The organism is Paenibacillus sp. LHD-38, assembly GCF_031157315.1.
GTDB lineage: Bacteria > Bacillota > Bacilli > Paenibacillales > Paenibacillaceae > Pristimantibacillus.
The window spans coordinates 1-46,477 of the sequence record NZ_JAVIFU010000051.1 but is presented as its reverse complement, the minus strand read 5'-3'; the positions used below and the strand labels follow the sequence as shown (position 1 = coordinate 46,477).

The window sequence follows — 46,477 nt, the reverse complement described above, 5'->3', positions numbered from 1 at the left end:
CATCTTTCCCAGCCCGGTCATGCGACCAAGCTGCGTATCCGGTATTAGCATTCGTTTCCGAATGTTATCCCAGTCTTACAGGCAGGTTACCCACGTGTTACTCACCCGTCCGCCGCTAATCTTGTCCCGAAGGACAAGATCCGCTCGACTTGCATGTATTAGGCACGCCGCCAGCGTTCGTCCTGAGCCAGGATCAAACTCTCCAAATGGAAGTTTTCGCATCGACGCGATGTCGATGAGAAAAGCTTCATGTGTTTGAAATGCTCATTACTTTTTATCGCTTTTTCGCTTATCCCGAAGGATTTGCGAGGCAGTTATTACTCGTTGTTCAGTTTTCAAAGAGCAATCTTTTCTTTCGTTTGTGACGCTTGTTTTGCTTGTCGTCCGCATGTTTCTCTCGGCCGGAATTAGAATATATCATGCTGCCGCCCAATTGGTCAAGCGTTTATTCAAAAAAACTTTTTAAATCATGTTTTTTGTGATTTTGGGCTTCAAAATACACACTTATTCATCTGCTCTACCTAGCAGTAAAACGACTTTATATTAGCTTGGCTGTTGTTATAAAATTATAAGTAATATAACAAATCATTCGATCCATTCTAAAAGCTTATACGGGAGGGGTAACAAAATGTCATTATCTGAAATCGCACGTATCGAGGCCCTTCTGCCGCAATGGGTGGAATCAAGCAGGCAACAATGCAGCTATGGCAAGGTAGCCTCATATATTCCTGAGTTGTCCAAATCGCCAATATGCGCATTGGGAATACACTTGATTAATTCAAAAGGATACTCCATTTCCGCTGGCGATACAGAACTATCTTTTACCATGCAAAGTATTTCTAAAGTCTTCACACTCATTCTTGCGCTCATGGATAACGGAGAAGAAGCTGTTTTTGACAAAGTCGGTATGGAGCCTACCGGCGACAATTTTAATTCCATGCTCAAGCTTGAGCTTGTACAGCCGGGCATCCCATTTAATCCCCTTATCAATGCCGGTGCGATTGCAATCTCTTCCTTAATTGCAGGTAAGGATCCCGCAGAAAAATCCGATCGCGTGCTTGATTTCATACGGCTTCTTTCTAATAATCAATCTATTAACTACGATCTGGATGTTTACCGTTCCGAATCCGCTACCGCTAATTTAAATCGTTCGATGGCTTATTTTCTAAAAGACAACGGCGTGCTGCAAGGTGCGGTCGAGGATGTTCTCGACGTTTATTTCCGGCATTGCTCCATTAGCGTTACCTGCACGGATTTAGCTCAAATGGCTTTGGTGCTTGCCCATAATGGCAAAAACCCGCTTACAGGAGAAGAACTTATCCCCCGTCGTTACGTCCAAATCGCCAAAACGTTCATGATCACTTGCGGAATGTACAATGCGTCTGGCGAGTTTGCTATCCAAGTCGGTTTGCCTGCAAAAAGCGGCGTATCCGGCGGTATCTTAACGCTGGTGCCTGGGAGATACGGTATTGGATTGATAGGCCCTTCACTGAATCGGAAAGGAAACAGCATTGCCGGTGTCGCGCTTCTGGAATCTTTATCGCGTGAGTTCGATTGGAGTTTATTCTAATTGCATACTCCCCCGCACATGAAAAAGGATGACTCCAAGGCGAATAAGTTCGCAGGGTCATCCTTCTTGCTTGCGTCTATTTTATTGCTGATGGTTAATCAGCTTCACACCTTTATTTAATACAAAAAACTGCTCCGCCTTTTCACGATGGTCATCCGTAATTTGACCGCTGATCGCTTTGTAAGCAATAAACACGGCCGTTGCATCGTCAACAAAGCCGGCTACCGGCAGAAAGTCAGGAATAAGGTCCAAAGGCAAGATCCAGTAAGCTAAGGCGCCAATTGCCGTCGCCTTGGCTGAAAACGGCGTTTTGGGATCAGCCGAGCAATAATAAAGCGTCACAACCTCCTTAGCAAACGGCACTTTAGCTGCATGGCGCTTCACCTTTGCCCAAAACCCTTCTTCTACGTACTTCGTTTGTTTCTCGTGGTCCCCAATTTTGCCGATCCATTTATTTATGTCGACTTCCTCTAACGGTTTTTCTTTACTCAAGTCCAAGGATGTCTTAAGCTCCTCCTCCGCAATCTCAAACGGAACGGACTCTTCGATGAGCTTCGAGCCACATGCGGAGCATTCTATAACCATTAACCTGTTCGGATCGACATCGTTGTCCTTTCCACAGTTGGCGCACTGGGCAATAGTCATACATCCCACCTCCATGTTATACCTACTTATACTTTCAATCCCTAAAAATAGTTGCAATTTCCGTTCCTGTTTAACTAAAATGATGGCTGCAATACGATTAGCTCGTTTCGTTCAACATGCCATTCCTAAGCTGTCCGTTAACCAAGGAACTATAGAAGCCTTGATGTGCCAAAAGCTGTGAATGGGATCCTTTTTCAATAATGGCACCATCCTGAAGGACCACAATTTGATCAGCCTGCTGGATGGTGTTCAGTCGATGGGCGATAACAAAGCTTGTCCGGCCTTGCATGAGACGCTGCAGTGCCTCTTGGATTTTGATTTCCGTAACGGTATCGATACTGCTTGTCGCTTCATCAAGTACTAGTATGGAAGGATTGGCAAGTATGGCTCTAGCAATCGCAAGCAACTGCTTCTGTCCTTGGCTGATCCCGCTGCCATCCGGCTTAAGCACGGTATTATAGCTGGATTTCAAACGCGTGATAAACGAATGCGCATTAGCAAGCTTCGCAGCCTCTTCTACCTCCGCATCCGTTGCATCGAGCTTGCCGTAACGAATGTTCTCATTTATCGTGCCTTCGAACAAAAAAGGATCCTGCAGCACAAATGCCATATGCGAGCGCAGATTTTCGCGTTTGATCATGCGGGAATCGTGTCCATCGATCAGGATGCTGCCAGAGCTTGGATCATAAAAGCGGCATAACAGCTGGATCAACGTTGTTTTCCCCGCTCCGGTAGGTCCTACTAGCGCGACGGTCTCTCCCGGGGTTAATTCGAAACTTACATCGTTAATCGTAGATGCCCGTCCTTCGTAAGCGAACGTTACTTGATCAAATATAACGCTCCCCTTTACCTCTCCAAGCTCTATTGCAGATCCCTCGTCTGACCGTTCCTCGTCCTCTCCTAACACATCAAACACACGCTCTGCGCCGGCAACCGCGGATAGCAGCGTATTCCACTGATTGGCGAGATCATTAAGCGGCCTAGTAAACTGTCTCGAATACTCCGCGAATATGATAATCGTACCTACCGTAATTTGATCATTCAGCACAAAAATAGCGCCGATCCCGGCTATAATGGCAAAGCTCAAATTGTTGAGCGCATTCATCAGCTTGGGAATGAAGCCGGAAATCGTCTGCGCCCAAAAGCCAGAAACGCGTATTCTTTCGTTACGCTCCTTGAAAGCAGCAATGACCGTCTGCTCCTGGGAAAAGGCCTTCACGATGCGCTGTCCAGACAGCGTCTCTTCAATATAGCCGTTCAAATCGCCAAGATTGCGCTGCTGCGCTTTGAACAATCGTCCCGTTTGCTTCGTTATCCATTTCATTCCCAGCACCATAATCGGCACAACAAGAAATGTCAGCAAAGTCAACAACGGGCTAAGCGACAGCATGACGCTCACCGTTCCAACTAGCAGAAGCATGCTTGAAAACACTTGAATAACGGAGCTGTTTAAAGATGCGCTGACATTTTCAATATCATTCGTCACGCGGCTCATAAGCTCCCCATGCTGGCGTTTGCTGAAATAAGGTATCGGAAGTCTGTGCAAATGCTCAAACAATTGAACGCGCATACGGTATACGGTTTTCTGTGATATCGTTATCATCCATATGCTTTGTAACCACATCGTGACAGAATGAAACACATAAACGATCGCCATTCCAATAAGAAATACGATAAAACCGCTGTCACGGTTGATCAAAAAATGATCGATTGCCGTGCCTGCCAAATAAGGACCGAGCAAGGAAAAAGCGGAACTTAACAACACCATGATGATGACTGCGGCTAATTTTCCTTTATATTCAATGAGATAATTCCACATTTGCTTTAGCGTTCCGGACATATTCTTCGCCCGCGGCTTGCTTCTGGCAGGGCCTCCGGCCATCTGATCTTTAGCTTTTGCCTCTTTTCCATCAAGCGGCTTCGCATATTGAAAAGGCTCTTTTAAATGTTTAAGCACGGGATACACCTTCCTTCCCGAACTGTGATTCATAAATTTTTTGATATAAGGCTGACTGCCTTATGAGCTGCTCATGCTTACCTTGTGCCAGCAGCTGCCCTTCATCTAAAAGCAGAATGGAGTCGGCTGACACCGTGGAGCTTATTTTTTGCGTAATGAGAAACGTTGTGCATTTGATTTGCTTAAGCGCTTGCAGAAGCGCCGATTCGGTCTTAACATCCAATGCACTCGTACTATCGTCCAGCAGCAAAATAACCGGCTTCCGCACCAATGCTCTCGCAATCGTAAGACGCTGCTTCTGTCCGCCTGATAAGTTGACGCCTTTTTGACCAACAATCGTATCGTATTGCTCCGGCAGCTTCATTATCGTGTCATGTATCTGAGCAAGTTTCGCTGCTTCCATAATTTCTTCAAGGGTAGCGTTCTCTTTACCCCAGCGGATGTTCTCCTCCACCGTTCCCGTGAACAGCATGATCTCCTGCGGCACATATCCAATCTGCTTGCGGAGCTGCTCCAGCTTCATTAAACGATTATCTTTGCCATCCACGCCTATTTCTCCAGACTGCACGTCGTACAAACGCGGAATAAGCTGGATGAGAGAGGTTTTCCCTGAACCGGTCGCTCCCATTATCGCAATCGTCTCGCCAGGCTTTGCCGAGAAGGAAATATGCTGCAGCACATGCTGGTCCGAATCCGGATATTGGAACGATACGTTCTTAAATGAAACATATCCTTCTCGCAGCTTTACGCCTTCGTCACTTTCCAACGTATCGGTCAAGTCGATAGCTGTTAACACAACCTCTTCAATCCGTTGAGCCGATGCGCGAGCTCTTGAGAAGTTGACCACGATCATTGACATAATGGATAACGCAGCAGTCGTTCTTGTCGCATAATTGACGATAGCGATAACTTCACCAACCGTTGCGCCGTTTGTATCAAGCTCAATTCTGCCAAACCAGAGCACAGCCATGACGCTCGCGTTCATAAAAAGAAGAACGATAGGCATCGTAACCTCCGTTAGGCGAAGCGCTGCAACGGTCCGGTCCATCAACTGCTCGCTTGAACGAGCAAACCTTGAAGCTTCATGCCTCATGCGTACGAATACGCGGACAATTCTCATTCCGATCAAATTTTGCTGCATTACGCTGTTCACTTGATCGAGCTGCTGCTGTACGGAGCGAAATAATTTTTCGCCGTTCTTAAGTACCCAAAGCAGAAAAACACCAAGGAACGGAATAACAGCGACAAGCCAAATTGCCAGCTTAGGCTGGACGACAAAGGCCATTACGATGCTTCCGATGACGAGCAGCGGGGCACGAAGCATGATACGCAAGCCCATAAAGACCGTATTTTGCAGCTGCGATACATCATTTGTAAGTCTGGTAATTAGCGATGATTCCGGAAAACGGTTAAAATTCGCGAACGAGAACGATTGCACCTTTTCGTATAAACGTTCCCTTAAATCAAAACCAAAGCTTTGACTGACATGTGAGGCGTAGAAGGAGCTGAGAATCCCTACTACAAATGCAATAATAGAGCAGCCAATCAAGAAAGCACCCCACTGAAGTACAACCGTTAAATTATCCTTGCCAATGCCGTCATCAATGATTTTGGAAATAATAAAAGGCTGAAGCAGCTCCACCATGAGCTCTACCAGCATCAGCAGCAGCGCTACACAAGCAGCCAAACGGTACTTTTTGAGAAAAGTGAACATCGTCAGCATCTTGGATCCTCCGAGTAATAATGGCTTATACTAGCTATTACTCTCATTATATCTTCTAGAATTTAGAAATGGCATAGCGGAATATAAAAATAAACGGAGATGACTGGACATTGGATAACGGGGAGGTTAATGAGGCGATCCCGGGTAAGGCACGGGTCCAAAGCAGCTAAACTGCTTTAAACGCCGCGCACATCCTCGTAAAAGACTCGAAACATAATGTCATGATTATAATTACCGAAGCCTTTTCCGTACAAGGTTAAGCCGCCAACATGCAGGGCATCCTCTTTCACTCCTATTCGGAATGTCCAAAAATTGCGCTCCAGCCCAATTTCTCCGATACTAATGGACGACATATGCTGTCCGTCGATTAGGGTACCGTCCTCTTGTATGCGTATCACCTTGAGCAATCCGTATTGATTGACGCGTTCGCCCCACCAAGCAGGTGAGAACCGTCCTCTAACCTCGCCATAATCGCCAGGGCTCGTCCACATGCCAATGTCCTTGCCATTAAGAGAGAAATTAATGTCCGACGGCCAGTTCTCGTTCACGCCCGGCGCCTCAGAGCCTAGCTCCAATGTGATTTCCAGCGCAATAGGACGCTGTCCTGCAAGCAAGTAATTCGGTACCTTGTATTCCACGTAGCCTTTGCCGAACCACAAAATGCCGGCATTCATCCGTTCCGGCTCCAAAAAGAAGCGCGGGTCATCAAATTGCCCGATCAGCTTGTCCACCGTAGCAATGCCGCAGGTCGGAAACACCTCGAATTCTGTAAAATGTCCAACAGGCACGCTTACATCATGCACCTTCTTCACATCCAGCGTAGGATGCGGTAGTTCAATAGCGATGGAACGTTCCGCCAGGGTACATATTTTGTGAGTGCCTCCCTGCTTTCGAACCATCTTGGTTTGAACGATTCCCGCCTTCTCCAGCTTCCGGATATGCATAGTTACAATCGCGCTGCTTAAGCCAATCGCCTCGGCAAGCTCCTTGACATTCATCATATCCGTAGCAAGCAGATTTATGATGGAAAGCCTGACCGGGCTCGCTAAAGCTTCATATAAAGGCAGCCATTCTTCGTTTGTATTTGCATGTATCATCGTTGACCCCTCCTCTCTCTATTCTATAACAAGAGAAGGGCATCCCAAAAGCCGCAATCTTGGCTTCCGGATACCCCGTTCTGTTTTTATGAAAGTTTAATACGGATAACGTTCCATGATGCTTTGCTGAGCGTCGCTTGAATATTTCCGCCGTCTGCAAGAGAAGCGTTACCTGCCGTATGCGGCGTTACGCGGTTAGGCGCATCTGCTGTGTTTGTCATTTTCAGATCCTCATGCTCAAGCACAATGTGCTCGATAACCCGGAAAGCACCGAAGCTGCGAAGATCGATTTCAAAAGGCAGTGCTTCGTCGATATTGCGGTTAACCGCAAAAATCGTCACTTCCTCTTTTTCTTCATTATGAACAGCTACCGTCTCCAGGTAAGGAACATCAGTAAAATCCTTCGTATCATGTTTCGGCGATTTCACAAGCGGTACCAGAACCGTTCCGCGGCCGAAAATGCTAGCGTGCATGTACGGATAATAAATCGTTTGCTTCCAAGCAGGACCGCCGTTTTGCGTCATGATTGGAGCGATAACATTAACCAGCTGCGCGATACAAGCCATTTTCACGCGGTCAGCACGCTTCAGCATACTGATCAGCATACAGCCAACCACAAGTGCATCCTCATGATTATACACATCTTCAAGCTGTGGTGGAGCAATTTGCCAAGGATCAAGCTTTTTATCCTGCGAATGGGAGTGGAACCATACATTCCATTCATCGAAGGAGAGATTGATTTTTTTCTTGCCGCGTTTCTTCGCTTGCACAAAATCACAGGTCGAGATAACCGTATTGATGTAAGAATCCATGCTCATGGATTGCGCTAAGAAGTTTTGCGTATCGTTATGCGGGTTTCCGTAATATTGATGAATAGAAACATAATCTACTGTATCATAAGCCAGATCGAGCACCGTGGATTCCCATTCCGGGAATGTCGGCATACCGATATGCGAGCTTCCGCATGCGACTAGCTCGATCGTTGGATCGACCCAACGCATTGCTTTTCCTGTTTCGTTAGCAAGGCGGCCATATTCTACTGACGTTTTATGGCCAATTTGCCATGGCCCGTCCATTTCATTACCCAGGCACCAGGTTTTTACATAATGCGGATCCTTGTAACCGTGCTGAATACGCAGATCGCTCCAATACGAGCCTGACTTATGATTGGAGTACTCAATCAAGTTACGTGCATCATCAATGCCGCGAGTACCTAGATTAACCGCCATCATTGCCTCTGTATTCGCCTTTTTGCACCAGTCCATAAACTCATTGAATCCGATCCAGTTTGGCTCGACCGTCCTCCAAGCAAGCTCAAGTCTTTTCGGGCGTTGGTCTACCGGGCCGACGCCATCTTCCCAGTTGTAACCGGATACAAAATTACCTCCTGGATAACGGACGATCGGAACATCAAGTCCCTTTACAAGCTCGAGTACATCGGAACGAAAACCTTGCTCGTCTGCTTGCGGGTGGTCAGCCTCGTAAATGCCTCCATAAACGGCACGCCCAAGATGCTCTATGAATGAACCGTAAATACGTTTATCTACTTCTCCAACTTGAAAATCCTTATCCACGATCATTGTTGCTTTGTCTGCCATGATCATCCACCTCACATCAATTAATAGTTTCATTAATTAGTTAGTTGAGCATTAATACAATCTTCTATTATTATTTAACTACAGGTTCGTAATTAATTCAAGTATTAATTTTAGTATATATGAAATAATATATATATTAATTCAATAGATTTTCATAGGTCATTCTCCCCCTAATATGCGTCTAAAGTTTTACGCGTGTAAAAAAGTAGTTCAATTTTCCTAATATTTATCATTAGTTTCTTGAGTTAGTCCTCATTTTAGACTACTATGGAACTATAAGGTAAATCCTTTGTTTCAACACTACGGCAGGAGTTGAGAACATGAGCAGACCCACACGCTCACTAGAAGATGCAGCCGACCACATCATTGACACCTTGAAGCACTTTCTACAAGTAGACACACTATTCATCTCAGCAAACGATGGTCATGGAAGCAGAATCATCCGGGCATTAAACCATCATGAGATTTTAGCGCAAAGCAGCCCACAACTCCCATTGTTACAAAGCTACAGCAGCCTCATTGTGAAGCAATCCGCGCCCCTACTAGTCATAACAAACACACTTGATGATCAGCGTACTGCCTCATTACCGATCACTCAGCAGCTTGGAGCATGTTCGCTAATCGGAATTCCTATAAAAACAAATGATGGTCAACCTATCGGAACCATATGCGCATTAAGCAGCGAGCCTATTCAATTAGATGAGAGGCAGCTTGGTTTCCTCGAATCAATGGCCGCTTTTTTCGCTTATATTCTAGAGCTGGAAAACGCAAGCGTCACAGATAGTTTAACCGGCTTATACAACCGGCGGTATTTGTCTCATCTGTACTATAATGGCTCGGACAAGCAGTTTAGCGTGATGTTTATCGATATCGACGACTTTAAAGAGGTCAATGATTCATTCGGCCATGATATCGGCGATTTGCTGCTGCTTCAAATTTCTGCAAGACTTAAACAGAGTGTCCGCAAAACTGACATACTCGTTAGATATGGCGGAGATGAATTCGTAATTTGCTTTCAGCATTTGGTTGATAATCAGGATATCGAATTTGTAGCCGGTAAAATAAAGGATTCGATTAAAGAGCCTTTCACGATTGACGGACATAGCATTCGTATTTCCGCAAGCATTGGCATAAGCTCCATGCAGGGTACAAGCAACAGCTTAAAAGACCTGATCAGCGACGCCGACCAGGCCATGTACGGCATAAAACAAAATGAAAAAAACCTTTGAAAAACCTGGCTTCGCTCGGAGATAAAACTCCGGCAAGCGGTTCTGCAAAGGTTTTTTATTATATCGCTTCGTGTTTAGTCTTCCTAGGAAAGCGTCTCCGCTTTACAGTCAGCTGCTTTATTTGCTTAGTAGAAGCCTCAGCTCGACGGTAAGATTATTTTCCGTATCCATAACGACTGTATGCGGATTTTTCATGCCAAAGTCACCAAAGGTGACGACCGTGCTTGCTTCAAGCTTTAACGCCTCTTGATCGTATGAGGTTTGTCCCGTAAAAACAACTTCCTTTGTTATTCCCTTAACCGTTAGCTCACCTGTAATACTTACATCGTGTACCTCGCCTGATTTCCATGCTGTCGGAAGTCCGTCAAAAGAAGTTGCCTTAAATGATGCATTCGGAAACTGTGCCGTATCTAAATATTCCGCCTCTGAAATATGCTTGTCCCGCTGCGAATTTCCAGAGTCCATGCTCGTCACATCAACGGTACCTTCTGCCTTCGTCTGAGCAGGATCAGCCGCATTCAGCTCCCATGAGCCTGTTACTTTATCAATTTCATAGTTGACCGTATCCCTAGAGGTTGTCACCGAAAAATACACCTTTGAATCGGTACCGATCGTCCACGTCCCATCTACGTCGACTGCATCGCCGGAGGTTTCTGCGGCATTATCTTCCGATTGCTCAGTATTGGCTGTATCCCCTGTATTTCCCGAAACAACACCGCTGTTGTCTACTGCTGGTGCTTCCGCTATGATACTTTCAATTTCTACATGATTACCGGTCAAACGATCATAAGCATAATAAAGGGTACCGCCAATCACGATAACAATTACTGCTGCCAGTATGGCTATCTTTTTGTTTTTCATCTCTTTCCCTCCTAGATTTTTTCGCGGACGGCATCTGTTCTGATTCTCATCCATTAATCCACACTACGCATTGTAATGTAACAATCTGAGAACAATCTGAAACGAAGCTTAAATGAAACTGAAATCTTTTTCCGCCATGCGGATAAAGCTGACTATCGTCATAACCTTGGCCATTTATTCATAAACATGGTATGAATCGTATTTTCGAATGCGGAGGGATGACGGATGAAACAGGATGAGATTCGCGCGCTGGAGCGATCCATCGATGAAATAACTGAAATTGCACAGGGCTTTGGACTCGACTTTTACCAGATGCGCTACGAGATTTGCCCTGCGGATATCATTTATACGTTTGGCGCTTATGGCATGCCGACCCGCTTCAGCCATTGGAGCTTCGGCAAAACCTTCAACAAAATGAAGATGCAATACGATTTTGGCCTAAGCAAAATCTATGAGCTCGTCATTAACTCCAACCCCTGCTACGCCTTCCTGCTTGAAGGCAATTCCTTAATTCAAAATAAACTCATCGTCGCACACGTGCTCGCTCACTGCGATTTTTTCAAAAACAATGCCCGTTTCGGCGTGACCAACCGCAATATGGTCGAGAGTATGTCCGCTACGGCTGACAGGATTCATCAATATGAAATGGATCACGGCACGGAAGCCGTTGAGAAATTTATCGATGCGATCCTTGCGATTCAGGAGCATGTCGATCCCACCCTAATTAAGCCTTACCAGCTTGATAAGAAGCGCTACATTGAGATGGTTCAGAAGGACAGCGAGCGCTCCGAGTGGAACATTCCCGCTTCCCAGTATGACGACCTATGGAATCTCGATCCCGATCGGACTGCTGCCGCCGCTTCTGCCGCTCAATCCCAGGCCGCGGATGCCAAGCGTTTCCCTCCGCGTCCCGAGAAGGATGTCGTATGGTTTATTGAAGAATATTCGCCTACCCTTCAAGATTGGCAGCGTGATATTTTGTCGATGCTCCGCGATGAGATGCTCTACTTCTGGCCGCAAATCGAGACCAAAATCATGAACGAAGGCTGGGCTTCGTACTGGCATCAACGCATCATCCGCGAGCTGGATCTGACGAGCGATGAGACGATCGAGTTTGCCAAGCTGAACTCCTCCGTCGTCCAGCCATCCCGGCACAGCCTGAATCCCTACTATTTAGGGCTCAAAATATTTGAGGATATTGAGCGACGCTTCGATAACCCGACCAAGGAAGAACAAAGGCGTTTTGGCCGCGTTCCCGGGAAAGGCAGGGAGAAAATGTTCGAGGTGCGCGAGCTGGATTCCGACATCTCCTTCCTCCGCAATTATTTGACGAAGGATTTAGTGAACGACCTCGATCTCTATATTTTCGAGAAAAAGGGGCCGGAATGGAAGATTACCGATAAGTCTTGGGAGAACATTCGCGATCAGCTCGTCTATTCCAAAGTAAACGGCGGTTTTCCGAGCTTAATGGTTAAGGATGGGGACTTCAACCGTGTTGGCGAGCTTTACCTGATTCATGAATACGAGGGTATGGAGCTTGATCTCAAATATGTGGAGCGTACGCTGCCGCATGTCGTTCAGCTTTGGGGGAAAAACGTGCATCTCGAGACATTCGTTGAGGATAAAAAGATCGTGTTTAGCTGTGATGGGAAGAAGACGAGCCGGAAGTTTGTTTAACTGATTTCCAAACATGAACAGGGTGCCCCTAAGGGCACCCTGTTCTATTTCGACTGCTGATCGTATTTGTTATTCCATACTGAACAGCTTGTTCATTGGTACTTGCAATTCTTTAAATACGATCGATTGAATCGTTTCCTGCTCCGTATACAAATGACGTACCTGGTAACTGCCATCCTGCAGTGCATACACATGAACCGTTCGATTGCCAGGATCGACAATCCAATATTCCTGCACCCCATACTTCTGATATAAGTTGAACTTCTCATTGAAGTCCTTCAATGCGGTAGATGGTGACAGCACTTCAATGATTATGGTCGGCGCACCGTGACAGCCATTCTTGGATATTTGTTCTTTTGAACAAACGACCGAAAGATCGGGCTGTGTGACGTGGTCAGGTGATTGATAATCTTCACTCTCGCTGAAGAATACATCAAATGGAGCAACGAACACATAGCAGCTCCGATTCTGAAAGAATGTCCTCAGAGCGAAATGAAGCTCACCAACAATAAATTGATGCAACGAGGTCGGAGCCGGCGACATATTATAGGCTTTGCCGTTAATTAACTCCCACGTTCCGTCCCAGGTCAGCCAATCTTGATAGGTGTGGATTTTCTTCTCATCCGGATTTGACACGATGTTCGACCTCCTTCTGATTTTACGTATCATATTAATGTAATTGTAACATGATCAAGCGGATCGTTGCTATTTTTACACATTCATTACCATCAGTATTACCCGATTGTTAACAGTGTTTCACCTATCCCACAAATTCTGATAGGGGTCCAACAATGGCAACTTCGGATATCATAAACAGGGTGCTCCTATAGGGCACCCTGTTTTATTTTGCCTGCTGCATATAGCTCGCTAAATGCTTTTTTTTGCATTCCTGTATCGATACCTTCATCACTTTTTTAAAGCAGTGGCTGAAATAATAAGGGTCTTTTATACCGACTCGTTCAGTTTATACTCGTATTAGGCACGCATTAGGCTATTTCAGAGCACTTCTTGTGGAAGGCCTAATAGTGATATATCTCCTGCTTCAGAGGGGTGAGCGCATGCGATTCGTCTACATAGACAAAAGCATCATATCGCTCGGTCATACTAGACGGAACATAGTTTCCGCGTTCAAGTCGAGGATTGAATACGACACCTATAGCCCGATGCCCCATTGGCTCAAGGAAAGGCTCACAGTCATGGTCAAACACCAGGATCTTGTCGCTGGCATCTGCCTTGTGCAGTAAATCTTCCCAACTGCCTAGCTGAGCTTCCGGTACCTTCATCGCTTTGATTTCGCCGCCCCAATGATCAGCAGCAATCACAGTTCCTCGGTGCGTGCCGAATCCCACAATGAATAGCCGTTCATCGCCATGCTGCTCGCGGAGCAATTGCCCTACGTTCACCATCCCATCGGCCTCCATATCCGTCGCTCTCGCATCGCCAATATGCGTATTATGCTCCCATACAATGACTTTGGCATCCGTTCCGTGAAAGGCTTTAATGCGATTAAGCGCCTCAACCATATGCCGATCCCGAACGTTCCAGGAATCCGGACCGCCTTGTACCATAGACCGGTAGTATCGTTCGGCATTCACTGCAACCAGGGCATTCAATTCATCGCTTAAAGGCGATTCATCTTCTCCCCTGCTAAGCTGCCTTTTGGTCTGAAGCTCTTTCAATAGATTGACCACCTCTTCCTCGCAGCCTTCTGATAAGAATGCTGCCGAAACCCCGTACTTTTGAGGATCGCGGTTGTGGGGATCAAAACATTCAAAAGCCTTTTGTGCAGCCCCCAATTCCGGAGATCCCGTTTTCTTCAGATGGCTGATAATTTCCTCCATAGACTCCCATAAGCTATATACATCAATTCCGTAAAAGCCGATTTTTCTTTCTGCCGTTTTATCTCGGTTAAAATCATACAGCCATTCCGTGAAATCCATCACTTCGTTATTCGCCCACATCCATGTTGGCCAGCGATTAAAATCCCGGAGCGCTTCTCTGACGTTTGCGGCAGAGCCTGCGTATTGCTTAATGTAACGGTTCAATGTGTAGCAAGAGGGCCAGTCCCCTTCCACGGCGATAAAGGAGAAACCTTTTTCAAGGATTAAACGCTTTGATAATTCCGCACGCAGCGTATAAAATTCGGAGGTGCCATGCGAGGCTTCCCCAAGCAGAACAAAATCAGCATCTCCGACCGCTTGAACGATCAAGTCGAGATCGTCTGCACTTTCGAGCTTAACCGCCCGCTTCCTAATTTCTTCCACTATTTTCTCGTCATTCATCTACGATCATGCTCCTTTCTTTTATTTTGAATTCCCCCTTAGCGGGATTTATGGGATAAATCAGGTTATAGAAGATTCGAAATTAAATTCGAAATTAACTTACGAGGTGTGAAAATATTCGTATGTATTCCATGCAGAGGTCGGCAGCTCTCGAGGAAGCTGCCGATAGATAACAGAATATATCTCTCTATTTGATTGGCGCGGTTACCGCGTTGCCAATAGCACGTATGATGACAGCCACATCATGAGCTAAGGTATTCACAGGATGTCCATTCGTCAAACCGTTATCAAGTTTTCCAATCTTCTCCTGTATCCCCCGATCAGAAGTTACATGGATATTAAATTCGGGATATTGGCCTATTAAAGCAGCGTAAACCTGTTTCTCGATAATCGCCCGTTTTCCCGTATCGGTTACATCAAGGCCAACGAGTGCCTCTTTTTTATGCAAGAAGACCGTCGCTTTGTTCACGCCAGTTACTTGATCAGCTCGATTCGCCAGTTCTTTGGCGTTGTGCGTTGATTTCATTCCGTTTGGCAAAGACTTGGTTTCCAAACGATGCATTTCATTTTTTGTCCGAATCGCATTTTCTTTCACTGTATTATTTTGTCCGCATGCTGCCAATGAACAGCCTAACACCACAACCATGAATGTAGTAACAATTGGCTTCAAAAATCTCAACACCCCAAAACACCTCCTGCTTGATGTTTATAAGGTTCGCTGCTGGCAATTAAACATACATGGAAAAATGTTTATATTTCATTAAACCGAACAAAAAAGAACAGTCGACCCCAAGCCGCTTAAGCGGGTCACTGTTCCTTTTATCGCTGATTATTCATCTGTTAATCCTCTTCATTTCTTACATCAACTGATACATGCAGCACTTGCTCGCCTGTACCTCTATAAACACCTTTAACCGGCACGATATCTTTATAATCCCGTCCATGACCTAGCTTCACATAACGCTCTCCGACTGGATCAACATTCGTCGGATCGAAGCTGCACCAGCCGAGACCAGGCACGAAGGCCTCTACCCAAGCATGAGATGCCTGCTCAAAATCCGCGCTTCCGCCCTGTAAATCTCCAACAAAATGGTAACCGCTCACGTAACGGGAAGGGATGTGGTAAGCCCTGCAGCTTGCGATCATCAAATGCGCAAAATCCTGGCATACGCCCCGTTTGCTGAGAAACATTTCTGAAGTTTTTGTCTTTACGTCCGTTGCTTCAGGATCGTAAATGAATTCCGTTCTAATTTTGGTCGATAACGCACTCAACCAGTCCAGTACGCTCGTAGGCCCATTCTCGTCCTTACCCGAAATTTCACCCGCGAATTGCTCTACCTCACTCGTGACTGCAGTATATTCTGTCGTCAACAGAAATTCGGTAAACCGGTCGGCCGCAGCGTCTGTTTTCAGCCAGCTCCAAGCTTGTTCCGGCGAACGCTTGCTTAAGTATTGGGCTCTCTCCTCTGAGGTTGGCGCCTGTTTTGTTACGACCGTCATGGATGTTCGTATCGTAAGCCGTTTATGTGGTCCGTTTACCGAGAACGCATGCACCCGATTTCCGAAATAATCCTCGTAAGTGAACAAGGAGGCATTCGGTTCGATCGAGATTGCCTGCTGATAGCAGGACTGCCGTTCATTCGTGCTTGGTGTAAGCCTGATCTCATTGACACTGTCCGTAACAGCGTCCGCGTACTCGTATTTGGTCACATGCGAAATACTCAGCTTCATGCGCTTGCTTCCCCCATTCGAAAAAAGGTTTTGGCGAACGCCATCCCCAGCTGCTGGCAAGCATCGAGCAAATGGGCAACGATTGTTCCGCCCCGATCGATAACCATATCTTCACGCTCCAAGCAAGCCAAATCGGCTTTCACCTTGCCCACTTGACGGATAACTCTCTCATGAGCAGTTCGCAACTGCTTATCCTGCAGCTCGATATGCCGCATATGATCATCAAGCGTATGCAGCGCAAAATGAAGAGAACGCGGAAAAGCGCTGTTCAGCACGACAAATTCAACAATGGTTTCCACCGATATCCCGTCTGCGTAATAACGACGGAATGCTTGATAGCCGCTAACGGAACGCAAGACTGCTTGCAAGTACGGATAAGCGCTCGCGCTGTTCCAGCCATCGCCGCTTGCCGCATTGCCTACGGCTTTAATGATTCGCAGCGTATTTTCTGATCGCTCCAGGTATCGGCCGCATTCAATGAAATGCCATTCATTTTCTCTCGGCATGACCGATTGGCTAACCCCTTGGAACAATGCTGTCCATTCCTTGATTTTCCCGAAAAATAGATGCGGAGATTCGCGAAGCAAATCATCCGGCTGCTTCTCCCTCAGCCATAAATAGAAGGCATTCGTCACATCCCACATTTCGCTTGGCACCTTCTCGCGCAGCGTGCGCAAGTTGCCGCGAGCATGGCTGACACACGAGACTAGGGAGTTGGAATTATCCCGGTCCAGCGTCGTATAGAAAAGCACATCCCGTTCATTATAGCTGTCATATTGCTGCTCATAGTCCTCCCGGCTGCCTAACGCGTCCACGATCCTTGCCCATTTCAAATAAGGCTCAGCCGCTTCGTTCTCGGGATTCCCGTCGATGCCCATGGTGACTTCATCTCCTTGAAGATGATAATGAACGTCAATCAATCTAGCATGGTTCTCAGCACGCTCCATATAACGCCCAATCCAAAATAATGCCTCTGCATTCCGGTTCAGCATCGCATTCCCTCCATATTTATCGATTAAGGACCCACGTATCCTTGACGCCGCCGCCTTGTGAAGAATTGACAACAAGTGAACCCTCTGTCATTGCAACCCTCGTTAAACCTCCCGGAATGATATGCGTATCCTCACCCATCAAGGCAAAAGCACGTAAATCGATGTGACGCGGCGTCATGCCGCCATCGACCATGACTGGTGCGCGAGACAGCTTCATCGTAGTCTGTGCAATATAGCGACCCGGCTCGCGTTTAATGGCTTCCGCGAACGCTTGAAGCTCTTTTGAAGTAGCGCTGGGCCCAATCAGCATCCCGTAGCCGCCCGACAGCGATGTTTCTTTCACCACTAGCTGATCTAAATGATCAAGCACATATTCGCGTTCTTCCTTACGCGACAATATATACGTAGGAACGTTATGCAAGAGAGGCTCCTCGCCCAAATAGTAACGAATCATGTCCGGAACATACGCATAAACGGCTTTATCGTCTGCTACCCCCGTTCCCGGTGCATTGGCTATTGCAACATTTCCGGCACGATAAGCATTCATGAGTCCAGGCACGCCTAGGAAGGAGTCAGGCTGAAAGGCTAGAGGATCAAGGAAATCATCGTCGATGCGTCGGTAAATCACGTCTACCTGACGGAGACCTCGCAAATCTCGCAAAAAAATCTTGTGGTCTTTGTAAACAAGGTCTCTGCCTTCAACGAGGTGAATGCCCATTTGCTGAGCCAGAAAGGTATGCTCGTAATAGGCAGAATTATAAGCGCCTGGTGTTAGCAAGACGATCAAAGGATCCCGTTTGCCGTTTGGAGAAAGCACGCGGAGCGAGCTTAAGAAGCAGTTCAAGCTGCGGTCAATGGTTTGCACGGAGCTGGATAAATATAAATCATGGAATAACTCATTCATTAACGTTCTGCCCTTAAACAGGTAGGAAAAACCCGACGGTGACCGTAAATTGTCTTCTAGCACAAAATAACGGCCTTTTTCGTCACGAATTAAATCAATACCCGATGCTGTAATATATACACCGCCCGGAACATGTAGACCAGCCATTTCTGGCCTGAAATAAGTATTGGATACGATCATGCGCCGAGGTATAATGCCGTCTGAAACGATTCGTTGACCATGATACACATCATGAAGGAAAGCGTTTAAAGCTCGAATTCTCTGTCTTACTCCGCGATCCACACCTTCCCACTCATGCTTAGGAATAACACGCGGGATATAATCGAACGGAATCGTTCGCTCGAGGGGTTCATTCTGTGCTCCGCTATACAGCGTGAACGTAATGCCCTCTTCCATCATTCTTTGATTAATCGCATTTTGACGGACAGCGAGCTCTGCTGGCTTCATTCTCCCAAATAAACGATGAACCGTGTCATAGTGGGCACGTACCGAAAAGTCCTTATCGAACATTTCATCGTAAAAGGTTTGAGAATCGTAAAATTGCGATTGCGACTGTTTGGCCGTCGACATGACAACCGCCTCCTCCATGATGGGCGCTGCACCGATTTGGTACGAGCAAGTTAAACATTCGATCAATTATGTTATATTTATGTTAAAAAACTTAACAATTATAACCGAATCGCATCTTAATGTTAGGATTATCATACTAAAATCAGAAAATTGTGTCAACTTATATAACGCGAAAGCAGGAACCCTCGGTAGAGAGAATTCCTGCTTTTTCTAAGCTGCGTTTTATTCTAGGATTGATTTAATTGCTGTAGATCTTTCGTGACCTTATCGACCATCTGAACGAACGAAGCCAGCTCCTGTGAACGAGCTGCTTGGTTACGAGCTTCGACCGATGTCTGCTCGGACTCGTGACGTACGGCGAACAGCTTCTTGTCAATCTCTTCAAGCTTCGACTGTATCCCTTCGAGCGCATTGCGTGATGAGGAGGCCAGCTTGCGCACTTCATTCGCTACAACCTCGAACCCTCGCCCGTTTTCTCCAGCCCTCGCCGCTTCAATTGCGGCATTAAGCCCGAGTAAATGCGTCTGATCCGACAACCCGCGAATTAATGAGCCCATTTCATTGATGCCGTCCAGCTCCTCACGAAGCTCTCCTAATAATGTATGCGTCTTATCCTGGGATTGCGAAGTCGAAATTGCCGTTGCTGCAATAGTTTGTGCACCCTCGTCCAATTCAAGCATAAGCGAAGCCAGCTCCTGCACCGCGCTGGTTACGGTAGTAAGCATGATGGAGCGATTGTCCGCGAGCTCCTGGATTTTCTGCTGCTCATGCTGATTATAGGCTTCAAGCACGAATTGCGAATCCAGATTAAATAATTTCGTCAAAGCATGTACAACTTCCTGCCAGCCTTCAGGAATCACATTTTGGAGTACGCTTGATGATATGTCCAGATATGTCATATAGGTGCCTAAATACCAATCCGTCGTTAAGCCAATGCGGGAATGAACGGCTCCTATCTTTATTCGGTTATCAATATACGCTTGATCGATTACCCCTTCGGTAAGCGACATATAGTACCATCGCTGCGTTTCCTTAAGACGTTCAATGGTGCTGACTTTCGATATAATCGCAACCAATTCCGGCTGCTGTCCGACACTTTCATAAAATCGGTCAACCACTTCATCGACAATTTTCTGAAAAATAGGCTTACATTCAGCCAGAACCTTTAAATCCTGCTCTGTAATGCCCGTGTATTCAAGCTGTCTCTTGCGTTCTGCCGATAATTTAATCAAATAATCCGACTCCTTCGGTGTATTGTACTTCACTACCACCTATTATATCGGAAAACATACAAGAAATAGTATGAACGTTTTAAATACTTTTTAAACCTTCTCCTCGTGCAGAAAAGCTGATAGACAATTGTCTATCAGCTTCCCCAACGCTTGCATGGAAGGTTTACCGGTTCAACAGGCTTCCTACATAACGCAGCAGTTCATTCGAGCATACCGGGCAGTATGCGTGCTCATCCATAAGCCGTTTTGTGACTTCATTAATACGCTTCAACTGACTCTCATCCGGTGTTTTCGTGGAGGTCGTTATTTTCACGATATCCTTGAGATCAGCGAACAGCTTCTTCTCTACCGCCTCGCGCAAACGTTCGTGGCTCGTAAAATCAAATTTCTTCCCTTTTCGGGAATACGAGGATATACGAATCAGAATTTCTTCCCGGAATGCTTTTTTGGCATTTTCCGAGACGCCGATTTGTTCTTCAATGGAACGCATGAGGCGCTCATCCGGATCCATTTCCTCACCGGTTAAAGGATCCTTGATTTTGGCCCAGTTGCAGTAAGACTCGATGTTATCGAGGTAATTCTCAAACAAAGTGCGGGCAGACTCCTCATAGGAGTAAACAAACGCCTTTTGAATTTCCTTCTTCGCAAGAAGATCATATTCTTTGCGCGCGACGGAAATGAAATTTAAGTACCGCTCACGTTCTTCCTTCGTGATAGAAGGATGGCTATCCAATCCTTCCTTCAAAGCACGCAGCACGTCAAGTGCATTAATACATTGCGTATCCTGCTTAATGAGCGCACTCGAGATCCGGTTAATGACGTAGCGCGGATCAATGCCCGTCATGCCTTCCTCTAAGTATTCATTTTGCATTTCCTTCAAGTCCGCTTCCTTGAAGCCTTCTACTTCCTCGCCATCGTACATCCGCATTTTTTTGACCAAATCCATACCCTGCTTCTTCGTTTCCTTCAGCCTTGTCAAAATAGAGAAGATCGCAGCCGCACGCAAAGCATGAGGCGCAATATGGATATGCCGCATATCACTTTGAGCGATTAGCTTCTTGTAGATTTTTTCTTCATCCGATACCTTCAAATTGTATGGAACCGGCATGACGATCATCCTGGAATGCAAAGCCTCGTTTTTCTTATTGCTTATAAACGATTTGTACTCGGATTCATTCGTATGGGCAATAATGAGCTCATCGGCGCTAATGAGCGCGAACCGTCCAGCTTTGAAGTTGCCTTCCTGGGTTAAGGAGAGCAGGTTCCACAAAAACTTCTCATCGCATTTCAGCATCTCTTGGAACTCCATCAATCCGCGGTTCGCTTTGTTAAGCTCGCCGTCAAACCGATAGGCGCGCGGATCGGATTCGGATCCGTACTCCGTTATGGTAGAGAAATCGATACTGCCCGTAAGGTCGGCAATATCCTGCGATTTCGGATCGGACGGACTGAATGTACCGATACCGACGCGGTTATCCTCCGAAATAAACACACGTTCAACGAGGACGTTCTCAATATCGCCGCTGTATTCCGTTTGCAGCCTCATTTGGCAGGATGGGCATAGGTTGCCTTCAATTCGAACACCAAGCTCCTTCTCGATATCAGGACGAAGCTCATGGGGAATAAGATGCAGCGGGTCCTCATGCATAGGGCAGCCTTTAATCGCATAAACGGCTCCTCGCTGCGTTCTGGAGAAGCGCTCAAGTCCTTTTTTGAGCATGGTAACAATCGTTGACTTGCCTCCGCTGACAGGACCCATTAACAGCAGAATCCGTTTACGAACCTCAAGCCTGCGAGCTGATGAGTGGAAATATTCCTCTACCAGCTTCTCAATCGCACGATCGAGCCCAAAAATTTCTTGATCAAAAAATTTATACTGCTTGTGACCGCCAACAGCTTCCACCCCGTGAGATTCAATCATTTCATAAACGCGTGAATGTGCAGTCATGGCCGGGGACGGGTCCTTCCTCAGCAATTCAATATAATCCTTGAATGTTCCTGTCCATGCAAGCTTCTCGCTCTCAGCCTGATACTCCGATATTCGCTTGAAAATGTCCATACCGTGCCTCCTCCCATCGCTTCCGCATTCCACTTATCATTCTACGCCCGGGATTTGTCTCTAGACGCTCTATCGAGTGGTGCCAACTTTTATTGAGATATAACAATCCTATGCTTATTCGGGAAGATAATTGCACACTATTTTTGTCCATCATCCATCAAAAAACGACAAGCCGGCAGTTTCCTTTGCTATAATGGAGGCAAATGCTTCGATTGAAACGAGTGGAGAGGAGAAAAAAACGTGGCAGTCGCACGCGAGGAAGAGCTCTACAGCCCTATAAAGAAGTACTATGAGCAGCTTGGCTTTACCGTAAAAAGTGAGGTGCTCCATTGTGATTTGGTTGCTATCCATCCGGATCAGAATGAAGCGATAATTGTCGAAATGAAAAAAACGTTCAACCTCGCCCTGCTGCTGCAAGGGGTTGAACGTCTTCGTCTGAACAGTCATGTCGTGCTCGCCATTGAACGGAACCGGAAGAAAAGCGGTGCTCACAATCAACGCTTTGGCGATTTGACGGAGCTTTGCCGCATGCTGGGGCTTGGCTTGATGACTGTGACCTTTTACAAAACAAAACCGCCGGTCATTGAAATGCTCTGCCACCCGGGCGATCCGCCGCAGCGCGGCGTAAGACGCAGAAAGCAGGCACAGCTGCTTACCGAATTCAGAGAGCGCAGCGGCGACTACAACGTTGGCGGAAGCACCCGCCGCAAACTAGTGACAGCTTACCGCGAGAAGGCTCTGCGCTGCGCATACGCGCTTCATACGGCTGGACCGCTTGCCCCACGTGAAGTATCCGCTTTTACGGGCTACAGCCGAAGTGGCGAAACGCTTCGCAACAACTATTATGGCTGGTTCGAGCGCATTGCACACGGAAAATACAGCCTGCGCCCGGAAGGCGCGGCTGCATTGGCCGAGTATGGAGAAGTCATTGCGGAATGGAAATCAACTGTTAGCTCCGCGCCGTAAATTCGCCGAGCGCCTCTACGAAGCGCTCCACTCCTTGCTTCGTACGCGCACCTGTATTATACGTATAATTCAGTCTTGCGGTGTTGCGCTGAGGATGCTCGGCATAGAACGAGCTGCCCGGCACGAACGCGACGCCCTTTTGAACGGCGCAGCGAAGAAGCGCTTCTGCGTCCAATCCGTCCGGCAGCTCAAGCCACAGGAACATACCGCCTTTAGGCTTAACCCATGAAACATCCTGCAGTCCCTGCCGCTTTAGAAGCTCATGCATTTCAATCATACGCTCGCCATATGATTTGGAAATCAGCCGGATATGGCCGTCCAAATCGAAACCTTTCAGCAATTGGCTCAAGATCTGCTGATCGATTGCGCTTGAATGAAGATCAGCCGCTTGTTTCACTTTGGCTACCATACCGATTACGCTGCTGTCCCCGATAGCCCAACCTGATCGAAGCGCAGGCGCAACCGTTTTGGAAAATGTGCTTGTATAAAAGACGGCGCCTCGCTCCGCTTGACCCTCAAGCGAAAACAGCGTTGGATATTGATCACACTCATCAAAGGTAATATCTCCGTATGGATCATCTTCAATGATGGGCATTTCATTTTGCTTACACAAAGCAAGCAGCTTCTTTCTTCGTTCAACACTCCAAACGCGCCCTGTCGGATTACCGAAAGTAGGCACGGCGTAAAGCAACTTCGGACGATGCTCCCGGATGAGACGTTCCGCATCCTCTGGGATGATTCCATCCTCGTCGCTCTCTGCAGCAATCACTTTTAAGCCATGAAGCGCGAATACCTGTAGGCTTGCCAAGTAAGTAGGCTTCTCGACCAAGACGGTATCGCCTGGTTCGGTAAGTACGCCTACCAGCAGATCAATCGCCTGCTGCGAGCCCGTTGTCAAAATCATTTGCTCCGGATTTACATGCATTTGCTTCGCCGCCATACGCTCGCATAACTGTTCGCGAAGCGGCATGTAGCCTTCCGTCAAGCCGTATTGCAATGCGCCTGTCCCAGCCGTAAATACATGGTCAGCCGCTTCGCGGATTGCTTGTACAGGAAATAACTCCTCAGCTGGCAAACCGCCAGCAAACGAAATCATATCTTTTCCTTGCGTCAGCTTCAAAATATCTCTAACCGCTGACGATTTAAGCTGTGATACTCTGGATGAAAAACGATAATTCATATTATATGCTCCTCCTCGCAAACTTAAACGCTTGCTATGCTCATACTCTCTATGTTAACAATGTGTTCACAACTTTTAAAGTTTTCTTTTTAGCCGACGTTGGTTATAATAAAGACAACGTACTTGGAGGTGTCCCACAGATGAACTTTATTATTGTCATGACTGTGTTTGCGTTGTTCATTACGGCGATGCTGACCAGCTCCTACAATGAAGACAAAACAAAAGGTCTATAAGCCGACTTTGCTCAGCTTATAGCAAGTGTGTCGATGGCGGTCAAGAAATTGGCCGCCATCCGCATATTGTTGAAGGATATGAAAGATATAAGCCCGAGTCTTATGCTTTCCCTTCTTTTCAAAAAAATGAAGCTTCCCGCAGAGCATTTAGCTCATAACGGGAAGCTTCATTTAGTTAGAAAAGCATTCCGTCATGCAGATTAGCGCTGCAGAACTGCCATTTCCTCCATACAATCGCCACATACATAGCGCTCCTTGAAATCACGAACTTCAACCATCGAACCGCAAAAAACGCATTTTGGACGGTAACGCTCCAAAATAATATGGTCACCTTGGACGAAAATTTCAACGGGATCGCCCTCGTTCATCAAATAACGTTTACGCAATGATTTTGGAAGTACAATACGTCCGAGTTGGTCCACTTTTCTTACTACACCTGCTGGTTTCATCGCTTTCACCTCTTCTGTGTCTGGTTTCGCAAGTCATTTCTGAGAAACCTCTGCGTTATAGTCTTTCGATGGCACTACGGCTTTTCCTTCCCAAATTCATTATTTCTTAACATCCTGCAATAAATTTTTGTTTTCTGGCTAATAAATCCCAAAAAATGAGAAATAAAGCAACTAATTTACTCAAGTCCTGGAAAATCATTTTGCCTAAGCGCTTCATACACGATAATTGCTGCCGAATTGGATAAATTCAGTGAACGCACTGTATCCGTCATCGGCATTCTAATACAAGTTTCCTTATTCGCATCTATTAGCTCCTGCGGCAGACCCTTTGTTTCTTTTCCGAATACAAAGAAATCGCCATCCTGATAATCGAATTGTGAATATGGCTTGCTTGCTTTCGTGCTTGCATAGAAAAAACGCCCTTGCGGATACGCAGCCAGCACCTCTTCAAAGGAATCATGGTACTCGATATGTACCGAATGCCAGTAATCGAGCCCCGCTCTCTTCAAGGTACGGTCATCCGTATCAAAGCCAAGCGGTCTAACTAAATGCAAAATTGTACCAGTTGCCGCACAGGTCCGAGAAATATTGCCTGTGTTTGCCGGAATTTCCGGCTCTACCAAAACGATATGAAATGGCATAGCTATCTATCTCACCTCTCATTTTGCCTATTATACACGAAATCACCGAATATTTTTACACCCACTTTACGTACCGTTAATCTCAAGCATAATTTCCACCCTCATAATAGGGTACAGAATAGGCGGAAACACATGAAGGAGAGCTGAAGCATGCGAAAAAAGATATTGGTCGTGGATGACGAACCATCTATCTCGATGTTGATTGAGTTTAACTTAAAGCTGGCAGGCTATGACGTACGCTGCGTAGGTGACGGTGAAGCTGTATTTGAAATGTTAAAGCCCTTTCGTCCCGACTTGATCGTTCTTGATCTCATGCTGCCAAAAATGGACGGAATCCAAGTTTGCCGCGAACTGCGCAAGCAAAGCAATGCAGTACCGATCGTTATGCTTACCGCTCTTCAGGACGTTACGGACAAAATTGCCGGACTTGATAACGGTGCCGATGATTATATGACAAAACCCTTTAGCCCGCAGGAACTGGTATCTCGCATTCAAGCTATATTCCGCCGCGTTCAATCGCTGCCTGGCATTGCGGAAGAAACCATCTTCAACATTGGCCGATTAAAGGTTCAGGTAGAGCAGCGCGAGGTATTCATTGACGGCAAGCCCGTTGAGCTTACGCCAAAAGAGTTCGAGCTGCTGCTGTTCCTTTGCCGCCACAAAGGCAAAGTACTCAGCCGCCAGCAGCTGCTTCACGGCGTTTGGGATTATCATTTCCTTGGCGACACCCGGATTGTCGACGTCCATATCAGCCATCTGCGCGATAAAATCGAGAAAAATGCCCGCACGCCGGAATATATCATGACTGTACGTAATGTCGGTTATAAGCTGAACGGGCCTCATATTGCCGAGAGCTCTGTCGCACAAGCTTAGATCCAGAATAAATGCAAACCAAAAGCCGCCCTGCCTTCTTTGCAGAAGGAAAGGGCGGCTCTTTATTGTCCCCTGTTTACAACCTAACCAGAGACGATTCGTCCGATTAGCCGTTACGCTTTTGAAAATCAATCATGAACTGCTGTAGCGCCTGGCAGCTCTCGAGAGGAACCGCGTTATAAGTTGAAGCTCTCAATCCGCCGACATCACGGTGTCCCTTCAAACCTACGAAGCCTTCCTTCTCCGATTCTTTAACGAACAGGTTCTCAAGCTCTTCGCTTTGAATCCGATACGTAATATTCATAAGCGAACGGCTTTGCGGCTGCGCACAGCCGATATAGAAGCCGCTGCTTTGATCGATCACATCATAGATAAGCTTGGTTTTGTCCCGGTTAAGCTGGTCCAGCTGGGCAACTCCGCCCTTGTCCTTGATCCATTGCAATACCAGATTCATCATGTATACAGAGAATGACGGCGGTGTATTGTAAAGCGATCCGCTCTTCGCATGCGTACTGTATCGGAACATGGCTGGAATGGTTTTCGAACCATTTTCAACTAGATCCTTGCGAATAATAACAAGCGTAACACCCGATGGACCCAAATTCTTCTGAGCACCCGCATAGATTACGCCGAATTTGCTAACGTCAATCGGCTTGCTTAGAATATCACTGGACATATCCGCTATAAGCGGCACTTCCCCCGTTTCCGGAAACTCCTTAAACTGGGTCCCACCGATCGTTTCATTCGATGTAAGATGAAGATAAGAAGCATTGCTTGGTATCTCGATCTCAGACATAGTCGGCATGCGCATGAATTTGTCGGATTCTGTCGAAGCGGCAACCACCGTTTCTCCGACAAACTTCGCCTCTTTCAGCGCTTTGTCCGCCCAAGCGCCTGTCATTACATAAGCACCTGGTTTTCCGGGAGTAAGAAGATTAAGCGGAAGCATAGCAAACTGTGTACTGGCACCGCCTTGCAGCAAAAGCACATCATAATTTTCAGGAACTCTGAACAATTCACGAAGCAACGACTGTGATTCGTTATTCACAGCTTCGTACATTTTACTGCGGTGAGACATTTCCATAATGGACATGCCCGCGTTTTGATAATCAACAAATTGCTCCTGTGCTTGCTTTAGTACCTCAAGTGGTATTGCGGCTGGTCCTGCATTAAAATTAAATGCTCGTGTCATCTTCGGATACCCACCTCTGTTTCTTTATATATGATATGGTTATGATAGCAATTTTGAAGGGCCGCATCAAGTCTATTCGGCAATTTCAAAAAACAAAAAGTCGAACGTATGCCGAATTACTGACAAAAAACATTCGGTTTTCGTTCATCATTTCTTTACAATTCATAAAAAAACGGGTCCTAGAAGGACCCGTTTCTTATATTTCTTAACGATCGGATTAGCAATCGTAGTAAAGGCTGAACTCATGCGGATGAATACGGATTGCAACTGCTTTAGCTTCTTGACGTTTGATAGCTACATAGTTGTCGATGAAGTCTTTGGAGAATACGCCGCCTTCAGTCAAGAAATCGGAATCAGCTTCAAGTGCGTTAAGCGCTTCGTCAAGCGTTCCAGGAACGCTGCGAATTTCTTTTTTCTCTTCTTCCGGCAATTCGTAGATATTTTTGTCGAAAGGACCATAACCAAGAGCAACTGGATCAAGTTTACGCTTGATGCCGTCCAAACCAGCAAGCAGCATTGCTGCGAAAGCGAGGTAAGGGTTAGCTGTGTTGTCCGGTGTACGGAATTCGATACGGCAGCCTTTAGGCGTTACAGCTGCAATCGGAATACGGATTGCTGCAGAACGGTTACCTTTCGAGAATACAAGGTTAACCGGCGCTTCGTAACCAGGTACAAGGCGTTTGAACGAGTTCGTGCTTGGGTTAGTGATTGCGATCAAAGCCGGAGCGTGGTAAAGCACGCCGCCGATGTAGTGCATTGCAAGTTCACTAAGGTTTGCATACGCGCCTTTATCGTAGAACATAGGCTCGTCGCCGTTGAAAATAGAAGTATGAACGTGCATTCCGCTACCGTTGTCACCGAAAAGCGGCTTCGGCATGAAAGTAGCCGTTTTGCCGTATTGGCGAGCTGTATTGTGAATGATATATTTGAATTTCATCAGGTTGTCAGCTGTTTTTGTAAGTGTATCGAAACGGAAGTTAATTTCCGCTTGACCAGCTGTAGCAACTTCATGGTGATGACGCTCAACGCGTAGACCCGACTCTTGCAATAGGCGAACCATTTCGCTGCGGATATCTTGTTGGGAATCAACTGGAGCTACAGGAACATAGCCGCCTTTTACTGGAATTTTGGCACCTAGGTTGCCGCCTTCTTCTTTACGGTTCGTGTTCCAGCCAGCTTCTTCGGATTCAACCATGTACGAAGAAGAATTCATTGTGCTTTCATAGCGAACTTCGTCGAAGATGAAGAATTCAGGCTCTGGCGCGAAAAATGCTGTCGTACCAATGCCAGTCGTTTGAAGATACTCTTCAGCCTTTTGAGCGATGCTGCGCGGATCGCGGTCATAGCGGTCGCCTTCAGGTGTATGGATATTACACATAACGTTCAGTGTAGGGTGATCAGTGAAAGGGTCGATAAATACGGATTCTGTATCTGGAATCATAACCATATCGGAATTCTCAATACCACGGAAACCGTGGATCGATGAACCGTCAAAAGCTACCCCGTTTACGAAAGTATCAGCATCCACCTCAGCAGCTGGAAGCGTGATGTGGTGTGCATGACCAAGAAGATCTACAAAGCGGAAATCTACAAACATGATGCTGTTTTCTTTAATATTGTCCAAAACATTTTGAACTGACATTAATAATTTCCTCCATTTCCGAACATTAGCGTAGTGTTGAACAGGTATTGTTCAATTATTGCTCCAAATCCATGTCGTTATTATAAAACTAGCTCTCAATCTCCGTCAATAGCTATGTAAGGTATTTTTTAAAGCTATGTAAGCTATACTTACAAGTTTGTACAGTTGTTCACAAATACTCCTTAAAAGCCAGTTATAAATCGCTTCAACCCTTGAATAACAAAGGCTCGGCGGCATTTGAACTGGTAACCGGCTGCGACTTGGAAATGAAATACAATCCTTGTTTGAAAATTAAAATCTTTAAAATCATGACTGTAGTATATTCGGAATTCACTTTCATGCCGCCTTATGAACCCTATACAAAAAAAGAGCCTTGCCATCCCGGGATGGCAAAGCCTTGTTTGATTTTATAATTAAATTTTCCATTCCTTGAATGCCTCTGCCGGCGCTTTTGGCGTATCGAATTGTTTGCCTACGATTGGCGCAAGCTTTTCTAGATCCTTCAAAAGATTAGCGAATTGGTCCGGGAACAACGACTGTACGCCATCGCCTGTCATTGAATTATCCGGATCGGTGTGCATTTCAACAATAAGTCCGTTCGCCCCTGCAGCAACCGATGCTTTGGACATTGGCTCTACCAATTCGCGGCGCCCAGTACCATGGCTCGGGTCTGAGATTACCGGCAGATGGCTAAGAGATTGCAGTACGGGAATTGCCGACAAATCGAGCGTATTGCGTGTGTACGTTTCGAATGTACGGATTCCGCGCTCGCAAAGCATAACATTCGGATTTCCGCCTGCCAAAATGTATTCAGCCGCATTTAGGAACTCGTCATAGGTTGAGCTGAAACCGCGCTTCAGCAGCACCGGCGTTTGAATAGTACCCAACTTGCGAAGCAGATCAAAGTTTTGCATGTTGCGTGTGCCCACTTGAAGGATGTCGGCGTATTCCGCACAAACATCTACATACTCCGGCGTCATAACCTCTGTGATCGTCAGAAGCCCGTGTTTCTTGCCTGCTTCCGCCATCATCACAAGTCCCTCTACGCCTACGCCTTGGAAGCTGTAAGGCCCTGTACGCGGTTTGAACGCGCCTCCGCGCAATACCTGACCGCCCGCTGCTTTGACTAGACGAGCGATTTCATCGATTTGCTCCGGCGTTTCAACGGCGCAAGGTCCGCCCATAATCACGAGGTTGCTTCCGCCGATCTTCACGCCTTTGATATCAATAACGGTATCGTCCGGATGGAAGTCGCGGCTTGCCAGCTTGTAGGATTTGGATATTTTAATTACGTTTTCTACGCCCTTCATCTGACGCAAATGCTCAGCAAGCGTAGGCTCTGCTTGACCGATGATTCCGATTACCGTACGGTCCGTACCTCTTGATACATGAGCCTGCACGCCAGCTCTTTCAATATGGGCAACGATTTCTGAAATACGCTCTTCTGCAATGTTTGAATTTGTAATGACGATCATATGGATCACTCCTAAAATGTTATTGGTTTTGTGATGTAAAACTTACTTCGTAAGTTGGCTTGAATTTGTCATGGGCGGCTTGTAGATTGCAGACATACTTGCTCTGTTCTTCTTTTTGCTTTATCGCTTATATGCTTTATAGCTTTTATGCTTCGTAGCTTTTATACTGTTTAGCTTCTACGCTTTTAATCGCTAAAGTAAATATACAGGAGAATGCCCATTTCGTCAACCCGTCTCCCAAAAAAAGAGGGAAATCTGTTTGCCTTGAGACAGTCTCACGGCAAACAGGTTTCCCTCTTCGATTCGAATATATTGTTTATTCAACTTTCTCTTCCGTTGCCGTCGCCGAAGAAACAGCAGCCGTAGATTTAACACGCACGTTAGGCAGCAGCTTATTCATATTAACCGTACGGCGAATTTCCCAAGTTTCTGGATTATTATGATCGTATTGCTCCAAGTAGGTAATGACCTCTTTTGTCAGCGGCGTTGGTGTGGATGCGCCTGATGTTACAGCTACGCGGTCTACCCCTTTGAGCCATTCTTGTTCAATTTCCGATACATCAGAAACCCGATAGGCTTTAACGCCTGCAATTTCCTCTGAAACCTGGGCAAGACGGTTGGAGTTGTTGCTTCTTGGATCGCCGACTACGATGCACAATTGGGCTTCTCCCGCCTGCTCCGCAACCGCTTCCTGGCGCACCTGGGTGGCCATGCAGATTTCGTTATGGACCTCGGCCGCTGGATAGCGCTCAAGGAGACGGCTAATGATATGACGAATATCCCACTGCGACATCGTCGTTTGGTTGGTTATAATAATGCGACCTTCGGGCACGTTAAGTGCTGCAATTTCCTCTTCCCGCTCAATGAGGTGAACCTGCTCCGGCGCAACGCCGATTGCGCCTTCCGGCTCAGGGTGGCCCTTTTTGCCAATATAAATGATATGATAGCCATCCGCCGATTTCGCACGAATTAAATCATGCGTTCTAGTTACGTCAGGACAAGTGGCGTCAACGACGGACAGTCCTTTCTCACGGGCGCGCTGGCGAACCTCGGGGGATACCCCATGCGCAGTGAAAATAACAGTTCCAGTATCGATTTGATCCAGAATATCGAGACGATTGGCACCATCAAGCGTAATGACGCCTTCCTGCTCGAATGCGTCCGTTACATGCGCGTTATGGACGATCATGCCTAATATATAGATGGGCCGCGGCAGCTCTAAGTTTTTGGCCGTTTGCAAAGCCAACACCATCGCATCGACTACGCCGTAGCAATAGCCACGTGGTGATATTCTAACGATTTCCATTCCTTGCACCTGCTTTCTGACCGGATATGCACTATATTTATAATTCCTTCATTTCATCCGTTGCTACTATTATAGACGAATGAGACGTGTCAGAAAAGCTTATTGGCAGCCAAATCGTAAACTTGGTTCCCTTTCCCTCACGGGTCGTCACTTCAACAGAGCCTTGATGCTCGTCAATAATCCACTTGGCGATAGATAAACCGAGACCCGTCCCGACTGTGACGCCCCTCGATTCGTCCGCCCGATAAAAGCGGTCAAAGATATGTGGAATCTCCTCCGGATTCATCCCAATTCCGGTATCTTGGATGACAAAACCGATCTGCTGTTCGTTCCTGATCGCGCTGAGTTCTATCGAGCCCTCTGGCGTATACTTGAACGCATTCTCAATAAATATAAACAGCAGCTGCTGCAAATAGTTATGATTGGCATTTACGCGCATGCCCTCCAGCGCAGAGAGACTTCCTACCTTCCAATCCGCTGTACGAGGTAGCAGCTGCGCACGACGCACAACCTCCTCAGTAAGCGGCATTAAATCAAGCGGCGTCTTCTCCATCGTATAACCTGCGTCAGCCCTTGCGAGCGCAAGCAAATCATTTACGAGCGTGCTCATGCGTGTCGCTTCCGCGGAAATGTCGCTCATCGATTCCTTCGATAATTCCCAGCGATCCAAATCGAGCGGCATCCATTCTCCCGTTTCCGAATCCTGGTTCGTTTCGCGCACCTTCATCCACATGCGCTCCAGAAGCTCGATATTGCCTCTTATTGTCGTCAATGGTGTGCGTAATTCATGAGAAGCATCGGATACGAATCTACGCTGTGCTTTATAAGCTTCATCCAGCTCGTTATAGGCCATCTCCAGGCGTGCGAGCATGACATTCAACGTGCTGACGAGTCTGCCGATCTCATCCTTCGGCCCCATCGCCGGAATGCGGACGCTGAGATCAGAGCCATTCTCGATCTGCTGAGTTGATCGGATAACCCGTTCAATTGGACGCAGCGCCTGGCGGGCAATGAATAAACCTACTGTAAAAGCGATGAAGACAACGACTAAGGAAGAAAATATAAGTATAGTCCGCAGACCGCTCAGGAATCTTTCCTCATTATACGTAAATACGCCAATTTGAAGCAGCCCCACGAGGCTTTTATCCTCTTTTAAAAAGAGCGCCCGTTGATACGTCAGCATGTCATATTTTTTTCCATTAATCTCAACCTTAGTCTTTACAAATCCATCCTTAGGTTTTTTCTCGGCTTCAGGGTAAGGGATGACAAATTGATCCGGGTAATTGTTTGATTGCGTAATGGCTGATTCCTTATAGTTCACGAGCTGGATATAGGTATCCTTTTGGTCGATTCGGAATTGCGGTCCAACAAACAAATCTAGTTTTTTATCGAGAAAATTAGTGGAACCTATAATATCGGTTTTACTATCCTGAATTCGCAGCTGCTCTTTGATTTCCGCATAAGTATTCCAATTCACGAAAACGTAAATGCAAATGCCAAAAACAATCATGGTTACCGCAAGCAAGCTCGAATACCAAAGCGTCAGTCGAAGCCTAATGGACATAAGCTTAACCCGCCTCTCCGCGAAGCACATAGCCGGTGCCGCGAACCGTCTGAATGAGCCGGTTTCTGCCTCCGTCCTCTACCTTTTGGCGCAGCATTGCAATGTATACCTCTAACACATTCGATTCCCCGCTAAAGTCATAACCCCAAATTTTCTCCATAATGGCATCCCGCGTCAGCACTCGGCGCGGGTTCTGCATGAATAGAAGCAGTAAATCGTATTCCTTTGAGGTAAGTTCGATACGGCGTCCAGAACGAATTGCTTCCCTGGCGTCCATGTCCAAAATCAAGTCCTCATACAGCAGCTGATTGCTGGATTGCTCGATTTTATCGGATTTGCGGCGCAGCAATGCGCGTGCGCGAGCTAACAGTTCTTCGAGCGCAAACGGCTTGACCAAATAGTCATCTGCGCCAAGATCCAAGCCTTTCACCCGGTCGATCACATCATCCTTCGCCGTCAGCATCATAATCGGCACTGTGCTTCCGCTCTCGCGCACACGCCGGCAGACCTCCCAGCCGTCCACCTGCGGCATCATCACGTCTAGAATAAGCAAATCGGGCTCCGCTTTAAGCAGTACTTTAAGCCCTTCCATGCCATTCGATGCGGTAGTCACCTCATAACCTTCGAACGCTAGGCTTCTGCGAAGCAAAGAAATGATTTTATCATCGTCATCCACTACTACAATATGCTGTCTCATCTGCTTGTCCCCCTTTATTTGCAGCAAAAAGCACAGAGCATGCTGTCACTCTGCGCTTTTTGTTTTACATCCAATTTCTAAACGTTATTGAGCGCTAGCTGTATTCTTGTCGCCGACCTCAACTTGCAAGTTCATCGCGCTGCCTTTTCGAACGATGTTCAGCTCGATCTTATCGCCGACTTTCTTCGTTTGTATCGCTGCAATCAACTCTTGCGTATTCGCATATTTCTTGCTGTCGATACCCACAATTACGTCGAACTGCTGAAGCTCAGCCAAATAAGCCGGTGAATTATAGTATACGTTACGAACGATAGAACCTTCTACCTTATCCATCCCTAATTGCTTCGCGATATCTGCCGTTACATCCTGCAGCTCGGCGCCAATATAAGGTACAGCCGGTTTAGGAATCGTTTTATTGTTTTTCAAGTTATCCAATACTTCCTGGATCGTGCTCGTTGGAATGGCAAAGCCGATTCCCTGTGCTTGCGAGCTGACTGCTGTATTAATGCCGACAACCTCGCCATTTACGTTAAGCAATGGACCGCCGGAGTTACCTGGATTAATGGAAGCATCCGTTTGCAGCAAGTGCTCGTATTTGCGCTCGCCCTGCGTGTCTTGAATATCGATTGGACGTTCCTTTGCGCTCAGCACGCCAACCGTTACCGTATGGTCAAAGCCGTAAGGATTGCCGATTGCCACTACCCAGTCGCCAATATTGATATTGTCGGAGTTGCCAAGCGGCAGCGTTGGGAATGCTTTATCGCCAGTAACCTTAAGTACAGCAAGGTCTAATTCATAGCTTGAACCAAGCAATTCAGCCGTGAACGGCTTATCGTAGCCTTGAACGATAACCTTGATTTGATCCGATTCGCCAACCACATGCTGATTCGTCAGAATATAGCCGGTGGATTCGAAGAAAAACCCGGTACCGATGCCTGATTGCTGCATTTGGCCTTCTTCATTTTGCGCGTCAGTCTCAGGCTCCGTCGTGCCAGGATAGTCATCCCCAAAAAACTGGCGGAAAAACGAATCATCCAGCATGCTTCCGCTGTTGCTGCGCTTTGCTGTATTCACATACGTTTCGATCTTTACGACCGCTGGACTAGCAGTTTCAAACAATTGCGCGATATTATCCGGTCTAGCTGCGACGGTCGAAGCCGACCCGCTGCCGCTCGTTCCCGCAGTAGCAGCGGATCCTGAGCTTGAACCGTTTGATTGCGTGTTGGTCGCAAGAGCTTGTTCCTTCGTAAACCAATTGTTTAAATCTGCCGTGTACATTAAAGAACCTACTAGGATTACACCTGCTAGAAACGATGCGAAAACGGCTTTAAATGATGTCCGGCGCGTTTCTCTTACCTGCCATGGTCCTTTGGAGGATTGCGGCGAGGGATTGAATGGCCGTATTTGGGATTGCACCGGCGATCGCGGCCTTACTTGTTCCGAATCCGCAAACACCTCTTGCTGTCCATTGGACTGCTGCGCACTAGATGCCTCAGATTGTACATTTTGCGTATTGCCATAGGGCTCGTCTTGAATCAGCTTAGGCTTTTCCGGGTTATAGCTATGATTGGGAGAACTTGTTCCCTCCACAGAGTTAGCTTTAAATGGTCCATACGAATAGTAATAAGATGGCTTGGCCGTTTGCTCCTGTGATTCATTGGAAGCTTCGGGATCTGAACTTTTCCTGTTTTCGCTGCTTTCTGCAGCGCCTTGTTCCTCATCATTTTTCCGGAAAAAATCATCGAATCCCTTTTTGTTGTTTTGATCGTCCATGTACGTTCTCCTCCTTGAATCTTATTGCATCATGCATCCTATTGGCATTCTAACCACGAAGCATGTTAATTGATATAGTTCTATCATGCACATTCTACCTTAAAACAAACTTAAAAGGAATTTAAACAGAAATAAAAAAAACGCTCCAAATTGATTTTGGGAACGTTTTTTTGGATTGGAAATCAATGAGGAAATAGCTGTTCTACATCATGAAGAGCTTCCTTAGCCCGATCGATCCACTTCGGATCTACATGCGCATCAGGATCAGCGGGGGCTTGGAATTGATCGAACAGCGCTCCCACAACGCGTACTGACGCTTCCGGATCATTTCCTTCCCGGTAAAGATGCTTTAGTACATACGGCGTGCCCAGCTTTATCGTCGCTTCATTGTCTGCTTCGCTAACATCGATATGACCGGCTACCACTTCAAACGGAATGCGAAGCCAGACCTTATGCCCTTCATCGAGCGAACGGTCAAAGGATCCCCTATCGTACTCCCAATTGCCGCCAAGTGTAAATCGCTGCGTCTCCAGCAGCTCCTTCGTCTCTAAAAAATGTTGCTCCCGCGACTCCAGCACGGACGAAATCGGTATCATGAAAGCTGCCCCTTTACACTAGCATATTTCGCATCTTATTTTGCTAGTAGGTAGTATGCCCGCCCAATTCTTCCTTTATGTGCGATTCGCCCAGCCCTTGCGATGAGCAAGCACCGCAAGCTGCGTCCGATCATCAAGCTCACACTTCATTAGTAAATTACTGACATGCGTCTTTACTGTCTTAATGCTAATGTGCAGCTCTTCCGCAATTTCTTTATTCGACTGGCCGTCTGCAATCAGAAGCAGCACTTCCTTCTCGCGCTCCGTCAAGCCCTCATCGCCTGATTGTGCCGTCCGCTGCCTCAAACCTCTTGTTAGAGCTTGCGATACATCGGCCGTCATTACCGGCATTCCCTTAAACGCACCGCTAATTGCGTATATGAGTTCCTCCGCCGAGACCGTTTTGAGTACATAACTGACCGCGCCGGCCTCAATCGCTCCATACACCTTGTCATCCTCAAGGAAGCTGGTCAGCATGACGATTTTCATGTCCGGAAATCTAGAGATTATGGCTCTTGTCGTTTCAATGCCGTCCATTCCAGGCATCATCAGATCCATGAGAATGATTTGAGGGTGCTTTTCCTCCGGGCTTGCTTCAAGCAAATCGATTGCTGCCTGCCCATTGCCCGCCTCTGCAATAACATGAAATTTCGGCTCCAGCATCAGATACGTTCGAAGTCCCGTTCTAACCATATCATGGTCATCCACAATCATTATTTTTATTAGCTCAGTTCCGCTCACTGTTCAAGTTCTCCCCTCAGCATTTTAGGAATTGTCACTTTAACTCTCGTACCGCCTCCGGGCTTGCTCCAAATCTCTGCTGCTCCGCCCAGCTTTTGCGCACGCTCCTGCATCGTTGAAAGCCCATAGGAACCTCGCTTGACCTCATCGGCCTTGAAGCCAACCCCATCGTCCTGCAAAATCATAACAACCTGCCGTTCCGTATCCGACAGTGCCAACGTGCATCCGCTTGCTCCTGCATGTTTTACGATATTAGCCATCGCTTCTTGGGCAATCAAGAAAAGCTGATGCTCTTTCGCTTCTGACAAGCGCTCCTTCAATCGCCATTCCAACTCACCCTGCAAATTATTTTGCCGGCAATAGTCCGGAAACCACTTATCGAGTGCCTCGTATAAGGTTCTGCCTTCAAGTTCCATTGGCCGCAGTTGAGCGATAAAATTCCTCATTTGCTTTTGGGCCAAATTCGACATATTTACAAGCTGCTCCAATACAGAATCCGCTCGCTCACGGTCAACAAGCTGCAGCTTAGGAAGTGAAGAGGCACACATATGAATGGCAAAAAGCTGCTGACTTACCGTATCATGCAAGTCTCGTGCGAGACGCTTGCGCTCCTCAAGCACAGCCGCTTCATTAGAAGCTGATTCCGTCATCACATACTCTTCGCCGCGCATCTGCAGCCACTTCATCTTCTCTTCCATTTGCTCCGCCAACTCATTAAATTCCCGGTATACTTCAATGAATGAATTATGTCCGCTCTCCGTAATCCGAACGCCATAATTGCCGTTGGAGGCTTGCTTCAACGACAAATGCAGCGTATCAATACGTCGTCCAATTCGCTGGGCAGCCCAGTAACCGAAAGCTGCGCTCACAAGCAGGAAGACGGAGGCGGCGCCTAAGCGCACTTCCGTCTTTCCCATTTCATCCGCAAGACCGATCCAAGTTACCGCGCCTAGCACGAGCGATACCACTGAGGCAATGACGAACATCCCAATGAGCTCCCACTTCCCGCTCCTCAAAAACCGAACCATCATGCGTAATCACCCAACCTTCGTGACACGCACATCACCGATAAACGTGCTGACGATCAGCTTGATTTTTTTGTCCGTCTCAATATACGAAGGGGACTGGATGTTAATATTCGTAAACAAACCGCCCTCTTTTTGTCCTAAAATCTTCACGTCGCCGATAAAGGCGCTCGATACGACCTGTACGCCAACCTCGTAATCATTAGGTACAAATACTTTCACATCGCCTATAAAGGAAGAAATATGAATTTTCGTTTCACCGAGCGCGACCTGCGCCTTCGTTAAATCCAGCACAGTATCGCCTATGAAATGGGAAATATTAAGCGGTTTTAAATCCCAATAATCATGACCGATATGGATGTCGCCTATGAAGCCCGAGCGTGTCTGCACATTGGAGTCTCCATGGCTCCACCACTCCACATGCTCCTTATGGTTTCGTTTCCATTCCTGCGCATTTTTTTTGAGCTCGGATTTGTGATGATTCTTCCACTCTTTGTATTCCTTTTTACTGTTGGAATAACCTTCATAATGACCTTGCCCAGTGCCTTCTTGCTTAAATTCCTGTTCCGGCGTAGGAATGGGCGTTTTTGTAGGATCAGGATGCAAGGGCGGCGCCGGCGGAACAGATGACTCGTCCGGATAAGGACGGTATGACTTCCAATCATCTGTTGGTGGAGATTGGCGCTTCGACTTTGTCCTCCAAATTAAATTGATACCGATTAAAATAACGGCAACTGGCCAAATATAAGGAACAATATCACCGATAGACCAAGAGAATAATTCTAAATTGCGTCCCAGAAATACACAACCGATTAACAAGACAACGGCTCCCCACCAGCTAGAGCCTGATCCATGCGTCCGGCTGGACAACAAGCCCCGGATGCCGACTATAATGAGGATCACAGGCCAATAGGTAGAAAAAAGATCACCAAAATCAAAGGTCACATGACCTGTTTGCCTTAGCAAAAACAATACGCCAATTCCAATGATGACTAGCCCGGTGAATAACCGGTTTGCGAAATTACCGTTCAAGCGGCCCCAGCTCCTTACGATTCCATCGTGGTTTGATAAGTTTGATAATCTTAGTATAACGGAGTGTAATCCTCAGAAAAAGGGACGACCGATTGAAATCGCAATCAGTCTCTAGACCGAGCATTTGTAGATTCTATCCATTTTAAACCTGACACGCGTCATGTAACATCACTCAGAACGTTGACATAGCTTACTTCTTCTATTTATAATGATGAACGGATTAGGAGATAGAGACAGCTATGCACGACAATAAGGAACAGGAGATGAAGCAATGGACGTTATCGAACTGTCAAAAGGACTGGATACGATCTGGGTCGTTTTGACAGCAGCCATGATCTTGCTCATGGAAGGCGGGTTCGCTTTGCTTGAGGCGGGATTTGTCAGGCAAAAGAATGCCGTCAGCATTATCATGAAGGTGTTTGTCGACATCGCTTTCGGCGCACTCGTTTTTTACTTTTTTGGATTTGCTCTCATGTATGGTCAAGATGCAGGCGGTTTAATTGGCACAACCGGATTCCTCATTAACGGTGACCTGTCGCATATTGAATTAAATATTACTCACGAAACCTATTGGTTATTTCAATGCGCGTTTGTCATCGCGGTAATCTCCATCGTTTCCGGAGCGGTGGCTGAAAGAATCAATTTTAGAGCTTATATTTTATTAACGATTGCCATGACCGGCTTTATCTACCCGCTTGCCGGACATTGGGTCTGGTCAGGCAACGGCTTTCTAGGGAAGCTTGGCATGATCGACTTTGCCGGCTCCGCGGTTATTCATGCTTTGGGCGGTTTCTCCGCGCTCGCGGCAGCCATTTTTATTGGTCCGCGTATCGGAAAGTTCAGTGCGGACGGTAAAGTAAACATCGTTCCGCCTTCAAATTTGCCGCTCGCATCCGTAGGCGCGTTTATCCTATGGTTCGGCTGGTTCGGCTTCAATGCCGGAAGCACGCTCAGCGCAACGAACGGGTCGATCGGCCACATTGCGATCACAACGATGCTATCCGCCGCTGCCGGCGGCGCAACCTGTATCTTATTCACGATGTTCCGCTACAAGAAGGCTGATCCTCCGATGGTCATTAACGGCTCGCTTGCCGGCCTTGTAGGTATTACTGCAGGCTGTGCATTCGTTTCCGATATCGCCGCCATCGGCATCGGCGCCGTTTCGGGAGTTGCAATGGTACTCGTTACGGAATGGCTCGAGAGCAAGCAGGTTGATGATCCTGTCGGCGCCTTTGCCGTTCACGGCGTCAGCGGCAGCATCGGTACCCTCGCAGTCGGTTTATTCGCACTGCCGGAACTAACAGCGGGAGTAGGTAAAGGCTATCATGGTTTATTCTACGGTGGCGGTTGGAACCTGCTTGGTGTGCAAGCGCTTGGACTTGTCATCGTATCGGTTTGGGGTTTCATTCTCACATGGGGAGCGCTTTGGCTTATCCGCAAGGTGATGCCCGTTCGCGTCTCCAAGGATGAAGAGCTTATCGGACTTGATGTCGGTATTCATGGCGTCCCTGCATACAGCCAGGAGCATGATTTCCTCGACGTTGATCAGTTAAGAAACAGTAAATAAACCAAAAGAACCGTCTGAGCCTCAATGGCCTGGACGGTTCTTTTCTTCTCTATATGCATGCGAGCTTAATTATTCGTTCATCTCATTGGCGAGTTCGTAGGATACGGTAACAATATCGGTAGGTGCAGATACATTCTTGATAGAACGGGCACTCTCAATTTCCAAACGGAGCGCACGAACCTTCTCCATTGGTTTTCTAACAAAATGAATATATTCAACAGCCAAGTGATGGTCGGGCTTCTTTCCCGTAAGCATTCTTCTAATTGTAGACATCGATTGATATGCGCGTTCTTCCATCATTCTTCTTTTCTCATAACGCTCAACCATCTGTTCAATTTCGGCTATTTCCTGCTCTTTCTTAGCAACGTAGGCATCGATAAAAGGAAAAACCTCGCCCGCTTTACGATGATGGGCAGCAATTACAAAGCCTGAATGAATGATCGGATCTGTCATGAGAATTCACCTGTCTTGTCATGTTATTATTTCTTACATATATAATAATACAACAAAACAAGGTCGTTGAAAACTGTTTTTTATGAGATGGAAATATCTGCGCCGATCACTCCGACCACTTTGCCTTGCTTGTTATGTATCGGAACGGAAACCGTAAGGCATAGCTGCTTTGTTATTGCCGAAACGTAAACGTCCGACTGAAAGATTTCTCCGGCAATGGCTTTTTTCCACCATTCTCTTCCTTTTGCATTCAGCAAACCCGCCTCTGGCAAAGAAAATATAAAAGAACCATCCAACCGGTTGGACCAAATCGCTTCGATTTCTGTCTTTGCCCGAAGAAGCGAGGAGAGCTTGGCCTCATGCTCTGCTATGTTCAATGCGGTTAATTGGGAATCTGCGGCGGCAATTCGCAGCCATTCTTGAACGCCCGCGACGTTTACCTTAACATCCTGATCAGATCGGCGCATGCCCACTTGCTCGATCGCATGTGTCAAGTCCGAGTATGAACGCTTGAGATTATGGCTGATGCGATTCATATTGCCTATTTGCTCGCGCTGCAGCTGGTTCATTTGAAGAGTACTGTCTACGCTTTGCAGCGTTTCATTTACTGAATCAACGACATCCTTGAGCATTAGCGTGGAATCCGCCATATGATCAGTTTGCAGCTTGCTGGCCATGCTCGTCTGTCCCACCAGCTCGTCAACCTCTGTTATTTTCGAGAAAATCACATCCATTCGGTCTCGGTTGACAGCCATTTCCGCTACGCCGCGCTCGACGGACAGCTTTTCCATATCAACCGCATTCACCACTCGTTTTACCCCATGCTCGATTTGCTCTACGATAGCCGAAGAACGTTTAACGGCTTCGCCGCTCTGCTCGGCAAGCTTCTTGATTTGCTGGGCAACGACCGAGAAACCAAGGCCGTATTCCCCGGCATGCGCAGCTTCAATGGCGGCATTCAGTGCGAGCAGGGAGGTTTGAGAGACAATTTCCTGAATAAATTGATTGATTTCATTTATATGAGAGGTTTGCTCGATCAACTGCCTGATATGCTCATCCATGGAACGGTTATTTTTGTTCAGCTCATTCATAACCTCATCCGTATTGGTTAGCGATCGGCAGACGTCTAGAACGACTTCCTTCGTTTCTTTGCTCTTTTCGTTTAAATGCGAGGATGCACCGCTTATTTGCTCGGCAGCAGAGGCAACCTCCTGCAGCGCCGAAAAGGCTTCCTCTATTCGGTTCATTGCAAGCAAGCTGCTCGATCTGAGCTTCTTCTCGTGCTCCGCGGATACATCGGCAATTTCAGTCAAACGGCTCGCCGAGTGGTCGACCTCGTCTACCGCGGCATTTAATTGATCAGAAATAACGACGGATTCATTTAACAAGCGTGTCATTCGAGCACGCTCCTCCGTCCCTTGTGAGTCCGCTGAATGGATTTTAGGATTGCGTGAAAACCACCTGGTTGTTGCACTCATGTCTGGTTTTTTGCTCCTCTCGCTTGCTGATACAAAATTTCCCTAAATTATATATCAGCATAGGGCAAAAGAAAAGAGGAACCCCGTGGGGTTCCTCTGTAATTACTCGTTTTTGCATAGCAAAAAATGTTACTTCTCAGCTTTTTGTTGAGCTGTGTTTGCCGCTTGTTTGCCAGCAGCGTTATTCTGGTTAAACTCTTCCGCGAATTCTGCATTGTACTGATTGTTTTGGGCTTTATTGTTTTTGTTTTTAGCCATTGTAATTCACCTCCCCGTTCAAAGTTAGTATGGCAATTTCGCCGCGTATTATACAAGTTTTTTACGACTCTAAATACGTCTGCGGAATAGGTTTTCCTGCTTCGATTGCCAGGTTGATTTTATTAAGCCACGCTTGCGAGAGCTTCCCTGTTCCGATTCGAAGCACCTCTACGTGAACCGTTCGCTTGCCCCACTGCTCGTAAACCTGCTTGATCGTTTCAAAATACAAGTCGATGCGTTTTCCTTTAATGGCCGACCCCGTATCCGCCACTACGCCATAGCCGTAGCCAGGAATATAAAGCAGCGTGCCAATAGGAAAAAGCTTCGTGTCCGCAGCGATTGTCGAGACTTGATCCCTGCGCACCTTCACGCCGGAATACGTTATTCCGTACAGCGGATGTCCCGGACGCTTTCCCGTCGATTCCACGCCAGCCGTATAGCCTGTAGCGATTACCTCAACCGTGTTAGACTTTTCCTTTTTGGATACCGCCGTTTTCTTTCCTGAGTTAGCCAAACTAGCACTCTTACTCGCTTCATCGTTTGCCTTTGGCGATGAGGCTTCAGCTTGTGCTGAGCATCTCGTAATATTTAAACCGATCACGATGACAGATATGAGCAGCAACGCGGTAATACCTTTTCTGATATAAAAAAAGCTTGTGACCATCTGGGTTACTTCCTCCTCAGAAGAATAATGCCCCAGTGGCCCAAGCTTTATGCGCTATTTTTTATTGTTCTTTGTTCGCAATTTGCGTTTGGAGCTGAGTAATTAGCTCAGTAACAGGAATTGCTCCCAAGTCGCCTTCGCCGCGTTTACGCACGGATACGGCTTCCGCCTGCATTTCATTCTCGCCAACGACGAGCATGTAAGGCGCTTTCTCCAGCTGTGCTTCGCGAATTTTGTAGCCCAGCTTCTCGTTGCGGAGATCGCTTTCCACTCGAATTCCGTTTTCTTGAAGCTGCTCGGCTACTTTGCGGGCATAACCCTCGTAGGCAGTCGATACCGGTATCACCTTCGCTTGTACAGGAGAGAGCCATAGCGGCAGTGCGCCCGCGAAGTTTTCGAGCAGGAACGCAGTCATTCTTTCCATTGTGCTGATAATGCCGCGGTGGATGACGACCGGACGATGCTTCTTGCCGTCCTCGCCGACATATTCCAGTTCAAAGCGTTCAGGAAGCAAGAAATCGAGCTGTGCAGTCGAGAGCGTCTCTTCTTTGCCCAGCGCCGTTTTAATTTGAACATCAAGCTTAGGTCCGTAGAATGCCGCTTCGCCCTCAGCCTCGAAGAATGGCAGTTCCAGCTCCTCTACAACCTCGCGAAGCATACGCTGAGACATTTCCCACATCTCGTCATTTTGGAAATACTTCTCCGTATCCTTAGGATCGCGGTACGATAGGCGGAAGCGGTATTCTTTAATACCGAAATCCTCGTACACTTTACGGATCAAGTTAACGACACGCGCAAATTCCTCTTTGATTTGGTCCGGACGGCAGAAAATATGAGCATCATTAAGCGTCATTGCACGTACGCGGTGCAAACCAGTGAGCGCGCCCGACATTTCATAGCGGTGCATCGTTCCAAGCTCTGCAATTCTTACAGGCAGATCACGGTAGCTGCGCATATCGCTTTTGAATACCATCATATGGTGAGGACAGTTCATCGGGCGAAGCACAAGCTCTTCGTTATCCATGATCATTTTCGGGAACATATCCTCACTGTAGTGCTCCCAGTGACCAGAGGTTTTGTACAGCTCCACATTCGCCAGCACTGGCGTATAGACATGCTCGTAACCCAATCTTTCTTCCAGATCAACGATGTAGCGTTCCATCGTTCTGCGCAGCTTCGCGCCATTTGGCAGCCACAACGGCAAGCCTTGACCTACCTCGCGCGAGAACGTGAACATTTTCAGTTCGCGTCCCAGCTTGCGGTGATCGCGTTTTTTTGCTTCTTCAAGGAAGTGGAGATGCTCGTCAAGCTGCGCTTTCTTAGGGAAAGCCGTTCCATAAATCCGCTGCAGCATTTTGTTTTTGGAATCCCCGCGCCAGTAAGCACCAGCCACGCTTAACAGTTTAAAGGCTTTGATGCGGCCAGTAGACGGCAAATGTGGACCGCGGCATAAGTCGAAAAATTCACCTTGATCATACATCGTGATAACCGAGTCAGCAGGAAGATCGCGAATGAGCTCCAGCTTCAAATTGTCGTCCAGCTCTGTAAAAATCGCCAGCGCTTCGTCCCTGCTTACAATGCGCCGACGGATATCAAGATTTTGCTGAACGATTTTCTCCATTTCCTTCTCGATCTTAACAAGATCCTCTGGTGTCAAGGATTGCTCCATATCGATATCATAATAGAAGCCGTCCTCAATGACCGGACCGATTCCAAGCTTCACATTTTCATTACCATAAATGCGTTTGATCGCTTGCGCGAGCAAATGAGCTGTACTATGGCGGTATACTTCAAGGCCGTCAGCCGATTCCACGGTTACGATCTCGATTGCCGCGTCAGCATCGATTGGCGTATATACGTCAACTACCTTGCCGTCAATTTTACCCGCAATTGCATTTTTTCGTAATCCTGGGCTGATAGAGCCCGCTACTTCTTCAATCGTAGTGCCAGCAGCATATTCTCTAACTGCGCCGTCCGGCAAAGTGATCTGAATGGCCATTATTGTTCATCCTCCAATTTGTAAATAAGCGAATTGCTGCATTCCGTCTTCACAAGCAAAAAAGAACACAAAAAAAGCACGCATCCCTAAAAAGGGACGAGTGCTTGTGTGCTCGTGGTTCCACCCTACTTCGACTGCGCCAGCCTCTGTAAATCAAGCTTTGCAGTCCTCGTATTATCTGGTAACGGAGATTTCCGGTACAGCATACTGCCGCGGCTTATCTCAATAAATGAGCGCTACGGGTTGGGCCATACAGCTTCAAAGGGGTATATCTGCAGACATTACGGAAGGAAATTACAGCCGAGTTTCCTCTCTCTGGACCAAATATCAAAAGCAGACACATGTCTTTATCATTGCCGATTACAACGTATATGTGTGTCATTATAGCTCGACTTCCTCATTTGGTCAAGGGTACCGCTCGTTTCCTTGTTGTTCTTCTGTGATAATGTCATCCCATAACTGTTCTGAGATAATGTCACTATGGGACAGGAGACAATTACATTGAGCAGAGAAGAAATGAAGAAGGTACTTGTGGTGGGGAAAATC

Annotated in this window: 39 protein-coding genes and 1 rRNA gene; 6 read left to right on the top strand and 34 right to left on the bottom strand. The window is 46.9% G+C overall.

Translation table 11 applies throughout. The annotated features are described in order from the left end of the window. Positions 1-209, bottom strand: a 16S ribosomal RNA gene (locus RCO25_RS28745); the annotation flags it as partial. A 419-nt stretch (positions 210-628) separates the two neighbouring features. On the opposite strand from RCO25_RS28745, the gene glsA reads away from it, so the two are divergent. Further along, positions 629-1,570, top strand: a complete 942-nt coding sequence (glsA, locus tag RCO25_RS28740; protein ID WP_308999512.1) for a glutaminase A — start codon at positions 629-631, stop codon at positions 1,568-1,570. An 81-nt stretch (positions 1,571-1,651) separates the two neighbouring features. Here the strand turns inward: glsA and RCO25_RS28735 are convergent, their stop codons facing one another. The 5 genes from RCO25_RS28735 to arfA form a co-directional block, all read right to left on the bottom strand. Then, on the bottom strand, positions 1,652-2,215 hold the full coding sequence (locus RCO25_RS28735) for a DUF1232 domain-containing protein (RefSeq protein ID WP_308999511.1): 564 nt from the start codon (positions 2,213-2,215) through the stop codon (positions 1,652-1,654). Positions 2,216-2,312: 97 nt separating this feature from the next. Then, positions 2,313-4,172, bottom strand: coding sequence for an ABC transporter ATP-binding protein (locus RCO25_RS28730; RefSeq protein WP_308999510.1), 1,860 nt, complete (start codon positions 4,170-4,172; stop codon positions 2,313-2,315). Beyond that, positions 4,165-5,895 carry an ABC transporter ATP-binding protein gene (locus RCO25_RS28725; RefSeq protein WP_308999509.1) on the bottom strand — a complete coding sequence of 577 codons (1,731 nt, stop codon included), beginning with the start codon at positions 5,893-5,895 and terminating at the stop codon, positions 4,165-4,167. The genes RCO25_RS28730 and RCO25_RS28725 overlap by 8 nt, the downstream gene beginning before the upstream one ends. Positions 5,896-6,071: 176 nt before the next feature. After that, complete coding sequence (locus RCO25_RS28720) at positions 6,072-6,992, bottom strand: ArsR/SmtB family transcription factor (protein ID WP_308999508.1); 921 nt, start codon at positions 6,990-6,992, stop codon at positions 6,072-6,074. 86 nt (positions 6,993-7,078) lie between these two features. Then, on the bottom strand, positions 7,079-8,590 hold the full coding sequence (arfA, locus tag RCO25_RS28715) for an arabinosylfuranosidase ArfA (RefSeq protein ID WP_308999507.1): 1,512 nt from the start codon (positions 8,588-8,590) through the stop codon (positions 7,079-7,081). Positions 8,591-8,910: 320 nt separating this feature from the next. On the opposite strand from arfA, the gene RCO25_RS28710 reads away from it, so the two are divergent. Next, complete coding sequence (locus RCO25_RS28710) at positions 8,911-9,819, top strand: sensor domain-containing diguanylate cyclase (RefSeq protein ID WP_308999506.1); 909 nt, start codon at positions 8,911-8,913, stop codon at positions 9,817-9,819. 117 nt (positions 9,820-9,936) lie between these two features. On the opposite strand, the gene RCO25_RS28705 is transcribed toward RCO25_RS28710, so the two are convergent. Next, a complete protein-coding gene (locus tag RCO25_RS28705; RefSeq protein ID WP_308999505.1) occupies positions 9,937-10,680 on the bottom strand; it encodes a YceI family protein in 744 nt (247 codons plus the stop codon). Positions 10,681-10,905: 225 nt separating this feature from the next. Between RCO25_RS28705 and RCO25_RS28700 the strand changes: the two genes are divergently transcribed. Further along, a complete protein-coding gene (locus tag RCO25_RS28700; RefSeq protein ID WP_308999504.1) occupies positions 10,906-12,357 on the top strand; it encodes a SpoVR family protein in 1,452 nt (483 codons plus the stop codon). Between the two features lie 69 nt (positions 12,358-12,426). Here RCO25_RS28700 and RCO25_RS28695 read toward each other — a convergent pair whose 3' ends face one another. The 8 genes from RCO25_RS28695 to RCO25_RS28660 form a co-directional block, all read right to left on the bottom strand. Then, positions 12,427-13,026, bottom strand: a complete 600-nt coding sequence (locus RCO25_RS28695; protein ID WP_308999503.1) for a Uma2 family endonuclease — start codon at positions 13,024-13,026, stop codon at positions 12,427-12,429. Between the two features lie 350 nt (positions 13,027-13,376). Beyond that, positions 13,377-14,639, bottom strand: a complete 1,263-nt coding sequence (locus tag RCO25_RS28690; protein WP_308999502.1) for an erythromycin esterase family protein — start codon at positions 14,637-14,639, stop codon at positions 13,377-13,379. 187 nt (positions 14,640-14,826) lie between these two features. After that, the gene (locus tag RCO25_RS28685; protein WP_308999501.1) at positions 14,827-15,321 is read right to left on the bottom strand and encodes a YhcN/YlaJ family sporulation lipoprotein; all 495 of its coding nucleotides are present in this window, start codon (positions 15,319-15,321) and stop codon (positions 14,827-14,829) included. A 158-nt stretch (positions 15,322-15,479) separates the two neighbouring features. Continuing rightward, positions 15,480-16,370 carry a transglutaminase family protein gene (locus tag RCO25_RS28680; protein WP_308999500.1) on the bottom strand — a complete coding sequence of 297 codons (891 nt, stop codon included), beginning with the start codon at positions 16,368-16,370 and terminating at the stop codon, positions 15,480-15,482. Further along, the gene (locus tag RCO25_RS28675; RefSeq protein WP_308999499.1) at positions 16,367-17,362 is read right to left on the bottom strand and encodes an alpha-E domain-containing protein; all 996 of its coding nucleotides are present in this window, start codon (positions 17,360-17,362) and stop codon (positions 16,367-16,369) included. The genes RCO25_RS28680 and RCO25_RS28675 overlap by 4 nt, the downstream gene beginning before the upstream one ends. A gap of 16 nt (positions 17,363-17,378) precedes the next feature. Next, the gene (locus tag RCO25_RS28670) at positions 17,379-18,836 is read right to left on the bottom strand and encodes a circularly permuted type 2 ATP-grasp protein (protein WP_308999498.1); all 1,458 of its coding nucleotides are present in this window, start codon (positions 18,834-18,836) and stop codon (positions 17,379-17,381) included. Positions 18,837-19,063: 227 nt separating this feature from the next. Next, on the bottom strand, positions 19,064-20,101 hold the full coding sequence (locus tag RCO25_RS28665) for a globin-coupled sensor protein (protein ID WP_308999497.1): 1,038 nt from the start codon (positions 20,099-20,101) through the stop codon (positions 19,064-19,066). A 130-nt stretch (positions 20,102-20,231) separates the two neighbouring features. After that, entirely contained in the window at positions 20,232-22,127 is a 1,896-nt protein-coding gene (locus tag RCO25_RS28660) for a PrkA family serine protein kinase (RefSeq protein ID WP_308999496.1), read from the bottom strand. Positions 22,128-22,367: 240 nt separating this feature from the next. Here RCO25_RS28660 and RCO25_RS28655 point away from each other — a divergent pair, with 240 nt between their 5' ends. Continuing rightward, positions 22,368-23,093 (top strand): DUF2161 family putative PD-(D/E)XK-type phosphodiesterase, encoded by a 726-nt coding sequence (locus tag RCO25_RS28655; protein ID WP_308999495.1) that lies wholly within the window; start codon positions 22,368-22,370, stop codon positions 23,091-23,093. Here the strand turns inward: RCO25_RS28655 and RCO25_RS28650 are convergent. The 3 genes from RCO25_RS28650 to trmL all read right to left on the bottom strand — a co-directional run bounded on the left by RCO25_RS28650 (position 23,077) and on the right by trmL (position 25,596). After that, positions 23,077-24,273 (bottom strand): aminotransferase-like domain-containing protein, encoded by a 1,197-nt coding sequence (locus tag RCO25_RS28650; protein ID WP_308999494.1) that lies wholly within the window; start codon positions 24,271-24,273, stop codon positions 23,077-23,079. The genes RCO25_RS28655 and RCO25_RS28650 overlap by 17 nt on opposite strands. A 433-nt stretch (positions 24,274-24,706) precedes the next feature. Further along, positions 24,707-24,955 carry an AbrB/MazE/SpoVT family DNA-binding domain-containing protein gene (locus RCO25_RS28645; protein ID WP_308999493.1) on the bottom strand — a complete coding sequence of 83 codons (249 nt, stop codon included), beginning with the start codon at positions 24,953-24,955 and terminating at the stop codon, positions 24,707-24,709. Between the two features lie 176 nt (positions 24,956-25,131). After that, on the bottom strand, positions 25,132-25,596 hold the full coding sequence (trmL, locus tag RCO25_RS28640) for a tRNA (uridine(34)/cytosine(34)/5-carboxymethylaminomethyluridine(34)-2'-O)-methyltransferase TrmL (protein ID WP_308999492.1): 465 nt from the start codon (positions 25,594-25,596) through the stop codon (positions 25,132-25,134). 150 nt (positions 25,597-25,746) lie between these two features. On the opposite strand from trmL, the gene RCO25_RS28635 reads away from it, so the two are divergent. After that, positions 25,747-26,469 carry a response regulator gene (locus RCO25_RS28635; RefSeq protein ID WP_308999491.1) on the top strand — a complete coding sequence of 241 codons (723 nt, stop codon included), beginning with the start codon at positions 25,747-25,749 and terminating at the stop codon, positions 26,467-26,469. A gap of 106 nt (positions 26,470-26,575) precedes the next feature. Here the strand turns inward: RCO25_RS28635 and serC are convergent, their stop codons facing one another. The 11 genes from serC to liaF form a co-directional block, all read right to left on the bottom strand. Beyond that, positions 26,576-27,661 (bottom strand): 3-phosphoserine/phosphohydroxythreonine transaminase, encoded by a 1,086-nt coding sequence (serC, locus tag RCO25_RS28630; RefSeq protein ID WP_308999490.1) that lies wholly within the window; start codon positions 27,659-27,661, stop codon positions 26,576-26,578. Between the two features lie 217 nt (positions 27,662-27,878). Then, on the bottom strand, positions 27,879-29,303 hold the full coding sequence (glnA, locus tag RCO25_RS28625; protein WP_308999489.1) for a type I glutamate--ammonia ligase: 1,425 nt from the start codon (positions 29,301-29,303) through the stop codon (positions 27,879-27,881). Positions 29,304-29,716: 413 nt separating this feature from the next. After that, the gene (aroF, locus tag RCO25_RS28620; protein ID WP_308999488.1) at positions 29,717-30,778 is read right to left on the bottom strand and encodes a 3-deoxy-7-phosphoheptulonate synthase; all 1,062 of its coding nucleotides are present in this window, start codon (positions 30,776-30,778) and stop codon (positions 29,717-29,719) included. 316 nt (positions 30,779-31,094) lie between these two features. Next, on the bottom strand, positions 31,095-32,084 hold the full coding sequence (locus RCO25_RS28615; protein WP_308999487.1) for a 4-hydroxy-3-methylbut-2-enyl diphosphate reductase: 990 nt from the start codon (positions 32,082-32,084) through the stop codon (positions 31,095-31,097). 37 nt (positions 32,085-32,121) lie between these two features. Beyond that, positions 32,122-33,648, bottom strand: coding sequence for a sensor histidine kinase (locus RCO25_RS28610; protein ID WP_308999486.1), 1,527 nt, complete (start codon positions 33,646-33,648; stop codon positions 32,122-32,124). Between the two features lie 4 nt (positions 33,649-33,652). Then, a complete protein-coding gene (locus tag RCO25_RS28605) occupies positions 33,653-34,345 on the bottom strand; it encodes a response regulator transcription factor (RefSeq protein ID WP_308999485.1) in 693 nt (230 codons plus the stop codon). Between the two features lie 84 nt (positions 34,346-34,429). After that, positions 34,430-36,118: a S1C family serine protease gene (locus RCO25_RS28600; protein WP_308999484.1), complete on the bottom strand. Its 1,689-nt coding sequence runs from the start codon at positions 36,116-36,118 to the stop codon at positions 34,430-34,432. A 182-nt stretch (positions 36,119-36,300) separates the two neighbouring features. After that, on the bottom strand, positions 36,301-36,714 hold the full coding sequence (locus tag RCO25_RS28595; protein WP_308999483.1) for a YugN family protein: 414 nt from the start codon (positions 36,712-36,714) through the stop codon (positions 36,301-36,303). A 75-nt stretch (positions 36,715-36,789) separates the two neighbouring features. After that, positions 36,790-37,428: a response regulator gene (locus RCO25_RS28590; RefSeq protein WP_374992182.1), complete on the bottom strand. Its 639-nt coding sequence runs from the start codon at positions 37,426-37,428 to the stop codon at positions 36,790-36,792. Between the two features lie 23 nt (positions 37,429-37,451). After that, the gene (locus RCO25_RS28585; RefSeq protein WP_308999481.1) at positions 37,452-38,486 is read right to left on the bottom strand and encodes a sensor histidine kinase; all 1,035 of its coding nucleotides are present in this window, start codon (positions 38,484-38,486) and stop codon (positions 37,452-37,454) included. 6 nt (positions 38,487-38,492) lie between these two features. After that, entirely contained in the window at positions 38,493-39,512 is a 1,020-nt protein-coding gene (liaF, locus tag RCO25_RS28580; RefSeq protein ID WP_308999480.1) for a cell wall-active antibiotics response protein LiaF, read from the bottom strand. Between the two features lie 271 nt (positions 39,513-39,783). On the opposite strand from liaF, the gene RCO25_RS28575 reads away from it, so the two are divergent. Continuing rightward, a complete protein-coding gene (locus tag RCO25_RS28575; protein ID WP_308999479.1) occupies positions 39,784-41,079 on the top strand; it encodes an ammonium transporter in 1,296 nt (431 codons plus the stop codon). A gap of 69 nt (positions 41,080-41,148) precedes the next feature. On the opposite strand, the gene RCO25_RS28570 is transcribed toward RCO25_RS28575, so the two are convergent. The 5 genes from RCO25_RS28570 to thrS all read right to left on the bottom strand — a co-directional run bounded on the left by RCO25_RS28570 (position 41,149) and on the right by thrS (position 45,931). Next, the gene (locus RCO25_RS28570) at positions 41,149-41,532 is read right to left on the bottom strand and encodes a hypothetical protein (protein WP_308999478.1); all 384 of its coding nucleotides are present in this window, start codon (positions 41,530-41,532) and stop codon (positions 41,149-41,151) included. 80 nt (positions 41,533-41,612) lie between these two features. Next, on the bottom strand, positions 41,613-42,929 hold the full coding sequence (locus tag RCO25_RS28565; protein WP_308999477.1) for a methyl-accepting chemotaxis protein: 1,317 nt from the start codon (positions 42,927-42,929) through the stop codon (positions 41,613-41,615). A gap of 210 nt (positions 42,930-43,139) precedes the next feature. Then, complete coding sequence (locus tag RCO25_RS28560) at positions 43,140-43,268, bottom strand: hypothetical protein (RefSeq protein WP_255314595.1); 129 nt, start codon at positions 43,266-43,268, stop codon at positions 43,140-43,142. A 61-nt stretch (positions 43,269-43,329) separates the two neighbouring features. Next, positions 43,330-43,932, bottom strand: coding sequence for a 3D domain-containing protein (locus RCO25_RS28555; RefSeq protein WP_308999476.1), 603 nt, complete (start codon positions 43,930-43,932; stop codon positions 43,330-43,332). Positions 43,933-43,993: 61 nt separating this feature from the next. Further along, positions 43,994-45,931 carry a threonine--tRNA ligase gene (thrS, locus tag RCO25_RS28550; protein WP_308999475.1) on the bottom strand — a complete coding sequence of 646 codons (1,938 nt, stop codon included), beginning with the start codon at positions 45,929-45,931 and terminating at the stop codon, positions 43,994-43,996. Positions 45,932-46,477 lie beyond the last annotated feature (546 nt).

What these genes read in the sequence shown, in the direction of transcription:
- glsA (WP_308999512.1), top strand. Translation starts at nt 629, where the DNA reads ATGTCATTATCTGAAATCGCACGTATCGAGGCCCTTCTGCCGCAATGG.
- RCO25_RS28735 (WP_308999511.1), bottom strand. Translation starts at nt 2,215, where the DNA reads ATGACTATTGCCCAGTGCGCCAACTGTGGAAAGGACAACGATGTCGAT.
- RCO25_RS28725 (WP_308999509.1), bottom strand. Translation starts at nt 5,895, where the DNA reads ATGCTGACGATGTTCACTTTTCTCAAAAAGTACCGTTTGGCTGCTTGT.
- RCO25_RS28720 (WP_308999508.1), bottom strand. Translation starts at nt 6,992, where the DNA reads ATGATACATGCAAATACAAACGAAGAATGGCTGCCTTTATATGAAGCT.
- arfA (WP_308999507.1), bottom strand. Translation starts at nt 8,590, where the DNA reads ATGGCAGACAAAGCAACAATGATCGTGGATAAGGATTTTCAAGTTGGA.
- RCO25_RS28710 (WP_308999506.1), top strand. Translation starts at nt 8,911, where the DNA reads ATGAGCAGACCCACACGCTCACTAGAAGATGCAGCCGACCACATCATT.
- RCO25_RS28705 (WP_308999505.1), bottom strand. Translation starts at nt 10,680, where the DNA reads ATGAAAAACAAAAAGATAGCCATACTGGCAGCAGTAATTGTTATCGTG.
- RCO25_RS28700 (WP_308999504.1), top strand. Translation starts at nt 10,906, where the DNA reads ATGAAACAGGATGAGATTCGCGCGCTGGAGCGATCCATCGATGAAATA.
- RCO25_RS28695 (WP_308999503.1), bottom strand. Translation starts at nt 13,026, where the DNA reads ATGATACGTAAAATCAGAAGGAGGTCGAACATCGTGTCAAATCCGGAT.
- RCO25_RS28690 (WP_308999502.1), bottom strand. Translation starts at nt 14,639, where the DNA reads ATGAATGACGAGAAAATAGTGGAAGAAATTAGGAAGCGGGCGGTTAAG.
- RCO25_RS28680 (WP_308999500.1), bottom strand. Translation starts at nt 16,370, where the DNA reads ATGAAGCTGAGTATTTCGCATGTGACCAAATACGAGTACGCGGACGCT.
- RCO25_RS28675 (WP_308999499.1), bottom strand. Translation starts at nt 17,362, where the DNA reads ATGCTGAACCGGAATGCAGAGGCATTATTTTGGATTGGGCGTTATATG.
- RCO25_RS28670 (WP_308999498.1), bottom strand. Translation starts at nt 18,836, where the DNA reads ATGTCGACGGCCAAACAGTCGCAATCGCAATTTTACGATTCTCAAACC.
- RCO25_RS28660 (WP_308999496.1), bottom strand. Translation starts at nt 22,127, where the DNA reads ATGGACATTTTCAAGCGAATATCGGAGTATCAGGCTGAGAGCGAGAAG.
- RCO25_RS28650 (WP_308999494.1), bottom strand. Translation starts at nt 24,273, where the DNA reads ATGAATTATCGTTTTTCATCCAGAGTATCACAGCTTAAATCGTCAGCG.
- RCO25_RS28645 (WP_308999493.1), bottom strand. Translation starts at nt 24,955, where the DNA reads ATGAAACCAGCAGGTGTAGTAAGAAAAGTGGACCAACTCGGACGTATT.
- trmL (WP_308999492.1), bottom strand. Translation starts at nt 25,596, where the DNA reads ATGCCATTTCATATCGTTTTGGTAGAGCCGGAAATTCCGGCAAACACA.
- RCO25_RS28635 (WP_308999491.1), top strand. Translation starts at nt 25,747, where the DNA reads ATGCGAAAAAAGATATTGGTCGTGGATGACGAACCATCTATCTCGATG.
- serC (WP_308999490.1), bottom strand. Translation starts at nt 27,661, where the DNA reads ATGACACGAGCATTTAATTTTAATGCAGGACCAGCCGCAATACCACTT.
- glnA (WP_308999489.1), bottom strand. Translation starts at nt 29,303, where the DNA reads ATGTCAGTTCAAAATGTTTTGGACAATATTAAAGAAAACAGCATCATG.
- aroF (WP_308999488.1), bottom strand. Translation starts at nt 30,778, where the DNA reads ATGATCGTCATTACAAATTCAAACATTGCAGAAGAGCGTATTTCAGAA.
- RCO25_RS28615 (WP_308999487.1), bottom strand. Translation starts at nt 32,084, where the DNA reads ATGGAAATCGTTAGAATATCACCACGTGGCTATTGCTACGGCGTAGTC.
- RCO25_RS28610 (WP_308999486.1), bottom strand. Translation starts at nt 33,648, where the DNA reads ATGTCCATTAGGCTTCGACTGACGCTTTGGTATTCGAGCTTGCTTGCG.
- RCO25_RS28605 (WP_308999485.1), bottom strand. Translation starts at nt 34,345, where the DNA reads ATGAGACAGCATATTGTAGTAGTGGATGACGATGATAAAATCATTTCT.
- RCO25_RS28600 (WP_308999484.1), bottom strand. Translation starts at nt 36,118, where the DNA reads ATGGACGATCAAAACAACAAAAAGGGATTCGATGATTTTTTCCGGAAA.
- RCO25_RS28595 (WP_308999483.1), bottom strand. Translation starts at nt 36,714, where the DNA reads ATGATACCGATTTCGTCCGTGCTGGAGTCGCGGGAGCAACATTTTTTA.
- RCO25_RS28590 (WP_374992182.1), bottom strand. Translation starts at nt 37,428, where the DNA reads ATGATTGTGGATGACCATGATATGGTTAGAACGGGACTTCGAACGTAT.
- RCO25_RS28585 (WP_308999481.1), bottom strand. Translation starts at nt 38,486, where the DNA reads ATGATGGTTCGGTTTTTGAGGAGCGGGAAGTGGGAGCTCATTGGGATG.
- RCO25_RS28575 (WP_308999479.1), top strand. Translation starts at nt 39,784, where the DNA reads ATGGACGTTATCGAACTGTCAAAAGGACTGGATACGATCTGGGTCGTT.
- RCO25_RS28570 (WP_308999478.1), bottom strand. Translation starts at nt 41,532, where the DNA reads ATGACAGATCCGATCATTCATTCAGGCTTTGTAATTGCTGCCCATCAT.
- RCO25_RS28565 (WP_308999477.1), bottom strand. Translation starts at nt 42,929, where the DNA reads ATGACACGCTTGTTAAATGAATCCGTCGTTATTTCTGATCAATTAAAT.
- RCO25_RS28560 (WP_255314595.1), bottom strand. Translation starts at nt 43,268, where the DNA reads ATGGCTAAAAACAAAAACAATAAAGCCCAAAACAATCAGTACAATGCA.
- RCO25_RS28555 (WP_308999476.1), bottom strand. Translation starts at nt 43,932, where the DNA reads ATGGTCACAAGCTTTTTTTATATCAGAAAAGGTATTACCGCGTTGCTG.
- thrS (WP_308999475.1), bottom strand. Translation starts at nt 45,931, where the DNA reads ATGGCCATTCAGATCACTTTGCCGGACGGCGCAGTTAGAGAATATGCT.